Below are 56,692 nucleotides of genomic sequence, written 5' to 3' on the forward strand. Positions count from 1 at the left end.
TGACAGCGGAGCGATCAACGGCTCCGGCGCTGGCCTGATGCACGCCGTGTTCGTCATGGCTTGCTATTTGTTGGTAGGGCCTATGATCGTTCGGCTTGATTGCGCTCGTCATAACGCTTCTGGCATTCCTGGATCTCGCCCGCGTGGGCGGTCGTCCAGTCGTACAGATAGCCGAAAGGCCGGCGCAGGGATTCGCCGAGCGGCGTGAGGGAGTACTCGACCCCGACCGGCGAGGTCGGCAGCACACGCCGTTCGATCATCCCGTTGCGCTCCAGGCGGCGCAGCGTCTGGGTCAGCACCCGCTGGGTCACGCCTTCGAGGCGGCGCTTGATGTCGTTGAACCGGCGGGGTTGCTCGAGGACGGCCATCACCATCATCGACCACTTGTCGGCGATCTGGTCGAGGATCGGGCGGCTGGGGCAGTCGGCCCGGTAGACGATCCCGGTGTCCGTGCCGGCGTCGGGAGTGGCCACGTCGGTATCCTCCACGATCCTTACGATGCCGAAAGTGCGTTCTTGACGCCGGCCGCCCGTCGCCACAGCCTAGGTATACATCAGGAACCTAGCTGCCTGACAGGTACGGATCGGAGATCTTCGTGCACCACGACGCCTACGCGACCCTGCGAGTGAGCCGCGAGGCCGGCATCGTCCGCGTCACCCTCGACAACCCACCCGTCAACGTCCTCGACGTCGCCCTCATGACGGACCTCCGGCGGCTGCTGACCGGGCTGCGGGACGACGACTCGGTCCGGGTCATCGTGTTCGACAGCGCCGACCCGGACTTCTTCATCGCCCACGTCGACATGTCCCTCGTCGACGCGCCGGACTCCTTCGACGCACTCGCGGCCGAGGTGCCCGAGGGCATCAACGTCTTCCAGGCGCTGGGCGAACTGTTGCGGCACCAGCCCCAGGTGACGATCGTCAAGCTCGCCGGCCTCGCCCGTGGCGGAGGAGCGGAGTTCGTCGCGGCGGCGGACATGGCGTTCGCGGCGATCGGCCGGGCCGGGATCGGCCAGATCGAGGCCCTCATGGGCATCGTCCCCGGCGGCGGAGGCACCCAGTACCTCGCCGGCCGGATCGGCCGCAACCGCGCTCTGGAGGCGGTGCTCAGCGCCGACCTCTACGACGCGCAGACCGCCGAACGCTACGGCTGGGTCAACCGGGCGGTCCCCGCCGACGAGCTCGACGACGTGGTCGACCGCCTGGCCCGCAACATCGCCGCACTACCCGAGGGCGTGGTCGCCGCGGCCAAACACGCCGTCGTCCCCGACGACCTGGCCGAGGGCTACCGGCGCGAACACGACGCCTGGGCCGGCCAGATCGTCCGGCCCGCGGCCGAACGGCTGATCCGGGGCGGCCTGGCCCACGGCGCCCAGACCCGCGCCGGCGAACGCGACCTGGAGGGCCTGTTGCGCGGGCTGGCCGGCTGACCACCGGCCCTGCCGGGCGGCTGTGCACCGGGAGTGCTCGTCTACTCGTCTTCGTTGTCGGGCAAGGAAGCCACGAGCCACATCCGGATCCGATATTTCTCGAATCCGCCACGCGCGGCAAGCGCCTGTTCGCGTCCCTGATAGGTCACGTCGACGGCGTACACGCCCGGCCCTGCCGGCAGTGTCGCGTCGAACGCGTCGCCGGTGGGGGAGCCGAGGACGAGCTGAGCGCTCGGGCACTCGAGCTCGAAGGTCTGGGGTGCCGACCAGGCGGGTTCGCCGGCGTCCGCGGGTCGTGCGGACCAGGTCTCAAGCTGTGCCGAGACCGGCAGGAGGTCTTGTGCACAGTTGATGACGAGCTCGTAGCCGGTCGACGCCACGACGGCGGTCTGGGCGCGTGTGATGGCCTCGGTCACGCCCTCTCCGGCGTCGTTGTCCTGGTCTCGCACGGTGATCAGCCGGTAGCTGGGCACCGTGGTGAACTCGTGCTGCCCGAGCAGTTCCGGCACGGAAGCCCTCTTCATCCTGGTGCGGAGTCCTTAGCGCTCACGGTGCAGCACAAGGTGTTCGTGGTAAAGGATTCCGTCGCGGACATCGCCAGTCGCGGTGAACCCGAGGTCGTCGAAGTAGTCGATGTGGTCGCCGTCCACGGTGTACCGGCCGGTGTAGGCGCGTTTGCGGCCATCGCGTTCTTCTTCGTAGCGGCCGTTGGGCAGGAGCTCCTGGCGGATACGGCCGTCCGCGGTGACCCACATGCCGAGGTGAGGGTGCGCTGCGGTGGCCGGCTGCCGGTTCTCGGTGGACATCGTCGTCGCCTTTCGCTGGTCTGCGGTGTGGGTCAGGACGGGTGCGCGGCTTTGAGGATTCGGTCGCGGGAGGCTCGGACGTCCTGTCCGAGCGCGGGCACGTCGACGTCCAGGACGGTGCCCGCCCACTTGCGGACCTGGCCCGCGATGAACACCGCGCGGATGTTGCGGGGGTCGGAGCCGAGCACGAGGGTGCCGATCGGGTCGTTGAGCGGCATGTTGTTGAGGTCTTCGGCATGCACGAGCAGGAGGTCCGCCTGCTTGCCGGGGGTGAGGGAGCCGGTGACGTCGCCGAGGCCGATGCTCCTGGCGCCGTGCAGCGTGGCGAAGTCGAGGACGTCGTGGACGCCGATCCGGGTGGGCGTGGCGGTGGTGCCGTAGGCGGCGTTCACGGCGCGCATGCGCTGGATGGCGTGCAGGGCGCGCATTTGCGTGAACATGTCGCTGGCCAGGGCGACTTCGACGTCGATGCTCAGGCCGGGGCGGATTCCGGCGGCGAGTGCCTCGTCGATGGCGGGGACGGCGGTCTCGAGCCCGATCTGCGCTTCGGAGGTGGGCGCGAGGGAGACGGCGGTGCCGGTGTCGCCCATGGCCTGCCAGGCCTCGCTCGTGAGGCCGGTGCAGTGGATCAGCGAGACGTCCGGGCCGAGGATTTCCTCCTCCGCCCAGCGCAGGATGGCCGCCGAGGACGAGGTGCCGAAGACCGCGTCGACGCTGACGGCGATGTCGAGGTCGCGCGCGACCTGGGCGAGGCGGGGGCCGTAGGCGAGGTCGGGTCCGGCGATCTCGTCGGTGGCCAGCGTGGCGAGGCGCAGGGTGACGAGGTTGTCGCGCGCGGAGAAGTAGGTGTTCTTCAGCCGTGCGAGATCGGCCGGCCATTGGCCTTCCCAGTCACCGAAGTGCGGGCGCATGGAGGCGTGCACGCCCCGGATGCCGGTGTCGATCAGGGCCTGCACGGCAGCGTCGGAGTGGCCGGGGGTGCGGGAGTTGTGGGAGAAGTCGAGCATCGTGGTGATACCGCTGTCGATCGCGGTCAGCGCGGCCAGCTTCGTCCCGAGGTACATGTCGTCGGGCTGGTAGACCGGGGCGATGCCGGCCAGGGTGGACATCACGTACTCGCCGAGGTCGTTGACGTCGGGCATGATCCGGCGCAGTTGCGCCTCCCAGGCGTGCCGGTGGGTGTCGACGAAGCCGGGAGCGACGATCGAGCCGGTGGCGTCGACGACGATCGCGTCGCCGGCGGGCAGTCCGGGGGCGACGGCGGTGATCGTGTCGCCCTCGATGAGCACGTCGCCCTCGGGCAGGGTGCCCAGGTCCGGGTCCATCGTGACGACGGTGGCGCCGGTGAGCAGGACGCGGCGTCGCGGATCCGAGCTGTGCCGGCGCAGCAGTTCGAGTGTGGCGGTCAAGGGTCGTACCTACTTTCTGGTGGCTCAGCGGATGAGGTTGTGCCACTTGGTCATGCGGGCGCGGAAGTACACAATGGACACATCGGCGGCGATCGTTCTGTCGCCGTGGTAGCCAACGTGGCCGTCTTCAGGCTTCCCGGCACACGGTCCGGTTACGCACGGCGATCTCCGCGCCCCTGCCTGTGCGGTGTTCCGTCGCCGGCAGTAACGAGTTTGTCCATGTGGGACAGCTGGAGGAAGGCCGCGCCATTCCTGGGAGGAACGCACCCACCCAAAGCGGCGGGACCTACGCGCGCCGGGCTTCCACAGAGCGCGCGTGGGCGCGCAGCCGCCGGAACGCCTCCACCGTGGGGGAAGCCGGTTCGGCCTGGTAGACGACCAGCTGCTGGTGCGGAGCGCCGCTGACGGTGAACGTGGAGAACTGGATCTCCAGGTCACCGACCTGTGCGTGGCGCAGGTGCTTGGTCTCCTGGGTCTTGGGCTTCACCTCGTGCCGGGCCCACAACCCTGCGAACTCCCGGCTGCGGGCGGACAGTTCGGCGACGACCTCGGCGATGCGCGCGTTGTCGGGATCGTGGCCGTACGCGGCACGGATCTCGGCGGCGCAGGACTGCGCCGCACGGTCCCACTCCCGGTAGAACGCACGCCCGGCGGGGTCCAGGAACACCATGCGGGCCAGGTTGTCGGCGGGGGTGAAGGCGTCGTGCAGCGCGTCGGCCATCGTGTTGGACGCCAGGAAGTCCAGCGCCGGACCGAGGACGAACGCGGGTGCGTCGGACCAGGTGTCCATGAGCTGCCGCAACTGGGCGCTGACCGGGATGTTCCCGGTGCGCCGCCACGTCCGTGCTTCCGCCGGCTGGACCAGCAGCCACAGGTGCTCGGTCGCCGCGGCGTCGAGCCTCAGCGCCCGCGCCACCGCCTCCACCACCTGCGCCGACGGACTGGACTCGCGGCCCTGCTCCAGACGCATGTAGTAGTCGCTGCTCACCCCGGCGAGGATGGCGACCTCCTCGCGGCGCAGGCCGGTCACGCGACGACGGCCGTGTTCGGGCAACCCGACGTCCTGCGGTGTGAGAGCCGCTCGCCGGGCACGGAGGAAGTCGCCGAGAGGTGTGCTGCCCATGACTTCCGACTCAACCCGTGCGACGGCCCCCCGTCAACCGCGGGCACCCTGGGTGAGACGCACCCAGGCTGAGCACCTGCCCGTTCCCTAACCTCCATCGCATGAGCGGTGATCGGAACACGGCGCTGGGCACGTTCCTGCGCACCCACCGCGCTCTCGTCCGGCCCGAGCAGGCGGGGCTGACCATCGCCGGCCGGCGGCGGGTTCCCGGACTGCGCCGGGACGAGGTCGCGTTGCTGGCGGGACTGAGCGCGGGCTACTACGCCAGGCTGGAACAGGGCTATGAGCGACCGACCCATCAGACCGTGGAAAGCCTGCAGCGGGCACTGCTCCTGGACGAGACCGCCACCGTCGAGCTGCACCGCCTGGCCCGCCCGGCAACGCGCCGCCGGACCCGTGACCGTTCCGAACGCGTCAGCCCTCACGTGCTGGCGTTGCTGAACGACTGGACCACCGCGCCTGCCTACGTTCTCGGCCGGTGCAACGACGTCCTGGCGCGCAACGCCCTCGCCACCGCACTGCACAGCCGGTTCGTCCACGGCGACAACCTGCACCGCATGATCTTCCTCGACCCCGTGGGAGACGAGTTCTTCCTGGACTGGACGGCCACGGCCCGCGCCGCCGTGCTCGACCTGCGCCGCACCGCCAGTCATGCCACTGACGACCGCCGACTACGTGAACTGGTCGGTGAGCTTTCCCTTGCGAGCCCGCGGTTCCGCCGGCTCTGGGCCGAGCAGGAGCCACGCGGCCTGGTCGTGCCCGGCACCCGCTTCTTCCACCCCGACGTCGGCGAACTGGTGCTGCACACGGAGACCTTCCCGATCGCCAGCGCGCCCGGCCGGCGACTGGTCGCCCAGCCCGCCGAACCACGCTCCCGCTCGGCCGACGCCTTGGTGCTGCTGAGCGCGCTGTCCGCCGGACCTGGGCAGTGACCCGCGGTCTGTCCACTGTGGCGGGTGGGTCAGCCGATCCACATGCCGCCGTTGATGTCCACTGTGGTCCCGGTGATCGAAGCGGCCGCGGGGGAGCAGAGCCACCGGACGGTCTCGGCGATCTCGTCCGGCGCGGTCACGTGGTCCAGGGGGATCGAGGCGCGCAGCGAGGACATCTCCTCGGTGGTCAGCCGGTCGAGCATCGGGGTCGCGACCGGGCCGGGGGCGAGGCAGTTGACCCGGATGCCGCGGGAGGCCTGGTCCTTCGCCAGGTGCTTGGTCAGCCCGATGATGCCCGCCTTCGCGACCGCGTAGGCGGGGCCGGAGAGCCGGTTGCCGCCGTGGCGGCCGTTGACGGAGCTGAACAGCACGACCGAGCCGCCGCGCGGGATCAGCGGGAGCGCGGCGCGCAGGACGACGACGGCGCTGGTCAGGTTGTCGTCGATGACGCGGTGCCACTGGTCGAGGTCGAGATCCTCGATGCCGCCGCTGCCGACGGAACCCGCCGCGTGCACGACGGCGTCGAGGCGGTCGATCCCGGTGAGCGCGGCGGCGACGGAAGCCGGATCGGCGGCGTCGTGGCCGTGTGCGCGGTCCAGGACGACGACGGTGTGGCCCGCCGCGCGGAACTGCTGGGCGCACGCGGCGCCGATACCGCCCGCGCCGCCGACGACGAGCACGGTCATGTGCATGGCGACCTTCTTAGCATCGCGAACGACCGTCACCGTACATGACGTGCGCCACGTTCTGGCAATGATCTTGTCTATACTGCGCGGCATGACCACGCGCGGGGCGGCTCAGAACGGTGCCGGCGAGGACGGTGAGACCAGCAACGGCCTCATCCGCGCGTTGCAGATCGTCTTCGCGGTAGCGGAGTCCACCGAACCCGACGTCGGGGTCTCCGAGCTGGCCCGGATGCTGGGGCTCAGCAAGACCGTCGTGCACCGTGCCGCACGGACGCTCGTGACCGCGGGCCTGTTCGTGGTGGACGAACGCACCCGGCGCTACCGGCTCGGTCCGGGCGCGGTGAGTCTCGGCTTCGCCGCGCTCAACCGCCTGGAGGTGCCGAAGGCGGCGCAGCCCCACATGGAGTGGCTGGTGGCGCGTACGGCGGAGACCGCGACCCTGTCGGCCCGCTACCACGACCAGCGCATGTACCTGGCCCAGGTCCTCTCCCCGCAGGAGATCCGGATGGCGGTGCAGCTGGGCAAGCTGTTCCCGCTGCACGTCGGCGGCTCGTCCAAGGCGATCCTGTCCGCGCTCGGCCCGGAGGAGACCGAGAGCTACCTCGACCGGCACCTGACCTCCGGCGTGGCGGTTACGAGCCGTGAGGAACTGCTCGCCGAGCTGACCCGTATCCGCTCACGGGGATACGCCGTCAGCCGGGGCGAACGGCAGGTCGACGCCGGGTCGGTCGCCGCGCCCGTGTTCGACGCGAGCGGTCGCGTCTACGGGTCCATCTCCGTCTGCGGTCCGATCTCGCGGTTCAGCGACGACAAGACCGCCGAGTACGGCGAGCTGGTCGTGGAAGCCGCTGCCGCCGTGTCGGCCGGCCTCGGCCACCGGCTCTGATCCAGCCCTCTCACCTGCGCGTGTTCCGTTGTGCGGAACGCGTCGTCACCGTGCGCGCCTGAGTCCGTGCGCACCGTTCACCTCGGTGAAGCATCTCGGTTAAACGCCGCCAAGAATCATTGACTATGCAACAGACCTCTGCCTAGGGTGCCGTCATCCGGTACGACGTTCCGCTAAGCGTTACGCGCGGGACGCTCCTCGGCTTCCAGGAGGCCGCCGCATGGCAAGCTCAAGTCAGGCACCATCCCCTCCCGGCCGCGCTGCGGTGACCGGGGAGTCCGGTCCCCGATGGCTACTGTGGGTCACGACGCCGTTGATCCTGGCCGCCCTCATCGGGGCGTGGAAGCTCTACACGGTCCTGTTCGACGTCGGCGAGCTCATCGTGCCGCCACCCGAGGCCGTGTGGGTCGCGCTGGTCGACCTGCTCGGCCAGCGGATGATCTACGAGGCCACCTACGTCACGCTCTACGAGACCGTGGTGGGCTTCGGGATCGCGGTGGTGGTCGGCGTCGCACTGGGCATCGTGCTGGGCAGGATGCGGTCGGTCGAGCGCATCCTCTCGCCGTTCCTCGTCGCCACCCAGGTCGTGCCCAAGGTCGCGATCGTCCCGTTGTTGTTGCTGTGGTTCGGTTTCGGGCTGACCTCGAAGATCTTCATGGCGGCCATCATCAGCTTCTTCGTGATGATGCAGAACACCATCCTGGGTATCCGCTCCATCGAGCCCGGCCACCGCGACCTGATGCGCGTCATCCAGGCCCCGTGGTGGAAGCGCGTCATCTCGCTGGACATCCCGTCCTCGCTGCCCGCGGTGCTGACCGGCATCGAGCTGGGCATCGTCTTCGCCATCACCGGCGCCATCGTCGGCGAGTACCTCGGTGGCGACGAAGGCCTCGGCGCGCTGGCCACGGTCATGCTCGCCAGCCTGCGCACCGACCAGCTGTTCGCGGTCGTGATCATCATGACGGTTCTCGGGTTCCTGCTGTACGCCGTCGTCGCCGCCATCCGCCGCTTCGCGATCCCGTGGCACGAATCGTCGGGGCGCGCTTCCTCCCTCTAAGCCGGACTCGCCAGGAGAACCACAATGGACCGTCGATCCTTCTTGCGCACCAGTGCTTTCGCCGTGACCGCCGCTGCGGGCGGAACGTTCCTCATCGGCTGCGCCCCGTCCACCGGGAACAGCGCGGCCGGTTCCGCCGACCCGTCGCTGCCGGAAGCCGTGTTCGTCACGCCCTTCCAGCACATCATCAACTACGCCGACGTCTACGTCGCGATGCAGGAGGGCTACTTCGCCGCCGAGGGCCTGCGGGTCACCCCGGTCGGTGGCACCGGCACCGCGAGCTCCATCTCCCAGGTGGCGGCGGGCCAGGGCCTCTTCGGCAAGGCGGCGTCCGTCATCACCTGTCCGCTCATCGCCGACAACGGCACCCCGATCATCACCGTCGCGCAGGGGGACCACCGCAGCCAGTACAGCGTCGCCTCCGACCCGGGCAAGCCGCTCACGCACCCCAGCGAGTGGCAGGGCAAGACCATCGGCGTCATCTCCAAGGGCGGCACCACCGAACTGCTGCTCGACGCGATGTCCGTCTCCGCGGGACTGGACCCCGCCAAGGTGCGCAAGGTGGTGACCGGCGGTGACGTCGGATCGCTCGAGTTCCTGAAGCGCGGCGAGGTGGACGGCTTCATCACGTTCATCGGCTCCGAGGCCTCGTTCAAGCACCGCAAGATCGACCTGCACTACCTCAACACCGACGAGTTCGCGAAGCTGCCGGGCGACTCGTACTTCGTCAAGACCGCCGACCTGGACAGCAAGGCCGACGCCATCACCGGCTTCCTCCGCGCCTCGCGCAAGGGCTACCAGTTCACCGAGGACGCGGCGAACCTCGACAAGGTGCTGGCCGCGGTCGGCGCGTTCAACAAGGTCGAGGTCAGTGACCGCGACATCGCCAAGCTCAAGGTCGAGGCGCAGCCGGTGATCTGCAAGCCCGCCGGCGGAAAGTACCTGTCCGTCGACCTCGCGGCCTGGGAGTCCGGCCTCGAGCTGATGCGCCGTTCGGGAATCGTGAAGGACAAGAACCGGCCGGTGACCGACTTCGTCACGTCTCGCTTCGTGGACGCGCTGTGACGACCATCGAGACCGATCTGCTCGTCGTCGGCGCGGGCACCGCGGGACTTCCCGCCGCCATCGAGGCGGCGAAGGCCGGACTGCGGGTCACCGTCGTCGAACAGGCGGACCAGGCCGGCGGCACGCTGTGGCGGTCGTGGGCGCAGATGTCGGCGGGAGGCACGGCGCTGCAACGCTCCCGCGGCATCACCGACACCCCCGAGCTGCACTTCGACGACGTCATGCGGATCAGCGGGAACACCGCCGACCCGGTGCTGGTGCGCCTCGCGGTCGAGCACGCGCCGCGGACGGTGGACTGGCTGATGTCCGCCGGCTTCGACATGGACCCCGGCGCCCCGGCGATCCTGTACTTCCACGAGCCCTACTCGCTGCCGCGGACCTACTGGGGCCGCAACGGCGGGCGGTCCGTGCTGGAGGTCCTGCTGCCCCGGTTCGAGCGCTGGTGCGCCGACGGCGCCATCCGGTTCCTGACCGGCACCACCATGACGGCGCTGCACCCGGATGGTCCCGGCCGGGTCCGCGGCGCGTCGGTGACCGGGCCGGACGGCTCGGTCACCGACATCGAGGCCGCGACGGTACTGCTCACCTCCGGCGGCTACGCGGGCAACGCCGAGCTGTTCCCCCAGCTGACCGAGGGCGCGCCGCTGGTGGGGCCCGGTGCTCCCACCTCGACCGGCAGTGCCCTGCAAGCGGCAGTGAGGCTGGGTGCGAGGGTGCGCGGAGGCGACCTCTTCCTGCCCACCTACGGCGGTGTGCTGCTGCGGGACAGCACGGCCAAGACGGTGCCGCTCGACGACTTCCCGGTGCTGACCCCGCAGTCGCGTCAACCGTGGGAGCTGCACGTCAACGCTCGCGGCGAGCGGTTCGTGGCCGAGGACGACGCGAGTGTGGACGTGCGGGAGAACGCCCTGCTCGACCAGCCGGACCTGCGGTTCTGGGTGGTCTACGACGAGGCGGTCCGGCGCGCTGCCCCCTCGCTGCTGCCGACCTGGCCCGAGAGCGAGCTGACCGCCGCGTTCTCCGACCACCCGTCCTTCGCCACGGCGACCACCCTGGCCGGCCTGGCCGAGGCCGCCGGCATCGACCCGGACGGGCTCATTGCCACCGTCGAGGCGTACAACGCGGCAAGGGAGTCCGGGGCGCCGGACCGCTTCGGCCGCACGCACCGGCCGCTGCCCATCGCCGAACCGCCGTTCTACGCGGTGCTCAACCACGGCACGACGCTGAAGAGCCCGGCGGGCCTGGCCGTCGATGGCGAACTGCGGGTGCTCGGCGGCGACGGCCCGTTCGAGAACCTCTACGCGGCCGGTGAGGTGCTGGGCGGCAGTGCCCTGTCGGGCAAGTCCTTCGTCAGCGGGATGAGCGTCACGCCCGCCCTGTCCTTCGGCCGCATGCTCGGCGCGCTGGCCGCCGGATCCCCCAGAAAGGCGTCCTATGTGGAACAGGTCTGACGTCGACTTCGTGCACAGCACCGACCTGCCGTGGCAGCCGGTGCCCGAGGGCGATCTCGGTGCGCTGGCGGGTGGGCGCAAGCGCCTGCTCAGCAGCGATCCCGGCGACGGCGCGGAGACGTTCCTGCTCCAGCTGAACGCCCGGCACCGCGGCGTGCTCACGGCCGAGGCCGACCTCTACGTCGTCGCCGGCTCCGGAGTGCTCGACGGCGAGCCGTTGGAGGTCAACGACTACGTGTACGTCCCGGCCGGCGCCACCGTCGACCTCGCGCCCTCGGTGCGGGGCCTGACGCTCTACTGTGGACTCTGGGGTCCACCGGAGTTCAATCCGGAGCAGGACAGCGGAGTCCGGGCGAAGATCACGCACACCGAACATCTCAAGTGGACGGCTCCGACCTGGAACGGTGACACGCCGCTGGATCCGGGAGCGATGACCAAGGTGCTGCGCGCGGACGACTCCGTCTACATCTACCTGGCGGCGATGCTGCCGGGCTGGCGGTCGGCCGACGAGGAGGCCCACCCCGTCTACGAGGAGTCGTTCAAGCTCTACGGCGACGTCCTCATGGGAGCGCGCGGCGTGATGCGCGAGGGCGCGTACTTCTTCCGTTCCCCGGACGTCTTCCACGGCCCGCTCTACAGCCGTGGCGGAACGATGTCGTTCATCCGTTCCGATGCCGCTCCGACGACCGTGTACCGCACCCCGCCGTCCGGCGGCGCGTGGGACGAGCTGGCGGGGGTGGCGTATGCCGACTGACACAACGGCTTCGGCCACCGGAAAGGGAACGACCATGAAGACCGGAAGCGGCGCGTCGATCTCGGTGCGCGGGGTCGGCAAGACCTACCAGGCGGGCGCGGGTCCCGTCCGGGCTCTCCTGCCCACCGACCTGGAGGTCGCGCCGGGCGAGTTCGTGGTGCTGCTCGGCCCGTCCGGTTGCGGCAAGACCACCCTGCTGCGGATGCTGGCCGGGCTGATCACCCCCACCGAGGGCGTGATCGAGATCGGCGGCAAGCCACTGTTCTCCGGCCGCTCCGCGGAACCCTCGCGGGACGCGCTGGGCTCGCTCGGGTTCGTCTTCCAGGCGCCGAACCTCATGCCGTGGCGCAAGGTGTGGCGCAACATCGCGCTGCCGCTGGAAGGCAAGGGCGTGTCCAAAGCGGAGCGCCGCGCGCGGGCGGAGGAACTGGCCGCCCTGGTGGGTCTGAGCGAGTTCCTCGACCACTACCCCAAGGCGCTCTCCGGCGGCATGCAGCAACGCGTGGCCATCGCCCGCGCGCTGATCCACCACCCGTCGATCCTGCTGATGGACGAGCCGTTCGGGGCGCTGGACGCGATGACCCGCGACTCGATGAACCTTCTGCTGCAGAAGGTCTGGCTGGACATGGGCAAGACGGTCGTGCTGGTCACCCACTCGATCAGCGAGGCGGTCTTCCTCGCCGACCGGGTCGTGCTGCTGTCGCAGCGGCCCGGCCGCATCCAGGACATCGTGGACGTGGAGTTCGACCGGCCGCGCGAGCTGGGTGTCGCCGACGACGCGCACTTCGGTGAGCTGGTCGGTCAGCTCCGCAAGCAGTTGGGCGGCCACTAGTGTCCACCCGCGCGCTGGCCGGGTTCGCCGCCGGTGTGGCGGTGGAGAGCCTGCCCGCGGAGGTCGTGGCCAAGGCGGGCGCGCTGGTGCTGGACTTCCTCGGCGCCGCGACCGGCGGTGCCGAGGTGCCGGAGGTCGCCGCGCTCACCGGGCTCGTGCTCGCCCGTGGCGGCGTGCCGCAGGCCAGGGTGGTCGGCACCGGCGCGGCCGCACCGTTGCCGGACGTGGCGTTCTGCGCCGGTGCGGCGGCCGACGTGCTGGAGCACCAGGACGGCTACCGCTTCGGCGGATTCCACCCGTCGCACGCCATCCCGGCCGTGCTGGCCGTCGCGGAGCACGTTGACGCGGACCTGTCCGAGCTGCTGGCGGCGGTGGTCGTGGCCTACGAGGTCGCCAACCGCGTCGCCCGCGCGGCGCACCCCGCCGCCACCAGGGCGGGGTGGTTTCCGACCGCGGCGTCGTTCGGCGCGGCGGCCGCGTGCGCACGGCTGCTCGGCCTCGACGAGAACGGCGTCGCCGACGCGATCGGCGCGGCGGCGTTCTTCGCTCCCGGCGTACTCATCGAGTCGATCTTCGCCGCGCCGGGGACCAAGCCAGCGCTCGCGGGGCAGATCGCCCGTGCGGGCGTGGAAGCGGCGCTCGCCGCCCAGGCCGGACTGTCCGGCTGGCGTGAGGTGATCGAGCACCCACGCGGTTTGGTCGCCGTGCTCGGCGGCGACGGCGCGGCGAGGGTCGCGGACGGGCTGGGCGAGGAATGGACCGTCCTGGACGTGCACCAGAAGTGGTTCGCCGGGTGCCGGCACACCCACGGCGCCGCCCAGGCGACCGCCGAGCTGGCGGAGACGCACGCGCTCGATCCCGGTCAGGTGACGGCCGTGGACGTCGAGACCTACGACATCGCCCTGTTGCTGGTCGACCGCCCGGCCGGGCCTGATCCGAGCACCATCACCTGCACGCTGAGCCTGCCGTTCGCCGTCGGCGCCGCGCTGGCCGATCGGCACGTCGGCGGCGCGCAGTACACGGCCGGGCGGCGCGACGACCCGGCGGTGCTGCGGATCGCGGACCTGGTGCGGTTGCGCCGCGCCGAAGACCTGGAAGCGCGTTATCCCGAGTACACCGCCACCAGGGTCACCCTGACGACGGCCGACGGGACGAGCCACACCCGCACCGTCGACATCCCCGTCGGTGACAGCCGCGTGCCGATGGACCGCGACCGGCTGCTCGCGAAGTTCACCGCCTACACCGAACCGGTGTTCGGGCGTGCCGCCTCCGATGAGGTCGCCGGCGCCCTGCTGGACGGCGAGCCGATGACCGTTCGCGACCTCGTCGCCCTGATGACCAGCCCGAACGAGAAGGAGGAAGAATGACTGACGTCGTGGCCGCGGACGTGCACACGATCATTCCGGAACCGGTGACGGCCGAGGCGTTCGCGCCCTTCGGTGAAGTCGTCTCGCTGAGCACCACTCCGAAACTGCCGATCGACCTCTACAACGGCGCCAACGCCATTCACGGCCCGATGCGGCTCGAGGTGGACGAGGCACCCGAGTTCATCCTGTTCCGGGTCGGCCTGCGCGGCGGTGAGATCCGTTACCTGGAACGCCATCACGGCATCACCCAGACGTTCGTCCCGCTCGGCGGGGACACGTTCGTGTCGGTGGTCGCGCCGCCCGACGCCCCACTGGTGGACGGCTTCCCGGACTTCGCGTCGATCCGCGCGTTCGTCGTGCCGGGTGACACCGTGCTCAACATCCGGCGGGGCACCTGGCACGAGCCGCCGTTCCCGACCCGCGACGGGCAGATGTTCTTCATCTCCAGCACTCCCGGCGTGACCGGAGGCCTGCAGTCCGCTGTGGACTCCAACGGCGAGGTGCACAAGCTCGACGTGGACAAGCGCAACCCGGTGTACCGCACCGGAAAGCGGCTGCGGGTGGAGCTGCCGTGACCAGCGCGCCCTCGGCCCGTGCGGGCATCGGCGGCTCGCCGCGCAAGCGCGACGGGGCCGTTCTGCTCACCGGACGCGGGAAGTTCGTCGACGACTACCGGCCGCCGGGACTGCTGCACGCCCACGTGCTGCGCAGCACCGTGGCGCACGCCCGGATCACCGCCGTCGACACCAGCGCCGCCGAGCGCGCGCCGGGGGTGCGTCTGGTGCTGACCGGGCAGCAAGCTGCGGAGCTGACCGGCCCGATCCCGTACTTCATCGACCCGGCCGCCCGCAAGGGAAACCGGACCGACATCCACTGCCTGCAGCGGGACAAGGTGCTGTTCGCCGGCCAGCCGGTCGCGGCGGTCGTCGCCGAGACCCGCGAGCAGGCCGAGGACGCCGCCGCCCTCATCAGGATCGACTACGAGGTGTTGCCGCACGTCCTCGACGCCGACGAGGCGATGCTGCCGGACGCCCCGCGCCTCTACGAGGACTGGCCGGGCAACGTCGTCACCCACAACCGTTACGGCACCGGCGATACCGACGCCGCACTGGCCAGGGCGGACGTGGTGGTCTCCGGTGAGCTGCGGATCGGCCGGTCCACCACCGCGCCGATGGAGCCGCGCGGCTACCTGGCCTCGTGGAACACCGACGACGAAACCCTGACCGTGCACGCGTCCTGCCAGAACCCGCACCAGATGCGCTGGATGCTGTCCAGGACGCTGAACGTCGGCGAGGACCGCATCCGGATCGTCACCGCCAAGATCGGCGGCAGTTTCGGGCTCAAGATGCAGGGCCACCCGGAAGAAACCCTGATCGCGTTGCTCAGCAAGCTGATCGGCGCACCGGTCAAGTGGATCGAGGACCGCCGGGTGGCGCTGATGGCGGGCGCGCGCAACCAGGTGCACCGGTTCCGCGCGGGTGCCACCAGCGACGGGCGCATCACCGGACTGGTGAACCACATCGTCGCCGACATCGGCGCACTGACGGCTCAGGCGGGGTGGGCCATGCCCAACATGTCCGCGACCACGCTGCCGTCCGGCTACGCGGTCCGCGACGTCCGCGTCGAGCTCGACATCGTCTGCACGAACAAGCCGCCGGTCAACGCCGCCCGCGGCTTCGGCAAGGACGCCGCGCACCTCATCATGGAGAGGGTGATCGACCTGGTCGCGCGCGAGCTGGAGCTGGACCCCGCCGAGGTGCGGCGCCGCAACTTCGTCCCGGCCGAGGAGTTTCCCTACCGCACGTCCACCGGGCTGAACATCGACAGCGGTGACTTCCACGGCCTGCTGGACAAGACCCTCGCCGCCATCGACTACCCCGCGCTGCGCGAACGGCAGGAGGCCGCGCGCGCGGAAGGCCGTCACCTCGGCATCGGTTTCGGCTTCGAGCTGACCCCGGAGTCCTCCGACAGCCCCGGCACGTTCGTGTCCGGGTTCGACACCACCACCGTCCGGATGAGCATGACCGGCAGGGTGACGGTGCTGACCGGCGTGACCAACCCCGGCGGCGGCAACGACACCGGCATCGCCCAGGTCGTCGCCACCGAACTGGGTGTGCCGATCGACTGGGTGGAGCTGGTGCAGGGCGACACCGACCGCTGCCCCAACGGTTTCGGCAACTTCAGCGGCCGCAGCATGGTCGTCGGCGGCGGCTCCGCCACCCTGGCCGCGCGCGACGTCCGGAGCAAGCTCGCCGACCTCGGCGCACGTCTGCTGGGCGTGGACGGCGACGGCGTCGAGGTCGTCGACGGCGTGGTGCGGGTGGCCGGCGAGCCCCAGCGCGCCGTGCCGGTGCCCGAGGTCGCCCGCACGTTGCTGACCAAGGCGTTCGCCATCGGCCAGGACATCGAACCCGTGCTGGAGTCCACCCGCGCCTACAAGCCCGGCAACATCGACCACGTTCCCGACGAGCACGGCCGCATCCAGCCCTACCCGACGTACTCCAGCTGCCTGCACGCCGTGGTCGTCGAGGTGGACACCGGCACCGGCAAGGTGTCGCTGCTGGACTACGTGATGGCGCACGACTGCGGCACGATGATCAACCCGGCGCTGGTCGAGGGCCAGGCGCGCGGCGCGATCGTGATGGGCCTGGGCGCGGCGCTGTCCGAGCAGCTGGTGTTCGACGCCGACGGACGGCTGGCCAGCGACCGGTTCAAGACCTACCTCCTGCCGCGCGCGGGCGACATCCCGGTCCTGCGCATGATCCACCAGGTCACCCCGAGCCCGTTCACCATGCACGGCAACAAAGGCGCCGGCGAGGCGGGCGTGGGTGGTGCTCAGGCGGCGGTCGCGAACGCCGTGGAGGACGCGCTCGCCCCGCTGGGCGTCACCGTCACCTCGGTCCCGCTGACTCCGCCGGTCGTGCTCGGCCTGATCGACGAGGCGATGGCCCGATGACCCCCGGCTACACCGCCCCGCGGGACGTCGAGGGAGTCGTCGCGGCACTGGCGAACGGTGACGGGCTGGCGATCGGCGGCGGCACGATGCTGGTGCCCGACCTGACGCACGGCAAGAGCAGGCCGGGAGTCCTGGTCGACCTCTCCCGAGCGGGCCTGGCGGGCATCACCGCCACCGGCGAGGGCGCGGTCGTGGGCGCGATGACCACGTACGCCGATCTCATGGCCGCCGACGTGCCGCTGCTGCCCAGGGTGGCACGCGGCATCACCGGCGGTCCGCAGATCCGCCACCGCGGCACGGCCGGTGGATCGGCCTGCTACGCCAACCCCGCCTCCGACGTCCCGGCGTGCCTGGTCGCGCTGAAGGCGCGGATGCGGCTCGCGAGTGTGCGCGGCGAGCGCGAGGTCGGGGCGGAGGAGTTCTTCACCGGCGGCTTCCGGACCGTCCGCGAGCCCGACGAGGTGCTGACCGCGTTCACCGTTCCCCGCACGGACACCGCGATCGGCTACCTGAAGTTCAAGCTCGCCGAGAGCAGCTGGCCGATCGTCACGGCGGCCGCCCTGGTCGGCGCCGCCACCGTGCGGGTCGCCATCGGTGGTGCGGCCGCCACCCCGGTGGTGGTGGAGGTCGAGCGGGAGTCCTGGAACCAGACGCACCGCGAGGCCGTGCTGGCCGCGCTGGACGACACCGAGCCGTGGTCCGACGTGCTGGCGGACGCCGCTTACCGGCGGCGCATCGCCTCCGTGATCGCCGATCGCGCCGTGGCGAACGCAGTGAAGGAGGAGCTGTGCGACTGACGGTGAACGGCCGCGAGCACGAGTTCGACGCCGACGCACGCACGTTGCTGGTGCACGCCATCCGGGAGAAGGTCGGGCTGACCGGCACCCATGTCGGTTGCCTCACCGGCGACTGCGGTGCCTGCACGGTCGTGCTCGACGGCAGGACCACCAAGTCGTGCTCGGTGCTCGCGCTGACCGCCGACGGCGGGGACGTGTGCACGGTCGAGTCGCTGGCCGACGGCGACGACCTCCATCCGGTGCAGGAGGCGTTCTGGGACGAGTTCGCCTTCCAGTGCGGGTTCTGCCTGCCGGGGATGCTGCTCACCGCGCGCGAGCTGATCGAGTCCACTCCGGACCCGACGGACGACGAGATCCTCGCCGCCATCAACGGAAACCTGTGTCGCTGCACCGGTTACAACACCATCGTCACCGCCGTCCGCGAGGCGGCCCGGCGCTGCGGCGGGTGCCCGCGATGAGGCCGTGGGAAGTGGTGGAGGAGTTCCTGGCCGCTTATGGTGCCGGCCGCCTCGCCGACGCGGCGCGCCATCTCGACCCGGCGATCAGGATGATCTTCCCCGGTGGACGTGAGTACACGAACCTGAATGAGCTGGCCGCCGTCTCCGCCACCCGCTACCGCTTCGTGGACAAGCACCGCGACCACTACGACAGCACCGGAGGCGCGGACGCCGTGGTGTTCTCCATCGGCAGGCTCTACGGCGAGAACCTGCACGGCGTCGCGTTCGACAACGTCCGGTACGTGGACCGGTTCGTGGTGCGGGACGGGCTGATCGTCGAGCAGCGGGTGTGGAACGACCTGGCCGAGACCGGCGTGCTGAACGCCCGCACCGCAGGCGAACTGGACGAGCGCTGGCGACCCGGTGGTGCCGCATGAGGTCGCGGGTGTTCTCCCCGGTCGAGATCGGCGGGGTGGCGCTGCGCAACCGGGTGTTCGTCTCCGCGCACACCACCAACTTCGGCGTCGGCTTCCTGCCGACCGACCGGCACGTCGCCTACCACGCCGAACGCGCGCGCGGCGGCGCCGGGCTGATCATCACCGAGCCGCTGCGGGTGCACGCCACCAGCCTCGGCCGGGCGGGCGGCCTGTCCGCTTCGCCGGCGGCGCTGCCCGGTCTCACCCGCATCGTCGACGCGGTGCGCGCCGAAGGTGCCGCGATCTTCACGCAGATCACCCACGCGGGCCGGCACAGCGAGAACGTGTTCGAGCGCTCGGCCGCGTGGGGGCCGTCGGCTCGCAGGTGGAACGTCGCGGGCTCGGTTCCTCATGCCATGGCCCGCAGGGAGATGACCGAGGTCCGCACCGCCTACGCCGACGCCGCGCGGCTGGCGGCGAAGGCCGGTTTCCAGGGCGTGGAAATCCACTTTGGACACGGACATCTGCTGCACCAGTTCATCTCACCCGCGGCCAACACGCGCACCGACTGCTACGGCGGCGATCTCGACGCACGGTTGCGTTATCCGCTGGAGGTGCTGGACGCGGTCCTCGACGCCGTCGGCACCGAGATCGCCGTCGGCGTCCGGATGAGCGCGGACGAACTGGTCGGCGGCGGGCAGACGCTGGACGAGGGCGAGCGGATCGCCGAACTGGTGGACACGACCCGAGAGCTCGCCTTCCTCAACGTCTCCGTCGCGTCCTACACCGTGCCGTCCATCGGTCACCACGTCGCCGACATGAGCGAGGGGCACACCCCGTACCTCGCGCAGACCCTCGCCGTCGCGCGGAGGTGCGAGCGCACGCCCGTGCTGGCCGCCTGCCGGTTCGTCGACCTCGACGACGCCGAGCGCGGCCTCGCCGCCGGGCTGGCGGCGGTCGCGATGACCCGCGCCCACATCGCCGACCCGCACCTGCTGGCCAAGGCGGCGGCGGGCCGTGAGCGCGACATCCGTCCGTGCGTGTCCTGCAACTTCTGCATCGGCGAGATCGCGGGCCACCGCCCGATCACCTGCATGGTCAACCCCGCGGCCGGTCGCGAGGCCGACTGGCCGGCCGTCCCGGAGGCCACCGGCAGGCCGGGACGGATCGTGGTCGTCGGTGGCGGTGCCGCGGGCGCCGAGGCCGCCGCGGTCGCCGCCGAGCGCGGCCACACCGTGACCCTCTGGGAATCGGGCGGCGAACTCGGAGGCCAGCTGCGCACCGGCCGCCGCGGCGCGGGCCGGGGCCACCTCGACCGGCTCCGGGCCCACCAGCACCGCAGGCTCGCCGCCCTCGGCGTCCCGATCCGGCCACACCGCGCCGCCGCGTCCGACGTGCTCGCCGAGTCGCCGGACGCGGTCGTGGTCGCCACGGGTGCCGTCCGGCGGGCGCGCGTGGTCCCCGGCTGGGGCCGCGCGCTCACCCCCGAGGAGGCGCTCGCCGGACGCGACTGGGCAGGCCACCTGGTGCTCGTCCTCGACGACGAGGGCGGCTGGACCACCTCGTCGGTGGCCGAGACCGTGGCCCGCGCCGGAGCGCGCGTGCACGTGGTGACGTCCGCGGGCACGGCGCTGTGGGCGGTGAGCGAGTACAGCCGGATGACCGCCGTCGAGCGGCTGCGTTCGCTCGGCGTGAGCCTGTGGACGTCCGCCGACGCCGACGTGCGCGCCGGCGTCGTCACCATCACCAGCACCTTGACCGGTGTCGCCACCGAAGTCGCCGGAGTCCGGGACGTGGTCGCCATCGACCCGCCGGACGCGCTGGACGACCTGTCCGGCGCCCTCGCCGAGGCCGGCGTGCCGGTGCACGTCGTCGGTGACGCGGTCGCGCCCCGTTCCCTGCTCGAAGCCGTGGCCGAGGGACATGCCGTCGGCCGGACCATCTGAGGAGACCCGTATGGCTCGCAAGCTCGTACTGCTCACCTACAACATCAAGCCCGGCGTGCCGCTGGAGGAGTACGCCGAGTACACCCGCACCGTCGACTACCCGGTGTTCCGGCAGAACCCCGGCATCCAGAACTACGCGAACTACGTGGTGCGCCAGAACGCCCGCGGCGAGGAGTGGTTCAAGCACTTCGACCTGATGTTCGTCGACGACCTCGACGCCTTCCACGCCGAGGGCAAGCTGCACCACGGCGACCCGGCCGTGCTCGAGCACGCGGCGGGCTGGCGGGAGAAGTGGGGCAGCGACCCGGCCACCGGGTGGCGCACCGACGTGAACATCACCTACGCCGACGAGATCTGGGGGTGAAGCCGCCCCGGGACGGCCCGGTCGTCGTGCTGGCCGTCCTGGTGGGCGCCGGCTACATGTTCCCGATCTACCTCACCGGCGCGCTCAGTGTGGAGATCCGGGCCGACCTCGGGCTGAGCGCCACCCGGTTCGGCGCGGTGGTGTCGGTGTTCTTCGCCCTGGGTGGCGTGCTCATGCCCTTCGGCGGGCGCATCGTCGACCGGATCGGCGCGGCGACGGCGGTGCGGCTGTCGGTGGCGGCCGCGGCTGCCTGCCTGGCCGCGGCCGCGGCGTTCGGGAGCACCGTCACCGGCCTCGTCGTGGCTCTGGCCGTCGGCGGGCTCGGTACGGCGGTGGCGGGCCCGGTGGGCGGGATGCTCATCGCCCGCGGCGTCGGTCCCGCGGCGGCCCCGCGGGCGTTCGCGCTGGAACGCTCGTCCATCCCGGCCGCCACCCTGCTCGCCGGGCTCGCGGTGCCGACACTGGCCGCCGTCCTGCACTGGCGGGCGGTGTTCCTGTGCTCCGCGGTCGCGGTGGCGCTCGTCGCGCTCGTTCCCGTTCCACCGTTGTCCCGCCCACGGCGTCAAGCAGGTGGGGGAGCACTGCGGCCGATCGGTCCGTTGCTGGGGATGACCGGCGTGTTCTTCCTCGGGTCGGCGGCGGCGACCGCGATGAGCGCGTTCCTGGTCGGCTACGGCGTCGCGTCGGGGACCGCGGCCGGTGTGGCCGGAGTGGCGCTGGCGACGGCCAGCGCGGCCACCATCGGCGTCCGGCTCGTGCTCGGGTTCACCGCCACCGGCCGTCCGCCAGGGCAGCGTGCGCTGGCCGCCCTGCTCCTGGTGGGAGCGGCCGGGTTCGGTGTGCTGGCGCTGCCGTCGCCGGTCGCGTTCTGGGGCGGCGCGGTGCTCGCGGCCGGAGCCGGCTGGGGATGGACCGGCATCGCGGGGCACGCGGTGGTGACCGCGCACGCGAACGCGCCGGGAGCGGCCACCGCCGTGATCCAGGCGGGTGGCTGCATCGGCGGCGTGGCCGGTCCGCTGGTGATGGGCGTGCTGACCGACAGCGGCTCGTACACCGCCGGACTGCTGTCACTGGCCGGGTTCCTGGTGCTGGCCGCACTCACCGCCGGGCTCAACCGGGGCATCTGGGCGCGCTCAGCGTCACAGCACCCGGCCACCGGGATGGTTGACCGCGCACACATCGGCAACCTAACCTCTGAGCGGAACAGCGTTCGCCTGAACGGAACGACTGAGGGCGAAGAAAAGGGGGCTCCATGTCCGACGGACCGCTGACCGGGGTGCGGGTGCTCGACGTCTCGACGATCCTCGCCGGCCCGCTCTGCTGCAGGCTTCTCGGCGACCACGGTGCCGACGTCATCAAGATCGAGCACCCCGAGTTCGGTGACGGGATGCGCGGACACGGCGCGCAGAAGGACGGCGTTTCGTTGTGGTGGAAGGAGATCTCCCGCAACAAGCGCCACCTCGGGCTCAAGCTGTCCACATCGGACGGTGCGGCGCTGCTGCTGAGGCTCGCCGCGCAGGCCGACGTCCTGGTCGAGAACTTCCGTCCCGGCACGCTGGAGCGCTGGGGCATCGGGCCCGAGCGGCTGCACGAGGTCAACCCCGGCCTGGTGATCGTCCGCGTCACCGGCTTCGGGCAGACCGGCCCGTACGCGGGCCGGGCGGGCTTCGGCACGCTCGCCGAGGCGATGAGCGGCTTCGCCCACCTCACCGGGGAGCCCGACGGCCCGCCCACGCTGCCCGCGTTCGGCCTCGCCGACAGCATCTGCGGCATCGCGGCGGCCTCCGCCGTGGCCATGGCGTTGTTCGCCCGCGACCGCAACGGCGGCAGGGGCGAGGTCATCGACATCAACCTGCTCGAACCGATCATGACCGCCGTCGGCCCCGGCCCGATGTTCTACCAGCAGCTGGGGATCATCGGTCAGCGGCACGGCAACCGTTCCACCAACAACGCCCCGCGCAACACCTACCGCACCAAGGACGGCCGCTGGGTCGCCATCTCCACCAGCGCCCAGCGCATCGCCGAGCGCGTGCTGGAGCTGGTCGGCCATCCCGAGGTGATCGGCGAGCCGTGGTTCGCCAGCGGGCACGGTCGCGCCGCGCACGCCGACCTGCTCGACGACCACGTCGGCGGCTGGATCGCCGAACGGACCGAGGCGGAGGTCAGCGCCGCGTTCGCCGAGGCGGGTGCGGCCGTCGCCCCCGTTTACACGGCGCGCGACCTGGTCGAGGACGAGCACGTCCGGCAGACCGGGATGCTCACCGTCGCTCCCGACGACGACTTCGGCGATCTGTTGATGCACAACGTGATGTGGCGGGCGGCGGCAGCACCCGGCCGCGTCCGGTTCACCGGCCGCTCCCTCGGAGCCGACACCGACGAGATCCTCTCGGACCTGGGCGTCGACGCCGCCGAAGCCGCCCGGCTGCGCGCCGAGAAGGTGGTCGCGTGACCACCGCCCAGACGACCAGAAGGACTTCCATGACACCGACCGCGACCACCGCGGCGCTGATCGATGCCGTAGCGAGCGGCCTCGTCGTGCATGACCTGGGCAGGCCGCTCACCGTGGGCATGGCCCAGTCGCCCAACCACCCGCCGTACTGGCACGCGTTGCCGCGCAGGCATGGTGACGCCGTTCGTGCCGACGGTGGTTCGGCGGCCAACGACATCATCACGATGGGCACCCATGTCGGCACCCACGTCGACGCCTTCGCCCATGTGTCGCACAACGGCAAGCTGTTCGACGGCTCCGACGCCGCCGAGGCCGGCCGCGGCGGGCGCTTCGTCGAACTGGGGGCGCACACCATCGCGCCGATGGTCCGCCGCGGTGTGCTGCTGGACGTGCCCGCCGCCCTCGGTGAGCCGGCCGGCCTCCCGCCCGGCTACGAGATCACGCCGGACGACCTCGCCACCGCCGAGCGAACCCAGGGCACCGACGTGCGCGTGGGGGACGTGGTGCTGGTGCGCAGCGGCTGGGGACGGCACTTCGACGACCGCACCCTCTACCAGGGACAGGAGTCCGGGGTGCCCGGAGTGGGCGCGGCCGGGGCGACCTGGCTCGCCGACCGGGGCGCGCACGCCGCGGGTGCCGACACCATCGCCTTCGAGTGCCTGCCGCCGGGCAGCGGTCACAGCGTGCTGCCCGCGCACCGCGTGCTGCTGGTCGAGCGCGGTGTCTACATCATCGAGACCCTCGACCTGGAAGGCGTGGCCGCCGCCGGCGTGCACGAGTTCCTGTTCGTGCTCTCGCCGCTGAAGCTGTTCGGCGCGACCGGTTCCCCGGTGCGCCCGCTCGCGGTGGTGGGCGCATGAGCACGCTCGCGCAGCAGCTGGCCTCCTTCGCCGCCGGCGCGATGAAGGACGGTGTTCCCGACGAGGTCTCCGTGGCCGTACGGCGGCGGGTGCTCGACGTGCTGGGGCTGTGCGTGGCCGCCCATCGGCTGCCGACCAGCGCCGCCGCCGCCGACCACGTCGCCGACCAGGGCGGGCGCCCGGAGGCCACCGCGATCGGCCTGAGCCAGCAGGTGCCCGCGGCCGCGGCGGCGTTCGTCAACGGCGTGCTCGCGCACTCGCTGGACTACGACGACACGCACCTGCCTTCGGTTCTGCATCCCAGCGCCAGCGTGGTGCCCGCCGCGCTGGCGGCCGGGCAGGCCGTGGGCGCGCACGGCCGCGACGTCGTCAGCGCCATCGCCGTCGGGCTCGAGGTGACCGTCCGGCTCGGAATGGCGGGCTATGACCGCGAGCTGGGCAACTCGGTGTTCTTCGAGCACGGCCAGCACGCCACGTCGATCTGCGGTGCGATGGGCTCGGCCGCGGCCGCCGCCCTGCTGTACGGGCTGGGGGAGCAGGGCGTGCTGGACGCGCTCGGCGTCGCCGCGTCGTTCGCGGGCGGGGTGATCGAGGCCAACCGGACCGGGGGCACGGTCAAGCGGCTGCACTGCGGCTGGGCGGCGCAGTCCGGGGTCAGCGCCGCACAACTGGTGCGGCGCGGCTTCACCGGTCCGCCGACCGTGCTGGAGGGCCGGTTCGGCTTCTTCCAGTCGTTCCTGCGCGGTCAGGCCGACCTGGCAGCCGTCACCGCCGGGCTCGGCGAAGACTGGGCCGCGCCCGGCATCTTCTTCAAGCCCTATCCGGCCAACCACTTCGTGCACACCGCGATCGACGCGGGCCTGCGGCTGCGCGCGGACGGCGCGCCAGCCGACCCCGGCCGGATCGCGTCGATCGAGCTGCGCGTGCCCTCCGCGGTCATCCGGACCGTCGGCGAGCCGATCGAGGTCAAGCGCGCCCCGGCCACCGGTTACCAGGCGCAGTTCAGCGGGCCGTACGCGGTGGCGACCGGCTTGCTCGGCGGGTCGGGGCTGGGTGCGGGGCTGGAGGACTTCACCGACGAGCTGGCCGCCGACCCGGCCCGCCGGGCGATCATGGCCAAGGTCGACGTCGTACCGGACGCCGCCTGCGACGCGATCTTCCCCCGCCAGTTCCCCGCCACCGTCGTGCTGCGCGACGTGGACGGCCGTGAGTGGCGGGCCGAGGTGACCGCCAACCGGGGCGGCCCGCAGCGCCCACTCAGCGACGCCGAGCTGGGAGTCAAGTTCTCCGACAACATCAGGGGACGCCTGAGCGCCGGGACCGCCGAGACCGTGCGCGTCGCCGCGCTCTCGCTCGACACGCTGACCGACGTCAGCGCTCTGCTGCGTCCCCTCGCCGCATTCACCGTCTGACAGGAGCGACCGCGATGGCACTCGACCTGCTAGTCACCAACGTCCGCGTGGTCCGCCACGACCGCCCGGAAGCCGAGCGCGCCGACATCGGTGTGGTGGACGGCCGCATCGTGCGGGTCGCTCCCGGCATCGACCCGGCCGAGGCCACGACCGTCGTGGACGGCGGAGGCAAACTCGCCTTCCCCGGCGTCGTGGACGCCCACCAGCACTGGGGCATCTACAACCCCCTCGACGTCGACGCGGGCACCGAGAGCCGCGCCTGCGCGCAGGGCGGCGTCACCACCGCGCTGAACTACATCCGCACCGGCCAGTACTACATGAACCGGGGTGGCGACTACTCCGAGGTGTTCCCGGAGATCCTCGCGGCGACCGCCGGCCGGTCCTATGTGGACTACGCCTACCACCTGGCGCCGATGTCCAAGAGCCACCTCAAGGAAATCCCGCAGCTGGTCACCGAGCACGGCGTGACCTCGTTCAAGGTGTTCATGTTCTACGGCAGCCACGGTCTGCACGGCCGCAGCGCCGACCAGAGCAAGTTCCTGATGATCCCCGAGGACGAGCGCTACGACGTCGCCCACTTCGAGTTCGTCATGCGCGCCGTGCAAGCCGTGCGCGAGCAGCACCCGGAGCTGGCCGACGAGATCTCCCTGTCACTGCACTGCGAGACCGCCGAGATCATGACCGCCTACACCAAGATGGTGGAGGAGGAAGGAAAACTCACCGGCCTGGCCGCCTACAGCGCCTCGCGCCCGCAGCACTCCGAGGGCCTCGCGGTGTCCGTCGCCTCCTACCTGGCGCACGAGACCGGGCTGCCCACCATCAACCTGCTGCACCTGAGCTCGGCCAAGGCGATGGACGCCGCACTGCGCATGGCCAAGGCGTTCCCGCACATCCGGTTCCGCCGCGAGGTCACCGTCGGGCACCTGCTCGCCGACATCGACACCGCCTCCGGAATCGGCGCGAAGGTCAACCCGCCGATCCGCCCGCGCGCCGACGTCGAGGCGCTGTGGGAGCACGTGCTGGCCGGCGAGGTCGACTGGGTCGTCTCCGACCACGCGTGCTGCCGCGACGAGCAGAAGTTCGGCGACCCGCGCGACAACGTGTTCCTGGCCAAGTCCGGCTTCGGTGGCGCCGAGTACCTGTTGCCCGGCATGGTGACCGAGGGCGTCAAGCGAGGCCTGTCGCTGGGCGACGTCGCCAAACTGACCTCGTGGAACCCGGCCACCCGCTACGGCCTGCGCACCAAGGGCGCGATCGGGGTCGGCTTCGACGCCGACTTCTGCCTGGTGGACCCGAACACCACGTGGACGGTGCGCGCGGCGGACTCGGAGTCCACCCAGGAGTACACGCCGTTCGAGGGCTTCGAACTGACCGCCGCCGTCACCGACACCTTCGTGCGCGGCCACAGGGTCCTGGAAGCGGGCAAGGTCGTCGGCGAGCCCGTCGGCCAGTACCTGAAGCGGCCCACCGGCGCATGATCCCGCGCAGCTACCTGTACGTGCCCGGCGACCAGCCCGCCAAGCTGGCCAAGGCCGCCGGGCGCGGCGCGGACGCGCTCATCGTCGACCTGGAGGACGCGGTCGCCCGCCAGGCCAAGAACGCCGCCCGCCGGACCGCCGCCGCCTACCTCGGCGGCGGCGGTCAGGCCTGGGTCCGGATCAACGCCGACGCCCTCGCCGCCGACATCACCGCCGTCGCCGGCACGGCGGGCCTCGCCGGACTCGTCGTGCCCAAGGCGGAACCCGGCCTGCTGGAGGAGGTCGACAGGTTGCTGGGCAAGCGATCCGTCCCGGTGGTGGCACTGCTCGAGACCGCGCGGGGCATCCGCCACCTCGACGCCGTCGCCACCGCCCCCAGGGTCGTCCGGCTGGGCATCGGCGAAGCCGATCTGGCCGCCGACCTGGGCCTGCGTCCCGACGCCCAGCGCACCGAGATGTGGCCGCTGCGCTCAGCGGTCGTGGTGGCCTCCTCCGCGGCCGGGCTCCGCGCGCCGATCGGACCGGTGGAGACAGTCGTCGCCGACACCGACCGGCTGCGGACGGGAACGGAACTCCTGCTCCGCCAAGGCTTCCGCGCCCGCACAGCGCTCACCCCGGCGCAGCTTCCGATCATCAACGCGGTGTTCACCCCGTCGGAGGAGGAGATCACCGCCGCCCGGCGCGTCGTGTCACTGCTGGAGCAGGCGGGCTCCGGGGTCGCGGTGGACGAGCACGGCCACTTCGTCGACGCCGCCGTGGCTCGCTCCGCGCACGAGGTGCTCGACCGGACAGGCTTCCCGGCCCGGCCGTAGTCCGCCGGTCAGACCCCGCTGGGGAAGGTCTCCGGCTCCAGGGCGTCGATGTGACGGGGGTGCAGCGGATGCAGCGCGCGGGTCTCCCCGGCCCAGAGGAAGGCGTCGTAGCGGCCGCCGAGCACGGTGGGCAGGTAGTTGCGCAGGCGATCCTGTCCGGGGTCGTACACGACGCCGATGGCGCGGTGGGGGAGTTCGGCGGTGAGCAGGTCAGGACGGTCGTCGGTCGGGAAGACCATCAGCGCCCGCTCGGGTGCGCCTGCGTGCAGCGCTTGTTCGAGCGAGCCGGGCCGCGCGGCTGGTACGGGCATCTGACGCATCGGCGCGCCCCACGAGCTTCCGGCGATGACCGTGCCGTGGTGAGTGCCGAAACCGACCAGCACCACCTGGTCCTCGCCGTAGCGCTCACGGGCGAGCTGGCCGGCCGTGACCGTGCCGGACGCCGCCATGCTGGTGGCCCTGGCATCGCCGACATGGCTGTTGTGGGCCCAGACCACTGCCTTGGAGCCGGTGCCGTAGTGGGACAGCAGCCGGTGCAGCGTCTCGTCCATGTGGCGGTCGCGGATGTTCCAGGACTCCGGCCCGCCGGCCATCATCGCCCGGTAGTACCGCTCGGCTCCGGCGACGATCTCGGCGTTCTGCCACGCCCCGAAGGTGCCGGCGTCCTCGGTCGCGGCGCGTTCCCGTAGCCGCACCAGGAGGTCGACCACCTCGTTCTCACAACTGGCCGGGATCAACCGGGTGGCCATCGCATAGTCCCGCACGCTTTCGCCGTACGGCTCGAAGCAGCGGTAGGCCGCCAACGCCGCAGGCACCTCGGCCGGGTCGTGCTCGCGGAGGTGAACCATGACCTCGCGCAGCGACTCCCACAGCGAGTACACGTCCAAACCGTGAAACCCCACCCGTTCTTCTTCGCCGAGTGCGGTGTTGTGAGCACGCAGCCAGCGGGTGAAGTCGAGCACCTCCTCGTTGGCCCACATCCACGTCGGCCACAGGTCGAACGTCAGCAGCGCGCCGCGCGGGTCCTCGGGCGCGGTGGGGGAGCAGCGCACCGCGCGGTTCACCCGGTCGCAGTCCGGCCAGTCACCCTCGACGGCGACGAACGAGAAGCCCTTGCCGGTGATCAGCCGCTGGGTGAGGGTGGCGCGCCACCAGTAGAACTCGTGCGTGCCGTGGCTGGCCTCACCGATCATGACCACGCGCGCGTCCCCGATGCGGTCGAGCAGCACATCGAGGTCGCCAGGGTCGGTCAACGGCGCGCAGAGCGCCGCGATCTCGTCCGCGAAGCGGTGGCTCACCGGTTCCGGATCCAGTGCGGCAGGAGCAGCACGATCCCGCTGATGGCTGCTCATCAGGGCTTCCTCCGTCAGCTGCTGTCGACCCGCCGGAGTACCCGCTTCGACGACCGGCAAACGGACCCGCAGTTCAGCGGAGCGGTCGAACTCGCTGTGCGTGGGTACCCACCCAAGATGAACGCGCGAAACAAGCGACTTGCGGCAGGAGCCGGCGAGGCACCGCGCCCGTCGTCGGTGGTCGAGCGCAGCGGAGCCGTCGCGAGCGTGCCGAGCGGCCTGAACGTCCTCGCGGGCATCTGGCTGATGGTCGCCGCGACCATGTTCGACTACCGCACCATCGGTGCGGGCCTCGACGGGCGCTGGATCGACCTGGCGGTCGGGTTCGCCATCGTGGTGGTGGCACTGACGCGCGCCATCGCGCCGCGGGCGGTCGCCAGGATCGGCTGGGGGATCAACGTCCTGCTCGGCACGTGGCTGATCATCGCGCCACTGCTGCTCGGTCACGGCGGCGGGTCGGTCGTGGTCAACGACATCGTGGTCGGTGCGGTCGTGGTCGTGCTGACGTGTCTCAGCCTGGCTCTCACGAAGAAGGCGCGGCCGGACCTGAACCTGGACCGGCAACCAGGAGACTCGGCCCGTTTCCAGTGATCTGACCGGCGGTGGTAGGCCTGCTGTTTCGCGGGTATCCGGACGCATGACGACCACGCAGATCCGCGACACCGAGGCCGTCCACCGTTACCGCCGGGCCTGCGACTACGCGGCCGTGGCGATGATCTACCTCAAGGACAACGTGTTGCTGCGTGAGCCGTTGCGCCGCGAGCACCTGAAGCCCAGGTTGCTGGGCCACTGGGGCACGTGTCCCGGCATCACGCTGCTCTACAGCGGTCTCAACGGCCTGGTGCGGCGAACCGGGCAGCGCACGTTGCTGGTCACCGGTCCTGGCCACGGCGCACCGGCGGTGCACGCGAACCTGTGGCTGGAGGGCACGCACGCCGCGCTGGATCCGGCTCTGGGCCTGGACGAGGCGGGCCTGGCCGAGCTGGTGCGCCGGTTCTCCTGGCCGGGCGGCTTCCCGAGCCACCTCTCGCCCGAGGTGCCCGGAGTGATCCACGAAGGTGGCGAGCTGGGCTACGCGCTGGCCACCGCGTTCGGCGCGGCCCTGGACAAGCCGGATCTGCTCGTCGCCTGCCTGGTCGGCGACGGCGAAGCCGAGACCGGCCCCACCGCGGGGTCGTGGCACGCCAACAAGTACCTGAGCCCTCGCACCGACGGCGCCGTGCTGCCCGTGTTGCACCTCAACGGTTACAAGATCTCATCGCCCACCATCTACGGCTGCATGAGCGACGAGGAACTGACCGCGTACTTCAGCGGTGCGGGCTGGTCGCCGTATCTGGTCGACGTCACCGCCGCGGACGATCCGGACGCGCTGCTGGCCGAGACCCTCGACCTGGCCCACCGGGAGATCGAGGCGGTGCGTGAACGGTGGCAGCCCGGTGAGCGCGCCGTCTGGCCCATGATCGTGCTGCGCTCGCCCAAGGGCTGGGGCGTGCCGGCACGTGACGCCGCCGGCGAGCCGCTGGAGGGCACCTTTCGCGCCCATCAGGTGCCGCTGGGCGACGTGCACGAGGACGACGCGGAGTTCGCGCTGCTGGAACGGTGGTTGCGGTCGTACCGGCCCGAGGAGCTGTTCGACACGGACGGCCGCCCGCACGACGACCTGCTCGCCGATCTGCCACCGGAGGACCTGCGGCTCGGGCGGGTGCCCGAGGCCAACGGCGGCAGGCTGCGGCGTGACCTACCGCTGCCCGACGTGGCGCGGTTCGCGGTGGACGTGCCCGAACCGGGTGCCGCGTCGGCGAGCCCGACCGGGACGGCGGGCGAGTGGCTGGCCGGCCTGATGCGGGCCACCGAGGACCGCCGGGACTTCCGCGTGATGTGCCCCGATGAGCTGGAGTCGAACAAGCTCGGTGCACTGCTGGAGGTGACCGGCCGGACGTTCACCTGGCCGCTGCCGGACACCGCTGAGCACATCGCGCCGGGTGGACGGGTGATGGAGGTGCTGTCCGAGCATCTGTGCCAGGGCTGGCTGCAGGGGTACCTGCTGACCGGGCGGCACGGCCTGTTCCCGTGCTACGAGGCGTTCGCCTCCATCGCGGACAGCATGCTCAACCAGTACGCCAAGTTCCTCAAGATGTCCGGTGAAGTGCCGTGGCGTGCGCCGGTGGCCAGCCTGAACTACCTGCTCACCAGCGAGGGCTGGCGGCAGGAGCACAACGGCTACAGCCACCAGGGCCCCGGCTTCCTGAACAACCTGCTCACGAAGAAGGCGTCCACCGCGCGGATCTACCTCCCGCCGGACGCCAACACCCTGCTGGTCACCCTGCGTCGCTGCCTCGCCTCCACCGACCGGATCAATCTGGTGGTCGCGGGCAAGAACGCGGGCGCGCAGTGGCTCGGCCTCGACGCCGCCGAACGGCACTGCGAGGCAGGCGCGAGCGTCTGGGACTGGGCCTGCCACGGCGACGGCGACCCGGACGTCGTGCTCGCCTGTGCGGGCGGCATCCCGACCGTCGAGGTGCTGGCGGCGGCCGCGATGCTGCGCGAGCACGCGCCGGGCCTGTCCGTCCGCGTCGTCAACGTGGTGGACCTGCTGTCCCTGGCACCGGCGTCGCGGCATCCGCACGGCCTGCCCGACGAGGACTTCGCCGCCTGCTTCGGCGAGCGGACGCCGGTCGTGTTCGGCTTCCACGGCTACCCCTCCGCGGCGCACGAGACCCTCCACGGCAGGCCTGCCACCGAACGGTTCCACGTGCACGGCTACCTGGAGGAAGGCACCACGACCACACCGTTCGACCTCCTGGTGAGCAACCGCATGAGCAGGCACGACCTCGCCGTCGAGGCACTGCGCCGCACCGGCCACGATCCCGCTCTCGCCGACCGGCTGACCGAGGAGCGCGACGCGCTGCGTGCCGCCGCCCACCGCGACGGCGCCGACCCACAGGAGATCACCGGCTGGCGGTGGTCGGCGTGAGCACCGTCCTCACCGTCAACGCGGGCTCCAACAGCCTCAAGGCACACCTGGTCGACGCGGCCGCGGAGGAGGTGATCGCCTCCGCCGAGGTGGAGCAGCGGCCGGACTCGGACGAGGCCCGGCAGGCGCTGGACGACCTGCTGGACCAGGCGGGCGAGGTGAGCGCGGTGGGCCACCGCCTGGTTCACGGCGGCCCGGACCTGCGCGCGGCGACCGTGGTGGACGACAACTCCCTGGCCGCCGCCCAGCGCGCCGGGGACCTGGCGCCGTTGCACGTGCCACCGGCACTCGCGCTGCTGGAGGTGTTGCGCGAACGGCTGGCCGGCGTTCCGCACGTGCTGTGCCCGGACACCGCGTTCCACAGCGGCCTGCCGGAAGTCGCCGCCACCTACCCGTTGCCCGCCGAGTGGCGAAAGCGCTACGGCCTGCGCCGTTACGGGTTCCACGGCCTGTCCTACCGGTGGGCACTCGACCGCACCGCCGAGCTTCTGCGCCGGCCCGCGGCGGAACTGAGCGTGCTGATGACTCATCTGGGCGGCGGCTGTTCGGTGTGCGCGGTCCGCGACGGACGCAGCGCCGACACCTCCATGGGCTTCACGCCGCTCGAGGGGGTGCCCATGTCGAAACGGTCCGGCAGCGTCGATCCCGGCATGCTGCTGTGGCTGCTCCGCCAGAACCACCTCGACCTCGACGCCGTCGAGCACGGCCTCAACAAGGAGTCCGGGCTCCTCGGCCTGTCCGGCGGCCTGTCCGGGGACACCCGCGACCTCGTGGCCGCCGCCGGGGAAGGGAACACGACGGCGGCCCTGGCGTTGCAGGTCTTCGCCCACCGCGTCCGCCGCGAGCTCGCGGCCGCGGCCACCTCGCTCGACCGGCTCGACGCGCTGGTGTTCACCGGCGAGATCGGCTGGGACCAGCCAGAGGTGCGCGCCGACGTCGTGGCGGGCCTGTCGTTGCTCGGCGTCTCCGGCGACCTCGCCGACCCGCCCGACGACGACGGGCGGATCAGCCGCGCCGGCGTGCCGGTACTCGTGGTGCGCCCGCGCGAGGAGCTGCAGCTGTGCCGGGACACCATGGCGGTGATCAGCTCCGATGTCGCCTCCGTCTAGCGCCAGAGCACGGATGCTTCCACTTCGGCGACCACCTGCCGGGCGATGACGCTGAAGTCACCGTCGGTCGTCCGGCTCCAGCGCTCGTAGGCGATCGCGGACGCGACCGTGCCGAGTTGCGCGGCCACGCGGGCGGTCAGCTCGGGAACGCCGCGTCGTGTGAGGGCGTCCACCATGGCCCTGCCCAGGCGTTCGGTCTTCAGCGCCTCGCGTTCCGCGAGCTCGGCGTTGGCCGCGATCACCGCCTGCCGCCGGATGACGAACTCGCGGCGGGCGGAGGTGTAGATCTCCCTGCCGGCGATGTCCAGCGCGCAGGTCACCGCTTCCAGCGGACTGGCTGTCGCCGGTGCCGTGGCGATCGCGTCCATCAGCAGCTCGTCGATCGAACCTCCGCCGAAAAGGACTTCGCGTTTGTCCTGGAAGTGCCGGAAGAAGGTGGTCTTCCCGAGCCCTGCGCGCTGCGCGATGTCTATCACGGTCGTGTTCTCGTAGCCGCGCTCGGAGAACAGGTCGAGGGCGGCCTGGGCGAGCCGTTCTGCTGCGTTCGGTTTCCAGCGGGCCATGGGCAGAGTCTAACGGGACTTGGTTCCGTCACTCGTGGTACGGTGATGGAACCAAGTTCCGTCACGCAGTGTTGCCGGGCCGCTTGGGGAGATTCCAGCTGAAGGGAACGCCGATGAAGCGAATCCAGTACCACGGCTACGGCGGGCCGGAAGTCATGCGGCTCGAAGACTTCGAGCCGGCACCTCCCGGCGCCGGCGAGGTCCTCGTCCGTGTCCGCGCGGCCGCGGCCAACCCGATGGACTTCGGAATCCGGGCCGGCGGCATGAAAACGGTGACAGGCCGCCGCTTCCCGCGCGCGATGGGCTACGACTTCGCGGGCGTCGTCGAGGCAGTCGGTGCCGGCGTCACCCGGTTGCGCGTGGGTGACGAGGTGCTCGGTGGGACACCGCTGAAGTCCGGCGGCGCGTTCGCCGACGTGGCCCTTGCCGAGGAGAAGGGCGTAGTGCACAAGCCCGGGAACCTCTCGTTCTCCGACGCCGCCGCGCTCCCGACAGTCGGGCTCACCGCTCTGCAGGCTCTGGTCAGAAAAGGAGAACTGCGACCCGGTCACGCCGTGTTCGTGCACAGCTGCCTCGGCGGGGTAGGCCGCGCCGCCGTCCAGATCGCTCGGGCGCACAAGGCTTCGGTCGCGGGCAGCTGTCGCGATACCGCCAAGGCGGAAGCTCAAGAGCTCGGTGTGGCCCCGGTCGTCGGTTTCGACGTCGACCCCACGCCGTTTCGGGAACGGTTCGACGTCATCCTCGACGCCGCCGGCACACTCCCGCTTAAGACCGCGCGAACGATGCTCAAACGCGGCGGCCGCATCGTCAGCATCCATCCCACCCCGTCGAACCTCGCACGAAGCGTTCTGCCAGGGCCCTACCGCGTCGTCATCGCCCAGGCGATCACCGAAGACCTCGAAGAGGTCGCACGAGCCGCGGGCCAAGGAACACTGCGCCTGCCGATCGCCCGCACCGTCCCGCTCTCGCAAGCCATCCCGGCCCTCACCGAACTCGAACAGAACCGCATCGGCAAGCGCGGAAAGCTGATCATCACGCCGGAGTGACCGGCCGTGGTGAGCCGGATCCGTGCCGCCCGGCATGTCGGAAACCCGTCTCCGGTGGGTACCCCCTGAACAGGCCGCTGACGCCGCCCTCGTGCTGTGTTGGCTCGCGCCGGGCGACGCGTCGGCGGAAGACCTACGACGAAGGAGAAGCAGTGTCGTCTGCCACCGAGACGGGTCAGGTCACCGGAACCCGCGACAAGGACTACAACATCATCTGGTTCGTCGAGGCGTGCCTGAGCAACGCCCTGCGACTGGAGACCTACGTCGCCGATGCCGAGCAGGCGGGCGACAACGAGCTGGCGGAGTTCTTCCGCCGCGCGCAGGGAGAGAGCCGCAAGGGCGCCGAGCAGGGCAAGGAACTGCTCAGCCGTCGCCTGAACGCCTGACACCGTCATCGCGCCGCGGCACGAACTCCGGCAAGGCAAGGGGTTCGTGCCGCGCCATTCCCGGACGCCTGGTCTACGCGGGCGAGCTCATCGCGCCGCGGAGAGCCGCGGCGGCCTTGGTCAGCGCCGACCTCGCCGTGGTCCAGTCGACGTCCTTGTTCCACGTGCTCAGCAACGTGACCGCGTAGCTGCCACCCGAGTAGACCAGGCCGGTGCTGTGCAGCACGCGGCGCCCGTTCGAGCTGCCCCAGCCCTGTTTGATCGCCCAGTCCGTGCCGGAGAGGCCGTCGGGGATGCCGAAGTGCTGGTCGAAGCCGTCCGTGGCGGTGCGCGGCGCCTGAGCCAGCGCCGACGTCAGCAGCACCCGCTCCTCAGCGGCGAGTGAGCCGGTGATGTGACGGTAGACGGCCGTGATGTCCGAGGCGGACATCACCGTGTCACCCCACTGCCCGGCGGCTGACGGCGGGCGGGTGTGGCGCAGGTTGAGTGCGGTGGCCTGGCGGGTGACGATCGCGGGACCGCCGCCGCTCTGCCACAGGCGGCTCGCCACACCGTCGTCGCTGCGGGCCAGCATCGCCCTGATGTCGTTCTCGTCGCCGCTGGAGGTCTCGCCCTTCCTCTGCAGCAGGTCCAGTGCGATCAAGAGCTTCACGACCGAGGCGGTGGGCTGGGCGAGGTCGTCCTTCCAGGACACGGCGGTCGCGCAGGTGTCCAGATCGACCACCTGCACCGCGAGCACGGGGTCGTGCCCCGCGCGCAGCAGTGCCTGTCGCGCCGCCTCGACCGCGGTCGACGTTCCTGTGACCGGGGTGAACCCGGTGCAGCTCGTGTGCCAGTCGTTCTCGCTCGACCGATAGACCACCACTGCGAGGGTGGTGATCAGCGCGATCGCCACGGCGGCGGCGATGGCCAACGTTGCCGGTTTCGGCCGGTTCTTGATGTACACGAAGCGAAGCTATTTATCGGGCGCACGGGTTTGCATCGCCCCGCGAGATCATCAATTCCGACCGGAAGAACGACAACCTCGCACGTCATGGCCAGGTTCTCAGCCTAATGGCCGATTTCCGGCAGGAGACGGATCAATGGCCCGGCCACACCCGAGGGCAGTCCTATGAGGACTGTCGTGGCACCAGGAGAATCCTGACGGCGGCCGTGGCCGCGTATGAGGCACACAACGACGAGGTCCGCTCGACCGCTTTGAATGACTTCCCATCAGTGTGCACCAAATCGTCCGCTATTTCCTGGACGACCGGTTCAGCGTCGGTGTCTCGAGCGTGTTCCGCCGCATCATCGGTCGCGCAGCGCCTCGATCGCGTGCGGCACCGTCTCGTGCAACTGCAGTACCCGATCCATGCCCGTGGCCAGCAGCGAACGTCGCGCTGAGTGCGCTGTCGCCACGACGGCGAACCCGATGCCGGCCTGCTCTGCCCGCTGGTTGGCCTCACCCAGCAGCGACAGCCCTGTCGAGGCAAGGAAACCCACCGCCAGGTAAACCACGATCCCAACCGGATGACTGTTCAGCTGCTCCTCGAGCGCAGTGCGCGCCCGGCCGGCATTGGTGATGTCGATATCGCCGTTGAACGCCATGACCACAACGCCGTCGTGATCGATGGTGTCGATGCTCAGCCCCGATATACCGTCGCTGTCCGCGCGCGTCATCGTTCACCGCCGGCCATGCTGGACCGTCCTTCCCGAACAGGCTGTCGATCTCTTCGCGGCCGTGATCACGCACGTGAACCGAACGGCGCGAGCGGTGCACGACGGCGGAGTAGCGGGATGCGAGCATCCTGACAAGCCTCCTTGCTTCATCGCGGTGCACATATGCCAGGTTCGCACCGATCGGCGGTTCACGCTCGCCCAACGTGCCCGCGACGCACAGGTCCCAGCACCTGACGGCCACGCTCTGTCCATCCGGCCACTATCGGGCCGCGCGGCAGGACATCAACACGCTGACTCGAGACGGAACAGCACCGCGTCGCGACGCGACCGGAACTCGGCGCCGCACGAGTTCCGAACCGTTGCGCTGCAACGGTTGCCTTACCGGTGCCGAGACCTGCGTCAATGACCACTTCAGATGGCCTGACCGAACCTCATCGACCTTGTCCGTCTAAACAGGACATCTCCACGGGTGCTGGAACCGCAGCCGCGCCGGCACCGAGGCGACCCCGATCGGGTGCGCCGAGCGTCGGTCGCGGCTTCATCGACGGTCTGGTGGGTCGAGACGATTGGCCTTGTCGTGCAGGTATCGCTGTTCGACGTGGTTGTCCGTGAGGGTGGCTGCCTCGCGGTAGAGCGCGGCCGCGTCGGTGGTGTCGCCGGTCATTTGGAGCAGGTGGGCGCGGACGGCGCGTTCTCGTTGGTGGGTCAGCGGGTTCTGGTCGAGGTGGTGGCGTTGGTTGAGGTCGTCGAGCAGTGCCAGCCCTCTTCCGGGCCCGTAGGCCTGGGCGACCGCGACGACTCGGCTGAGCCGGACCGGTGCGGTGGGGGCGAGTCGTTCGAGCCACAGGTAGAGCGCCGCGATCTGCGGCCAGTCCGTCCGCTCGGGGGATTCGGCGGTGTTGTGCACGGCCGCGATCGCGGCCTGCAGCTGGTACGGGCCGATCTCGCGGCGGTGCCAGACAGTGTCGATCAGTGCGGTTCCCTCGCGGATGAGGCCTGCCTGCCAACGCGTCCGGTCCTGTTTCTCCAGCGGCACGAGTTCGCCGTCGGCGCCCGTGCGGGCCGGCCGCCGTGCCTCGGTGAGCAGCATCAGCGCCAGCAAGCCGGTCGCCTCCGCGGTCATCGCGTCGTCGGGTGGCAGGGTGTCGCGGAGCATGTGGGCGAGCCGGATCGCCTCGTGGGTTAGGTCGACGCGGGTCAGCTCGTTGCCGGACGAGGTCGTGTAGCCCTCGTTGAAGATCAGGTACAGCACCTGCATGACGGCGGCCACCCGGCTGGCCCGGTCGTCGTCCGTCGGTGGGGTGAGGCGGGCGCCCGCGCTAGCGAGTTGCTGTTTGGCGCGGCTGATCCGCGTGCCCATGGTGGTCTCGGAGGTGCCGTAGGCGTGGGCGATCTCGGCGGTGGTCAGGCCGCCCACCGCACGCAGGGTGAGCGACACCTGGGACGTGGTGGACAGCGCCGGGTGGCAGCAGAGCAGCAGCAGGGTGAGGCTGTCGTCGGTGTCCGGTGGTGGACCGGCCTCGCGGGCTGGTTCGTGCATGGCCAGTTCGGCCAGGCCCGCTTCCTGTTCGCGCCTGCGCCGGGCCTGGTCGGAGCGCAGCAGGTCGACCATCTTCCGGTAGCCGACGCGGATCAGCCAGCTGCGCGGGTTCTCCGGCACACCGTCGGCGGGCCACGCCCGGCTCGCGGCGATCAGTGCCTCCTGCACCGCGTCCTCGGCGATGTCGAACTGCCCGAACCGCCGCACCAGCGCGCCGAGCACCTGCGGCGCCTCGGCGCGCAGCAGGTGCTCAATGGGCGCGGTGCGGTCGTTCACGCGGCGAAGTCCTCGCCCATGATCGGGCGGATCTCGATCGGTTCACCCAGCGCGTCGACGATGCGCGCGACGATTTCGACAGCGCGTTCGTGGCTGGCGACGTCGATCACGGCGAAGCTGGCCAGGACCTCCTTGAGCTCGGCGAACGGCCCGTCGGTCGCCACCACGCCATCCACGGTCTTGCGGACCGTGGTGCTGACGGCGGGGTGCCCGAGGCCTTCGCTGCCGACGAACTCGCCGGTCTCGACCAGTTCCCGTTCGAACTCCTGGTACACGGCGAACGCGGCCAGTGCCTCCTCGGAGGGAGTGTCGGCGGTGTCGGCATCCCACGCGGCGGACGGGGTGTAGCTGAGCAGCAGGTACTTCACGGTCGTTCCTCTTCCTCGATGGCGCTCGGGCAACGGTACGTCGATCAAGCGGCGTCACGCAGGGACATTGCGACCACGGTCGTCCAGGTGAACGCCACCAGGCCGATCACCGTGATCTGGATGCTCATGAACTCCGGCGACACGGGCGGCGGCAACACGAGCGGGGCAGCAGCAGGTGCCCGGTCGAGCGACTGACGGCGGGAACGGCGATGGTGGCCATGACTCCTCCTCGAGGTGAGTACTCGCCGCGACCACGTCGCGGGTCCACGGATCTCGACATGACAGACGATGTGACGTGAGTCATAAACGTTGAGTGTCAAAGCGGTGGTGGCGGCTCCGAGGTACCGGCGCACAGCAAGCAACCCAAGGAGGACGAGATGTCTGAAACGACCACCCAGCCGAGCGCCGACCTGCGAGCCCTGGACCGGCTGGTGGGCACGTGGAAGGTGACCGGCGGCGTCGAGGGAACCGTCCGGTACGAATGGATGCCCGGCCGGTTCTTCCTGCTCCAGCAGGTCGAGCTCACCCAGTTCGGGCAGCCTGTTACGGGAATGGAGGTGATCGGCAACCTGCGCCCGTTCGGCGAACCCGTCGGAGCGGACGTGGTGTCCCGGTTCTACGACTCGACCGGCAACACCCTCGACTACGTCTACGAGCTGGCCGGCGACACGCTGACCATCTGGGGCGGCGCCAAAGGCAGCCCGGCCTACTACCGAGGCGTGTTCAACGCCGATGGCACCACGGTCACCGGGGATTGGGTCTATCCGGGTGGCGGCGGATACCAGTCCACCATGACCCGGATCTGACCTCAGCCCTGACCGGCCGGGAAGCGGTGACCTTCCCGCAGCACGTCACCGCTCCCGGCCAAGGTCAGGGTCTCCGGCCGCGACGTCGCCGAGACCACGCCCGGCACGACTGCCGGGATGGACGCGTTGTGCGACCGCACGATTGCCGCGCCGCACCAGCGCCTCGACCGTGAGCGCGACCTTGCGTGCGGCATGCACTACCCGACGCGCTCGCTTACTTGAGCACGGGTGCTGCTGGCGGAGAACAACGGCTGGCACGGTGCGAAGACCTCGGCGCTGGTGAGCACCGCTCCAGTGGCCGCGTCCAGCACGTGCCAGGTGTCGTTGCCGTCGTTCCAGTGTCCCATCGAGTCCGGCCGGAACAGCCACACAGCCTTGCCGTCGAGCGAGAAAGTGCATCCCGCCTGGGCGTTGCGCACCTGCTCCTGGAACGCGCCGAACGCGTGCCGCCACCGCACCACGCCGGCGCGGTCCACGCACACCAGCTCGTTGTCCGTCGTGTAGACCGCGTTCGTGAGGTCCGGCGCGACCGCCTGCTCCCTCGGCGCGGCTGCCACTGGGAAGGTGACGCCGCCAGGAGCGTGGATGGCGCCATCGCTGTACCTGGCCGGGGTGATCACGCTCGCACGGTAGTCGAGTGGCCTACGGACTTTGCTCGCCGAGCGGATCCTTGACGGGCTTGGGGCCGCAGCACATCGGAGAGATCTCAACCTCGTGCTCGACTGGTGGCGAACTCCCGAACGAGGACTTTTCCTCCAGGAGGTCGAACCCCTTGTCCAAGATGTCGACCACCAGGTGACTCATCTCGTGCGCCTGCGTCCGCAGCACGTCGTCCTGACGGAGATCACCCAGGCTGTGCAGGGCGAGAGCCTCGCCCATGCGGTCGTCCAGTTCGCGGGACACGGCGAGTGCCCGCTCGTAATGGCGCGCGGCCTCGTCCAACCGGCCCAGATCCCGGCTGGCGTGGCCGAGCTGGCACAGTGTGATGATCTCCGCCCGCTGGTCGCCGAGTTGGCGGGAGATCGCAAGGTCGTGTTCGTAGTACTCAATCGTCGTGGCCAGCGACTGCCGCAACGTACTGAGCGCCTCACTGGACAAGCCGCGCTTGCGATAGGCCATGCCGAGGTTCGTCAGCGTCCGCCCCTCACCCAACCGGTCGCCGAGTTCCCGGCGAATGGCCAGCGACTCCTCGTAGAGTCGAATCGCTCGCTCGACATCGCCCAGCGAGCGGTAGGCGTTCCCCATGTTGGAGAGTGCACTGCTCTCCATGTACCTGTCCGCGATAGCGCGGGTCAGCTCGAGCACCTTCTCGTGCTGCTCCAACGCCTCGTGTATTCGGCCGGCGATCTCATAGGCGTTGCCCAGCGACGTGCGGACACCGACCTCCCCGGATCGGTCGCCCAACCGTGTACAGGCCCGCAACGCGGCACCGGCGACGGAGATCCAGTCCTGCGATTGACGGCGTAGGTCGAAGTACGAGTCCATCGCGGTGGCGAGATCACGCAGTAACGCATGAGTGCCGAGCTCCTCAGCCAGTGCCACCGCGGCGAGGAGGTTCGGATACTCCACGTCCATCCACGTCACGGCCTCGGTGCGAGAGGAGAACCGGCTGCCCCGTTCCGACGGCGGTACCCGCGGGTCGATGTGCTGCGCGGCGGCCATCGCCTCGCGGACGTAGTGACGGAGCAACCGCTCTGCCGCGCCAGGCCGTTCGTCGTGCTGCTTCGCAAGTTCGGCGGCGTAGAGCCGCAGCAGGTCATGCATCTGCCACAATCCGTGGGTGCCCCGAGCCACCAGCGAGGCCCGCTGCAGCCGTTCGATCGCCTTCTGAGCTTGGCGCAGCGTGCGGTTGAACAGCTTGGCCGCTGCCTCCGTGCTCACCTGTGGCCCCGGATTGACCGCAAGCAGCCGCAGCGACCTCTGGCTGTCCGCGTCGAGTTGCCGGTACGACAGGTTGAACGCCGCACGCACGGACACACTGCCCTCGGCCTCAAGCTCCTCCAGCCGGTGGTGCTCGTCTTTCAGCGCCGCCACGAGATCTCGCACTGGCCTGCCGGGGTCAGCCGCGAGCAGCACCGTCGCGGTCCTCAACGCAAGCGGCAGCCCACCGCAAAGCCGGACCAACTCGGCCGTCGCGGCCCGGTCACCGCGCACCCGCTCGTCAGAGCCACCTGACGTGCCCAGCTCGAGCGCCAGCAACATCGTCGCGGGCTCCTCCCGCAAGGTCGGCAGCGTCACCAACCTGGTTCCCGGCAAACCCGCAAGCCTGTGCCTGCTCGTGATCAGCACGCGATGTCCCTGCTCGGAGTCACCCGGTAGCAGCGGCAGGACCTGGTCCGCCGACGACACGTTGTCGATCACGACGAGGACTCGCTCGCCGGCGCCGCCGTGCTCTGCGAGGCCGGTCCGCCACAGCCGCGCCCTGCCTTCGATGTCCTCCGGTATCTGGTCGGCGTGCACACCCACCGCGGTGAGCACCGACTTGAGCGCCGCGAGCGGGGTGACCTGCTGCTCCTCCGGCCCGTAACCACGCATGTCGATCATCAGCATGCCGCCGGGGAACCAGTTCCGATCGCGCGCGATTTTGGCCGCGTGCACCACGAGCGCGGTCTTGCCGATACCACCGAGCCCGTCCACGGCGACAGCGGCAACACCTTCCGAGTCGGGCCGGAGCAGCTCCAGTAGCGCGTCGACCTGGTCCTCCCTGCCCACAAACACCGGCTGGTAGGGCAGACCCTGCAACGCCGGCCGTGTCGGCACGGCCTCGGTGATTGTGAGCGTGCCCGTTTGGAAGACGTTGCCGACCACACTCCCGGACACGCCGTTCGTCACGCTGGTTCCGACTCGCACCGAAAGATTGTGCTCCCGGTCGTCGCCCCCGGCGCCCTCAGCGCGCGTGAGTCACTCCGTTGGACCACCACCGCCGCGGTTCAAGCTACTGGTCGAACGGCCCAGCAGGCCATCGAAGAATGATCAATCCCGGTTTTCCCGGCAGTAGTGCCATTTCGGTGACAAGATCTTTGGGAAAGTGCCGTCGAATTCGGGACACGAACCTGCGTGCAGGTTCTCAACGCCCGTGGCATGTCGATCTTGTGCAACCTGCGTGGCGACCGATGTGACACAGACGGACCCGGGTCGACCTCACATCGAAGAGCATGGATGAGTCAACCGAGGCACGATGGTGCTCGTGAGCCCCAGCATCCTGCAGCCGATACTCCCCGCCATTTTCGGCTTTATCGGCACCATCCTCGGTGCGCTGGTTGCCCGAAGCGGGACGTCGGCGCAGCGACGGCACGAGGCAGATGCCATAGCGCGGGCGCGGATTGCGGCCTTCACCCAAGCTGCGACCCGGCTCATGCGTCGCGGACGGCCGGACGAGGAACTGTGGGAGACCTACCTCGAAGCGAAGGACGAAGCACGGATCGCCCTGTTGACTGCGCGCGTCCCGTTGGAGATGGTCAACGCCGTTCTGTGGGTGTCAGCCGAGAACGGTTTCAAGGATGAGTCTTGGCTTCGTCCGCATGTCGAACGAGCCTCGGCTGTACTTCGGATGCTTGAACTTCCGCCTTGGCGGCGGGCTCGGCGAGCACGGCAACTCGCCGACCAGTACAGGCGCTCAGTGTCATGAACCTGCGGTAGTCGCCGACCGCATCGCAGTCGTCCGCAGCGTGTCCCCCGGACCGACCTCCGCCGGTGCTCGTGCACCGCGGCAGCGTCGCCCGGCGGCACCACGTCCACGACGGCGTGGTGTGCGATGGCGACGTTCTCCGGCGTGAACTGGGTCCCGGTCAGGAACGCCGTCTTGGTCAGGCCCGGATCGATCACCTGGCACCGGTACTCGTCCGTGCCGCCCTCCGGCGGCGCCGGCGTGTAGGCCTCTGCCATCTTCAGGTCGACGAACCGCTCGCCGTCGCCAGCGCCACGGTGGCCGCCCCAAACCTCCACAGCGGACTACCAGGTCTCGTCATACTCCGCGGCGTCCACACAGGACTGCCGCTACCCCGGTGCGTGCGCTGGGCGCCTGGTCCTGCCAGCCGGTCTGACCACCGCTTTAACGGTCGTCTCAGATTCGCTCGGTAGGAAGTCGGCGCCAGATAGGCGAAGCAACACGTGTGTAGGAGGCTGGTAAATGGCAGTCAACGCAGCGCCGCCCGGGACAACGCCGGCCGGTCGGTTGGCAGGCCGGTGGGTGCCTTGGTTGGTGATCGGCTTGTGGTTGGCGCTGACGGTGGTCATGGGGCCGTTGAGCGGAAAGCTGAGTTCGGTCACCACCGACAAAGCCGCGGACACCCTGCCGGCCAGCGCCGAGTCCACCAAGGTCGCGGTGCTGGAGGACAGTCTCCCCGGCGGGGAAGACAACACGTTCGTCTTCGTGTACCACCGCGCCGGCGGCATGACCGACGCCGACCGCGCGACGGTCGAGCGCCACTACGACACCCTTGCCAAGCAGTACCCGCCGAAAGTGGTGTCCCCGCCCGGCGAGGACGACGAGGGCTCGGAGACGAGACCCTCCACCGACGGCAAGGCGATGATGTTCACCCTCGACGTGGGCACGACCTACGGCGAACCGGAGGCCATCATCGGCCCGTTGCGCGACGCCGCGAAGGACCGCCCCGCCGGCCTGGAGCTCGACGTGACCGGCCCGGCCGCGGTCGAAGGCGACATGAACGCCGTCTTCGACGGCATCGACCTGCAGGTACTCCTCACCACCATCGTCGTCGTCACGCTCCTGCTCATCATCACCTACCGCAGCCCGGTGTTGTGGCTCATCCCGCTGGTGGCCGTGGGCGCGGCCGCTCTGACCTCGATGGCGACCGTCTACCTGCTCGTCAAGGGCTTCGGCATCGTGGTCGACGACCAGAACTCGGCGCTGCTGACGATCCTGGTGTTCGGTGTCGGCACGGACTACGCGCTGTTGCTCATCGCCCGATATCGGGAAGCGCTGCACCACCACGAGAACGTCCGGGTCGCGATGGTCCACGCGCTACGCGGCGCGGCGCCGGCCATCATCGCGTCCGCGGCCACCGTGATCGCCGGCCTGCTCTGCCTGCTCGTCGCGGACCTCAACAGCACCAGGGGACTGGGCCCGGTCGGCGCGGCCGGCATCCTGTGCGCGCTGGTGGCCATGCTGACGCTGTTCCCGGCGATCCTGGTGGTCCTCGGCAGGCGGATCTTCTGGCCGGCCATCCCGCGGTTCAGCACGGCCGTGGAGGAGAAGCCGGGGCTGTGGGTCCGGCTCGGCGCCGCCATCAGCCGCCGCCGGTGGGTGGCGGCGCTCGGCTCGCTCGGCGTCCTGGGCGTGCTCACCATCGGCCTGGCGGGCAACACCGGCCCCCTGCGGGAGCAGGACCAGTTCCTGTCCGCGCCGGAGTCGGTCACCGGCTTCACCGTTCTCCGCCAGCACTTCCCGGAGCTCGGCGGTCAGCCGATGACGATCTTCACGCGGCCGGCGTACCAGGAGCGCGTGCTCGACGTCGTCAAGGGCACCTCCGGTGTGGCAGAGGCCATCCCGGGTCAGACCAGCGGTGGCTGGGCCGACATCTCGGTGTTCCCGACGGACGCGCCGGACACCGCCGCGGAGTACGACACGATCAAGCGGGTGCGCACCGCCGTGCACGCGGTGAGCGGGGCGGAGGCGATCGTCGGCGGGCCGAGCGCGGAGAACCTCGACACCGCGGCGACCGCCGGCCGCGACGAGAAGCTGGTGATCCCGCTGGTGCTCATCGTCGTCCTGCTCGTCCTCGGGCTGCTGCTCCGAGCGATCGTGGCCCCACTGGTCCTGATGGCCACCGTGGTCGTCTCGTTCGCGGCGGCTTTCGGCGGCAGCGTGTTCGTCTTCGACACGATCCTCGGGTTCAAGGGCGTCGACTACTCGGTGCCGCTGCTGGCATTCCTGTTCCTGGTGGCGCTCGGCGTCGACTACAACATCTTCCTGGCCAGCCGGGCCCGGGAGGAGACCGTGCGTCTGGGCACCGGAGAGGGAATGCTCAAAGCCCTCTCCGCCACCGGTGGCGTCATCACCTCGGCAGGCCTCGTCCTGGCGGCCACGTTCGCGGTCCTCGTCACGCTTCCGCTGGTGATGCTGATCGAGCTCGGGTTCCTGGTCGCCTTCGGCGTGCTGCTCGACGCCCTGCTGGTGCGGTCGGTCCTGGTGCCCGCCCTCACCCTGCTGATCGGCCGGCGGATGTGGTGGCCGAGCCGGCTGTCCAGGCCGGTGGAACTGCCGGACGTGCAACGGCCGCTCGCCGACGATGAGGAGCCCGCACTGCAACGGTGAGCGCGGCGGCACGGACGAGATCCGGGACGGGGCCCCAGGCCTGTCCCGGATCTTTCACGTGCCCCGACGGTCGCCGCCCTGTGGTCCCGTGCCGCGCCGCCGGGGCGGGTCAGCGCACCGCGGTGTCCTCCCCGGCGGTGAGCCGCGTGATCGGGGCGGCCGGAAGGTCGACCCGAAGCAACGCGCCACCGCGTGGGGAGCGGGCGACGGTGGCCCGGCCGCCGTGGGCGTCGACGACCCGCTGCACGATCGACAGCCCCAGACCGGATCCCGGCAACGCCCGTGCGCTGTCGGCACGGTAGAACCGGTCGAACACCCGCGGTACGTCCGCGGCGTCGATGCCCGGCCCGGCGTCGTCGACCTCGAGCACCGCCGACGCGCCCTGGGCACGGAGCCGGACCTGGACCGGCTGGTCCGCGGGGGACCACTTGCCGGCGTTGTCGATGAGGTTGAGCACCGCCCGTTGGAGCGCGGCGGGACGCCCGCTCACCCACACGGAGGTCACGTCGAGCGCGACCTCGATGTCGGGCACACGGGAACGCGCCCGTGCCGCGGCGGCCACCACCACGTCGGCGAGGTCGAGCACCTCGGTGCTCTCGTCGCTGACGTCACCGCGCGCCAGGTCGGTCAGCTCGGCGGCAAGAGTGCTCAACTCGGCCACCTGGGCACCGAGATCGTCGAGCAGCCGGGTCCGGCTCTCCGAGGGCAGTGCGCTGTCCAGGGCGCCGCGCCGATCGAGCCGGATCAGCAGCTCGATGTTGAGGCGCAGGCTGGTGAGCGGGGTCTTGAGCTCGTGGGCGGCGTCCTCGGCGAGCAGCCGCTGGGCCTGCCGGGAGTCCCGGAGCGCGGCGAGCATGTCGTTGATCGACTGGATCAGCTGCCGGATCTCCCCACCGCCCTCATCCGGGATGTCGGCGTCGAGATCCCGGGTGTGCGCGACACGGACCGCGGCGGCGGTCAGCCGGTCGATCGGTGCCAGTCCGGTCCGCGCCACGGCCCGCCCGACAAGGGCGCCGCAGACCACGCAGAGCAGCCCGATCAGCAGCATGCCCAACCCGAACCGGTTGATCGGGGTGTCGTCGGCGGCGCGGGCCACCTGGACCGCGCCGTCGCCTGCCCGCAGCGTGTAGATGAGGTAGCCGTCGTCGTCGCTGTCGCCCGACTCCATCAGGTCGGCCGACGCGCCCTGCGCCACGCGCACGGCGTGCTCGCTGACCGGGGGCAGCGCGGGTTGGCCGACCGGCGTCCGGATCGAGCCGTCAGGCGAGACGATCCGCACCAGCCGGCCGGATCCGGGATACGGCGGTAGCTCGACCTGCGCCAGACCGGCGCGCTCCGCGGTCGCCGCCAGGACGCGGGAGTCGGCGCGTAGCTGGTCCTCCGCGGTGTTCCGCAGCTCCCACTCCAGCAACTCGCTGACCACCTGGAACGCCATGAACACGCTGACCGCGATGGCTGTCGCCGCGATCACCGTCAGCCTGGTCCGCAGGGACCGCCGATGCCACCAGCGGGTCAGCCGGCGCGAGCCCCGGCCGGCGCGCCTGGTCACGGAGGAGTCTCCCGCAACGTGTACCCCAGGCCGCGCCGCGTGTAGATCAATCGCGGCTCACCCCCGGCCTCCATCTTGCGGCGCAGGTAGCTCACGTACACCTGGAGGTTGTTGGAGGTGACGCTCATGTCGAAGCCCCAGATCGCCTCGAACAGCTCGCCCCGGGTCAACACGCGGGTCGCGTTGCGCACGAGGACCTCCAGCAGGAAGAACTCGGTACGGGTCAGGCGGAGCGGCCGCCCGCCCCGCCACGCCTCGAACCTGTCCGGATCGACCCGGACGTCGGCGAACGTCAGGATCTGCGACTCGTCGTCGCCCGGCGCGCGGCGGCGCAGCAGGGCCCGGACCCTCGCCAGCAACTCCTCGGTGGCGAACGGCTTGGGCAGATAGTCGTCGGCGCCCGCGTCCAGCCCCGCGACCCGGTCGGAGACCTGATCCCGGGCGGTCAGCATCAGCACCGGCAGATCCCGGCCCGCTGCCCGCAACCGCCGGCAGGTTTCCACCCCGCCGAGGCGGGGCATCATCACGTCGAGGATCAGCAGATCCGGCTCGTCGCCGTCGACCCCGTCGAGCACGGCGAGACCGTTGGCGACGGTGCTGGTGTCGTAACCCTCGACCTGAAGCACCCGCTCCAGCGACTCACGGATGGCCGCCTCGTCATCCGCGATCATGATCCGCACGCCGGCCCGCCCCTCCAGTCGATGCTTTCGCCGCTCATCGTCCCCGAGCAACCTGAGGCCAGGATTAGAGCGTCACCGCTGTGGCCACGGCTGTAGTGGGCTGGACCAGCCACGCTCGCCGTAGCTGCCGATCCTGGCGGATGACACCGCGGTAGGCGACGTGCGAACCGGGACTCGTGAGGTACGTCGCCGGGATCTGCGCTCACGCACGATGTCAGAGGGTGCCGAAGACCCGGTCGAGAACGACCGCGACCCCCTCGTCGTCGTTGCCCGGTGCCACCTCGTCGGCGACCGCCTTGAGTTCGGGGTGCGCGTTGCCCATTGCCACCGCGTGTCCCGCCCACACGAGCATCGACGCGTCGTTGGGCATGTCGCCGAAGGCGATCGTGTCGGCGGCGGCCAGGCCGAGCAGTCCGGCCGCGTGCGCGAGACCGGTCGCCTTCGACAGACCCAGCGGCAGTATCTCGATCTCACCCGGTCCTGCTTTGGTGGTGGTCACCAGGTGCCCGGCGAGCCGGTCCGCCACCGCGTGCAACGAGTCCTCGTCGAGGTCCGGATGTTGCACGTAGACCTTTCGCAGCGGCATCGCCCACAGCCCGGCGTCGTCGGCGGGAAAAGTCGTGAGGCCGTCGAGCGGGTCGGGACGGTAACCGGGGCCTGCGAGCACCGGTCCGTCCAGCCCGGCCTGGTCGACGGCCAGCGCGAGCGGGCCGGTCACCGCCTCGATCGCGGCCAGTGCCTCGCGGGCCACATCCCGGTCGAGCTCGCACGCGGTCAGCTCGCGGTCCGTGTCGGCGTCGTACACCTGTCCGCCCTGGCCGCAGACGGCCAGGCCTCGATAGCCCAGCGAGGCGAGCACCGGCCTCGTCCACGCGGCCGAGCGGCCGGTGACGATGACGTGCCGCACGCCCTGCCCGGCGGCCGAGGACAGCGCGTTCCTGGTGCGGGGACCCACCGTGCCGTCGGAACGCAGCAGGGTGCCGTCGAGGTCCGTGGCGATCAACGCGTAGGGAGAGGGGCGGTCGGCCATTCGAGCTCCTGTGGTGTCGGTTCGCGGGTTCACCGCTGGTACAACGCGTTGAGCGCGTCGATGCCGGGAAGCTCGCCCAGCAGATCGGGGCGGTCCAGCGCGGCGGCCGGGTCCTCCCAGGTCTCTCTGACCGGTGACCGGTTCCGGGGCACGGGCGCGATCGGCTCCCAGTCGTCGTGGTCGCGGCACATGCCGAGGCGTGCCGCGACGGTCTGCACCGCCCGAAGCGCGGCCAGCGGCGCCAGGGTGAGCTTGGCCGGGCCCGCGACGACAGCCCGGCCGCCGAGCAGTTCCACGCCGAACTCGTGCGCCACGGTGCCGCTGCTGGGCGTCAGCCCCGACTTCGTCGCCGGATAGCCGGAGACGGAGTGGACGCGGGCCAGCGTCGCCGCGTCGATCACCCGGCTCAACGTGAGCAGCACCCGGCGCGCCCACCAGCCCGCGAGGTGACCCGGAGCGCCGCCACTGTCGAACGACTGGAAGTCCGACACCAGCCACGTCGCCCGTCCGTCGTCGCCGAGCCTGCTCGCGAGGAACAACCCGTGCTTTTCCCGTTCCGGGAACAGCACGCTCACCGCGGGCAGGTGGCCGCGCAGCACGAGCATGAACGCCCTCCGGAGCTGCACCACGGCAGGCAGACCGGACCTGGCGAGCAGAGCGGGCGTGCCCGCGCCCGCAGCGAGAACGGCCGATTCGGCCCGCACGACCGCTGTGCCGCCGTCCCGTCCGACGACGGTGGCACGCACGCCCGCACCGTCCTCCTCGATCCGGCCGACGGCACCCGGCCGCGTCTCGACACCCGCCGCCGCGGCCTGCGCCGCGAGCCCGCGCAGGACGTCACCCACGTCATAGGTGGGTTCGCTGCTGCGGAAACACGCCGGAGTTCCGGCGAGCCACGCCGGAGCGGTGCGAGGCCGCACCCGCAGACCGGAGTTCCGCCAGTACCGTTCGGCCCGGCGCACCGCCGCCGGGTCGGAGAACGCGATGGTGGAGCTGTCCGTCACCGGGGGGATCCGCGCGAGAAGTTCCTTCCAGTGGTCGTGCGCGCGGCCGAGCAACGTGGGCAGCAGCGGCTCGTCCGGGCCGTACGCGTAGCCCCGGTGCAGGTAGCCGTGCGACTGCCCGGACTGCCCCGAGCCCGCCCGCGACGGCTCGACGAGCACCACGCGCGCGCCCCGGCGCGCGAGGTCCAGCGCGGTCAGCAACCCGGCCATGCCCGCGCCCGCCACGATCACGTCACCGTCGCGCATCGCTCGCCTCCCCGCTGCGGGGGCCGGGTGATCCCGTGGGGTGGTGCCTCAGTGGAGTCGCCCGCAGTGGAGTCGGCCGCAGTGGAGTCGCCCGCAGTGGAGTCGCCCGGAGTGGAGTCGCCCGGAGTGGAGTCGCCCGGAGTGGAGTCGGCCGCGGCGGGTTCGGCCGCAGCGGGTTCGACCGTGGTGACGAGCCCCGAGGACGGTGACAGCCGCACCAGCCAGGTCTCGCCCGACACGGTCTCCAGCAGCACGGCCGCCTCGTCGTAGCGGGTCGCCGACCGCAGCGGACCCAGCCCGGCGAGCAGTGTCCGGTCCTGGCTGTTCGACGCCTTCGCCGTCAGGTCGCCCGTGCGCAGGCTGACCCTGATCTCGGTGGCGAGCGGGACGACGACCTCCGCAGGATCAACCGGCATCCCCGGACGCTCCCATCAAGGCCAGCGCGGCCAGCGTCGAGGAGTCCCCGATGCCGCCTGCTGCCACCAGTTGCCCCAGCTGTGACCAGGTATAGCGGTGGACGGCCAGATCGGCTTCGAACACGTCCCGGTCAGCTGCCGCGGTGCCGGCCACGTCGGCCACGTACACGTGGCAGGAAGACGTCGCGAAACCGTTGCTCTCGGCGAACGTGCCCAGTTGCCGGACCCCGGTCAGCTCCAGTCCCGCCTCCTCGCGCGCTTCCCGCCGAGCGGCCTCCTCGGGGGTTTCACCGTCCGCTGTGCCGCCGCAGGGGAACTCCAGGCTCCGCAGACCACCCAGCGCCGGCCGCGTCAGCTCGACCAGGACGTAGTGCTCGCCCTGGCGGGGCACCACCATCACCGAGTCGGAACGGCAGACCACGAAGTACGGGTGGCGGGCGCCGCGTTCCGTCTCGTACTCGCGGTGCTCCACCGTGAACCAGGGGTTCGTGTGCTCGGTACTGCTGCTGATCTGGAGCACGGTGCCCTCACCGCAACGGGGTGAGATAGGTGGACACGAGCGGGTGCCTGCCCTGGCACAACCGGCCGTACTCGCTGATCAGCGCCGCCGCGTCGGCTGCCCCGTTCGCGTCGGGAGGGGTGCGGCCGTCCACCTCGTCCACGAGTCGCAGGCCCAGGAGCGTTCCCGCCAGCACCACCTGTGCCTCGTGCAGTTCTTCGCGCGACACGGGCCGCTCCTCGACCACGAGGCCGCGCGCGCGGGCCAGGTCCAGCACGATCCGTTTGGTGATCGAGTCGAGCACACCGGAGTCGGCCGACGGCGTGACGACGCGCCCGTCGCGCACCAGCAGGATCGCGGCGCCGTCGGCTTCCGCGACCTGATCGCGGTCGTTGAGGAAGAGGACGTGCTCGACGCCGTGTTCGACCCGCTCTCGTTCGTACACCCGGAAGTCCAGGTAGGAACCCCCCGACTTGGCCGCAGCCCCGATGGGGCCGCCGAACCGCCGGTGTGCGCTCACGAACGCCCTGACGCGGTCGGGCGTGGCCGGCCGGAACGGGAAGCCGCCGATGTAGGCGCCTCCCTCGCTGTCGGGCGAGAGCGTCGACCGGCCGCGCCTGGCGTAGAACGTCGGCCGCAGGTACACGTCGGAGCCGCCCAGCTGAGCCGCGACCTCGGCGAGTGCCGTCCACAGCTGCTGCCTGGTCAGGTACGCGGGGATGTCGGCCTCCCGCGCCGAACCGTAGAGCCGGTCGAGATGGGCGTCACCGGCCAGTACGTCGTGCCGCTGCTCCCCGGCGTTCCAGAACGCCGTGATGCCCTCGAACACGTTCGCCCCGCGCAGCGCCAGTTCGTCCCAGACGTGGACCCGCGCGTCCTCCCAGGGAACGCACGCCCCGTTCAGCCACATCACACGATCAGACATCGATCTCTTCCTTCTCGATCGGTTCCACCAGGTCGGAAACAGGGATCAGGAACGCTGCCGCAGCCGCCCGGCGAGCACGAGCAGGCTCGCGGGGCGGCGGAAGTCCGCGACCTCGAGGCCTTCGAACCCACCGTCCAGGAGCAGCGCCAGCACGCGGGGGACGAGGTGCAGCCGTCCGCCGTTCGTCAGGTAGGTGCCCGCCATCGTCGGACCGGTCAGACCGTTGGCCTTGGCGACCGCGTCCCGCAGCGCGTGCCCGGCCGCGTCCACCGGCTCCACCGCCGGCCGGTCCACGCCCGAACCGGTGACACCGGACCCGTCCGCCCGGCTGACCGCGAACAGCGGCGGGCTCACCACGGCGTTGCGGCCGTTGTCCGCCGACAGCAGGAAGTCCCGCAGTTCCCACGGTTCGAGGTCCGCGTCGACGTGCGCGGTGACCCGGCCGTCCTCCTCGCGGACGTCGGCGTGCCGCACCCCGGGGTGCTCCCGCAGGCGGCGGGCGAGGAAGTCCAGGTCCACCCAGACGTCGCCGATCGCCGACCACCGGGGGCCCGGCCGCCACGGGTCGGTCGCCAGCGCCTCGGCCTCGTCGAACGTGAGGTCGCCGCGAGCGCAGGCGTGCACCAGGATCGCCTCGATCAGCCGGACGAGCCCCGCCACGTCGCCCGCCCCCGGCACGGCCGAGTCGGCCCGCGCCTCGATCAGCAGGCGGGCGTCCACGGGGTAGGCGCTGACATACAGGTTGCACACGTCCGCGAAGTGGTTCGTGCGTTCGAGGGTCAGCCGGGACCGGGGGAGGAGGTCCCTCGGGTCCGCCCCTGGTCGCGCCGCTTCGAGCTCCACACCGTCGAACGTGCAGTTGATCGCCTCGGGACCGGGCAGGAAACTGCCCCGCTCGGCCTCGGCGCGTCCCGCGCACTCGTGGAACTCCAGCACGTCGAAGGCCATCTGCCGGCCGGCCAGCAGCACCGCCCTGCGCAGCAGCCGCACCACGCCGGTGAACGACGGCCGCTCGGACAGGTCGACGACCAGCGGCATGTCCCTGAACACCGCGGCCACCATCTCGCGGGTGGCCGGGTACTCCCGGAACGACCACGTCAGGTTCATCCCCAGCCGCTGACGGGAGAACTGGATCGCCAGCGCCGTGTACGCGGCCGCCGTCAGGATCGAGGACGGCGTCGCGCCCAGCGCGGCGTGCAGGCGGGCCAGCGCGGTGCTCGCGGCCGGCGACTCGAGGTACGCCCGCGCGACGTCCGCCCCCGGCCTGCCCCGGCTCACCGGGACCACTGTCGCCGGGAAGTCCCGCAACGCCGACGTCCAGTGGCGCAGTGCGGACTCGACCTTTCCCCTGCCGTCCGTCCGCTCGTGCTGTGCCTGGTCGATCGGTTGCGGCACAACGGGATCCAACCTGGGTGCTCGTCGCGCCGCCCGTGCCGCGAGCAGTTCGACGAGGTCGTTGAAGAACACCCACGCGCCCAGCCCGTCGATCGCGATGTGCGCGATGGTGAAGACCAGGTCTCCGTTCGCGTGGCGGCCGAAGCGGATCGGAGGAGCGGCTTCGACGTCGAACGGGGCGTCGACGAACTCGAGCCGGGACCGTTCGTCGTCGCCGACCAGTGGCAACTCCGTGATCCGGTGGTCGTGCACCCGTTGACGTGGCGACCCGTCGTCGTCCTCGTCGTAGGTGGTGCGCAACGCCTCGTGACGGGCCAGCAGGTCGTTGACCGCGTCAATCACGTCCTTTGTGGACAGTGTGACGGGAACGCTGACGGGCCACGACAGGTTCGGGAGCAGTCCTCGGCCGCCGGTGCGGTAGGACAGCCACTCCAGCTGCGCGAGACCCGACTGCAACGGCCCGGTGCGCCGCACGGCCGGTCTCACTGCTTCTTCTCGCACAACACTCCCCCCTGTCGTGACGCCACGTGCCGGATCAGACGAAGTACCGGGCCTGCAGGTGGAACAGCTCCGCGTAAAGGCCATCGGCCTGGCTGAGCACGTCGTGCGTGCCGACCTCGACGACCTTGCCGCCGTCGAGCACCACGATCAGGTCGGCCGCCTGCGCGGTCGTGAGCCGGTGCGTGACGAGCACGGTCACGCCGCCGTCCTTTCGGCTCAGCCCGGCGTACTGCTGGAACAGCCACTCCTCGGCCTGCGCGTCGAGGCTCGACGAGGGTTCGTCGAGTACCCGCAGCAACGGGGTCCGCCGCATCGACGCCCTGGCGTTCGCGACGGTCTGCCACTGTCCGCCGGACAGTCCCTTGCCGTCCCACGACTCCCGGCCCAGCCGCGTGCCGAGACCGTCGGGCAGAGAGGCGAGCAGTCGTTCACCGCCGGCCGTCCGCAACGCCTCCAGCACCCGCTCCCGGTCGCCGCGGTCTTCGAGCTGACCCAGCCCCACGGTGTCCTGCAAGGTCATCTCGATGTGGACGGGGTCCTGGAAGGCCGCGGTGATGTTCGCGCGCCAGTCCTGCGGCGCGAACTTCGCGAGATCCGTCCCGTCCACCAGGACGCGGCCGGTGGTCGGCGTGTACAGGCCACTGAGCAGCTTCACGAACGTCGACTTCCCGGCTCCGTTCTCGCCCACCAGCGCCACCACCGCGCCCGAGGGCAGGTGCAGGTCGATGTCGTGCAACGCCGGCCGGTCCCGGTTCCAGTACTGGAACCCCAGGTTCTCCAGCCTGATCCCGTCGGTCAGCCGGGCAGGCACCGCCACCGGGGACACCGGCTCGACCGCCGCCCGTTCCTGGTCGGCGTCGCGCACCACGTCGAGGAACGCCGTGGTGGCCCGCAACGACTCCAGCGTCCAGTAGGTCAGGTTCAGCAGGCTCTGGACCTGGCCGGTGATCTGGCTGCTGACGGCGACGGCCGTCACGACGAGGCCCAGCGAGGCCTCACCGGACAGACCGGCCCGCACCATGAGGAAGATCGCCGCCGCGTACGCCAGCACGAAGAACAGCCACGCCAGCACCACCGGGACCTGGGCCCGCCGGTCCGCGACCGCGATCTCCCTGCCCGCCGCGTCCCACTCCTCGCGGTGCCTGCGCCGTAGTTCGCCCGCGAGCCCGAACAACCGCGTCTCGCGGCCGGGCGCGGCCGTCGTGGCGAGCGAGTACAGGTGATCGGCCAGCCGGGTGCGGGGCATGGCCCGCTCCACGGCCTTCCCGCGCCGCTTGTCCGCTGCCTGGGTGGCGAGCACCGTCGGCACGGCGAACAACGGCAACACGGCGAGCACCGGGACGACCGATGCCATCAGCACCGCCGACGCGATCAGCGCCAGCGCGGCGCCGCCGAGCCACATCAGGCGGTCGAAGCCCGGCCCGATCTCACCCCGCGCGCTCCGCACGATCGCCGCCTTGTCCGACCGGCTCGACCGCTCGTGCACCTCCAGCGTCGGCGTCGTGCCGACCGCGTCGACGAACCGGCGGTCGACCTCGTCCTGGATCTCCTCCTGCAGGCGCAGCCGGGTGAAGTACCCGGCGATGAACGTGCCCTGGGTGAGCATCACGAACACCACGAGACCCAGCGCGAGCGGCAGCAGGCCGCCGGTCGAGCCCCGCAGCGCCATCTCGCTGAACAGGCCCAGCACCACGGCGAGCCCGATGCCGGTGGCTTGTTCGAGCAATGCCACCGCCACCACGACCACGGACCGGACGCGGTCCACGCGGGGGGCGGTCCTGAGTGCGAACCTCACGGCGTCGATCACGATGCCGCCTCCTCGAAACGCTTGGCCTGCAAGCGGAACAGCTCCGCGTACCGGCCGTTGGCGGTGATGAGCTCGTCGTGGCTGCCGTCCTCGATGATCTGCCCCTGGTCGAGCACGACCACCCGTTCGGCCTTGCGCACGGTCGCGAAGCGGTGGGAGATGGCGATCGTCGTGGCACCCGCGGTGAGCTCGTGGAAGGTGTCGTACAGCTGGGCCTCGGAGCGGGCGTCGAGGCTCGCGGCAGGCTCGTCCATGATCAGCAACTGGGCGCCGTGCCGGAGCTTGAACAACGCCCTGGCGATGGCGATGCGCTGCCACTCGCCACCGGAGGCGTCCACACCACCGGCGTACGCGCTGGACATCACCGTGTCCCAGCCTCGGGGGAGTCCTTCCACGAACTTCAGCAGCCCCGCCTGCCGTGCGACGGCGCGCAACCCGTCGTCGTCGCCGGAGTGGGCGAGCGACCCGAACGCGATGTTGTCGCGCAACGTCAGCTCGTAGCGGCTGAAGTCCTGGAAGACGGCGACCACCTGGCTCTGCCACAGCCGCCGGTTGTCGTC

The 56,692-nt window shown here is 70.8% G+C and carries 56 protein-coding genes (2 of these 56 only partly in view); 31 read left to right on the plus strand and 25 right to left on the minus strand.

Annotated elements, in window-relative coordinates:
- Positions 1-38, plus strand: the final stretch of a protein-coding gene (locus ACRSBM_RS08620; RefSeq protein WP_434441585.1) for a hypothetical protein. Its footprint begins 484 nt before the window's first position; the window shows 38 of its 522 coding nt (coding positions 485-522); its start codon lies off the left edge, out of view; its stop codon occupies positions 36-38.
- Positions 39-80: 42 nt separating this feature from the next.
- Here ACRSBM_RS08620 and ACRSBM_RS08625 read toward each other — a convergent pair whose 3' ends face one another.
- A complete protein-coding gene (locus ACRSBM_RS08625) occupies positions 81-488 on the minus strand; it encodes a winged helix-turn-helix transcriptional regulator (protein WP_434441588.1) in 408 nt (135 codons plus the stop codon).
- Positions 489-595: 107 nt separating this feature from the next.
- Between ACRSBM_RS08625 and ACRSBM_RS08630 the strand changes: the two genes are divergently transcribed.
- Entirely contained in the window at positions 596-1,429 is an 834-nt protein-coding gene (locus ACRSBM_RS08630; RefSeq protein ID WP_434441590.1) for an enoyl-CoA hydratase/isomerase family protein, read from the plus strand.
- 41 nt (positions 1,430-1,470) lie between these two features.
- On the opposite strand, the gene ACRSBM_RS08635 is transcribed toward ACRSBM_RS08630, so the two are convergent.
- From ACRSBM_RS08635 to ACRSBM_RS08650, 4 genes are all read right to left on the minus strand, one after another.
- Positions 1,471-1,953: a hypothetical protein gene (locus ACRSBM_RS08635; protein WP_434441593.1), complete on the minus strand. Its 483-nt coding sequence runs from the start codon at positions 1,951-1,953 to the stop codon at positions 1,471-1,473.
- 15 nt (positions 1,954-1,968) lie between these two features.
- Positions 1,969-2,235, minus strand: coding sequence for an Atu4866 domain-containing protein (locus ACRSBM_RS08640; protein ID WP_434441595.1), 267 nt, complete (start codon positions 2,233-2,235; stop codon positions 1,969-1,971).
- Positions 2,236-2,267: 32 nt separating this feature from the next.
- On the minus strand, positions 2,268-3,644 hold the full coding sequence (locus ACRSBM_RS08645) for an amidohydrolase family protein (RefSeq protein ID WP_434441597.1): 1,377 nt from the start codon (positions 3,642-3,644) through the stop codon (positions 2,268-2,270).
- Between the two features lie 286 nt (positions 3,645-3,930).
- Positions 3,931-4,767, minus strand: coding sequence for a helix-turn-helix transcriptional regulator (locus ACRSBM_RS08650; protein ID WP_434441600.1), 837 nt, complete (start codon positions 4,765-4,767; stop codon positions 3,931-3,933).
- Between the two features lie 101 nt (positions 4,768-4,868).
- Here ACRSBM_RS08650 and ACRSBM_RS08655 point away from each other — a divergent pair, with 101 nt between their 5' ends.
- Positions 4,869-5,699, plus strand: a complete 831-nt coding sequence (locus ACRSBM_RS08655) for a helix-turn-helix domain-containing protein (protein WP_434441602.1) — start codon at positions 4,869-4,871, stop codon at positions 5,697-5,699.
- Positions 5,700-5,728: 29 nt separating this feature from the next.
- On the opposite strand, the gene ACRSBM_RS08660 is transcribed toward ACRSBM_RS08655, so the two are convergent.
- A complete protein-coding gene (locus ACRSBM_RS08660; RefSeq protein WP_434441605.1) occupies positions 5,729-6,391 on the minus strand; it encodes an SDR family NAD(P)-dependent oxidoreductase in 663 nt (220 codons plus the stop codon).
- Between the two features lie 85 nt (positions 6,392-6,476).
- On the opposite strand from ACRSBM_RS08660, the gene ACRSBM_RS08665 reads away from it, so the two are divergent.
- From ACRSBM_RS08665 to ACRSBM_RS08760, 20 genes are all read left to right on the plus strand, one after another.
- The gene (locus tag ACRSBM_RS08665) at positions 6,477-7,271 is read left to right on the plus strand and encodes an IclR family transcriptional regulator (protein ID WP_434441608.1); all 795 of its coding nucleotides are present in this window, start codon (positions 6,477-6,479) and stop codon (positions 7,269-7,271) included.
- Between the two features lie 220 nt (positions 7,272-7,491).
- Entirely contained in the window at positions 7,492-8,328 is an 837-nt protein-coding gene (locus ACRSBM_RS08670; protein ID WP_434441610.1) for an ABC transporter permease, read from the plus strand.
- Positions 8,329-8,352: 24 nt separating this feature from the next.
- Positions 8,353-9,393: an ABC transporter substrate-binding protein gene (locus ACRSBM_RS08675; protein ID WP_434441613.1), complete on the plus strand. Its 1,041-nt coding sequence runs from the start codon at positions 8,353-8,355 to the stop codon at positions 9,391-9,393.
- Positions 9,390-10,844 carry an FAD-dependent oxidoreductase gene (locus tag ACRSBM_RS08680; protein ID WP_434441616.1) on the plus strand — a complete coding sequence of 485 codons (1,455 nt, stop codon included), beginning with the start codon at positions 9,390-9,392 and terminating at the stop codon, positions 10,842-10,844. Before ACRSBM_RS08675 ends, ACRSBM_RS08680 begins: the two co-directional genes overlap by 4 nt.
- Positions 10,828-11,598: a hypothetical protein gene (locus tag ACRSBM_RS08685; RefSeq protein WP_434441619.1), complete on the plus strand. Its 771-nt coding sequence runs from the start codon at positions 10,828-10,830 to the stop codon at positions 11,596-11,598. The genes ACRSBM_RS08680 and ACRSBM_RS08685 overlap by 17 nt, the downstream gene beginning before the upstream one ends.
- A gap of 34 nt (positions 11,599-11,632) precedes the next feature.
- Positions 11,633-12,430 (plus strand): ABC transporter ATP-binding protein, encoded by a 798-nt coding sequence (locus ACRSBM_RS08690; protein WP_434441621.1) that lies wholly within the window; start codon positions 11,633-11,635, stop codon positions 12,428-12,430.
- On the plus strand, positions 12,430-13,797 hold the full coding sequence (locus ACRSBM_RS08695) for an MmgE/PrpD family protein (RefSeq protein ID WP_434441623.1): 1,368 nt from the start codon (positions 12,430-12,432) through the stop codon (positions 13,795-13,797). Before ACRSBM_RS08690 ends, ACRSBM_RS08695 begins: the two co-directional genes overlap by 1 nt.
- Positions 13,794-14,372, plus strand: a complete 579-nt coding sequence (locus ACRSBM_RS08700) for an ureidoglycolate lyase (protein ID WP_434441626.1) — start codon at positions 13,794-13,796, stop codon at positions 14,370-14,372. The genes ACRSBM_RS08695 and ACRSBM_RS08700 overlap by 4 nt, the downstream gene beginning before the upstream one ends.
- On the plus strand, positions 14,369-16,753 hold the full coding sequence (locus ACRSBM_RS08705) for a xanthine dehydrogenase family protein molybdopterin-binding subunit (RefSeq protein ID WP_434441629.1): 2,385 nt from the start codon (positions 14,369-14,371) through the stop codon (positions 16,751-16,753). Before ACRSBM_RS08700 ends, ACRSBM_RS08705 begins: the two co-directional genes overlap by 4 nt.
- Positions 16,750-17,550, plus strand: coding sequence for an FAD binding domain-containing protein (locus ACRSBM_RS08710; RefSeq protein WP_434441631.1), 801 nt, complete (start codon positions 16,750-16,752; stop codon positions 17,548-17,550). Before ACRSBM_RS08705 ends, ACRSBM_RS08710 begins: the two co-directional genes overlap by 4 nt.
- Positions 17,541-18,008: a (2Fe-2S)-binding protein gene (locus ACRSBM_RS08715; RefSeq protein WP_434441633.1), complete on the plus strand. Its 468-nt coding sequence runs from the start codon at positions 17,541-17,543 to the stop codon at positions 18,006-18,008. Before ACRSBM_RS08710 ends, ACRSBM_RS08715 begins: the two co-directional genes overlap by 10 nt.
- On the plus strand, positions 18,005-18,424 hold the full coding sequence (locus ACRSBM_RS08720) for a nuclear transport factor 2 family protein (protein ID WP_434441636.1): 420 nt from the start codon (positions 18,005-18,007) through the stop codon (positions 18,422-18,424). The genes ACRSBM_RS08715 and ACRSBM_RS08720 overlap by 4 nt, the downstream gene beginning before the upstream one ends.
- On the plus strand, positions 18,421-20,349 hold the full coding sequence (locus ACRSBM_RS08725; protein ID WP_434441639.1) for an NAD(P)-binding protein: 1,929 nt from the start codon (positions 18,421-18,423) through the stop codon (positions 20,347-20,349). The genes ACRSBM_RS08720 and ACRSBM_RS08725 overlap by 4 nt, the downstream gene beginning before the upstream one ends.
- Positions 20,350-20,359: 10 nt before the next feature.
- Positions 20,360-20,713, plus strand: coding sequence for a hypothetical protein (locus ACRSBM_RS08730; protein ID WP_434441642.1), 354 nt, complete (start codon positions 20,360-20,362; stop codon positions 20,711-20,713).
- Complete coding sequence (locus tag ACRSBM_RS08735) at positions 20,710-21,984, plus strand: MFS transporter (protein ID WP_434441645.1); 1,275 nt, start codon at positions 20,710-20,712, stop codon at positions 21,982-21,984. Before ACRSBM_RS08730 ends, ACRSBM_RS08735 begins: the two co-directional genes overlap by 4 nt.
- Positions 21,966-23,162 carry a CaiB/BaiF CoA transferase family protein gene (locus tag ACRSBM_RS08740; protein WP_434441646.1) on the plus strand — a complete coding sequence of 399 codons (1,197 nt, stop codon included), beginning with the start codon at positions 21,966-21,968 and terminating at the stop codon, positions 23,160-23,162. Before ACRSBM_RS08735 ends, ACRSBM_RS08740 begins: the two co-directional genes overlap by 19 nt.
- Entirely contained in the window at positions 23,159-24,022 is an 864-nt protein-coding gene (locus tag ACRSBM_RS08745; RefSeq protein WP_434441649.1) for a cyclase family protein, read from the plus strand. Before ACRSBM_RS08740 ends, ACRSBM_RS08745 begins: the two co-directional genes overlap by 4 nt.
- Entirely contained in the window at positions 24,019-25,434 is a 1,416-nt protein-coding gene (locus ACRSBM_RS08750) for an MmgE/PrpD family protein (protein ID WP_434441652.1), read from the plus strand. The genes ACRSBM_RS08745 and ACRSBM_RS08750 overlap by 4 nt, the downstream gene beginning before the upstream one ends.
- Before the next feature lie 14 nt (positions 25,435-25,448).
- Positions 25,449-26,912, plus strand: a complete 1,464-nt coding sequence (locus tag ACRSBM_RS08755; RefSeq protein WP_434441655.1) for a dihydroorotase — start codon at positions 25,449-25,451, stop codon at positions 26,910-26,912.
- Positions 26,909-27,724, plus strand: a complete 816-nt coding sequence (locus ACRSBM_RS08760) for an HpcH/HpaI aldolase/citrate lyase family protein (protein WP_434441658.1) — start codon at positions 26,909-26,911, stop codon at positions 27,722-27,724. The genes ACRSBM_RS08755 and ACRSBM_RS08760 overlap by 4 nt, the downstream gene beginning before the upstream one ends.
- A gap of 8 nt (positions 27,725-27,732) precedes the next feature.
- Here ACRSBM_RS08760 and ACRSBM_RS08765 read toward each other — a convergent pair whose 3' ends face one another.
- On the minus strand, positions 27,733-29,076 hold the full coding sequence (locus ACRSBM_RS08765; RefSeq protein ID WP_434441661.1) for an erythromycin esterase family protein: 1,344 nt from the start codon (positions 29,074-29,076) through the stop codon (positions 27,733-27,735).
- 117 nt (positions 29,077-29,193) lie between these two features.
- On the opposite strand from ACRSBM_RS08765, the gene ACRSBM_RS08770 reads away from it, so the two are divergent.
- From ACRSBM_RS08770 to ACRSBM_RS08780, 3 genes are read left to right on the plus strand one after another with little or no spacing between them, the layout of a single operon-like run.
- On the plus strand, positions 29,194-29,667 hold the full coding sequence (locus ACRSBM_RS08770) for an SPW repeat domain-containing protein (RefSeq protein ID WP_434441664.1): 474 nt from the start codon (positions 29,194-29,196) through the stop codon (positions 29,665-29,667).
- A gap of 46 nt (positions 29,668-29,713) precedes the next feature.
- Positions 29,714-32,050: a phosphoketolase family protein gene (locus ACRSBM_RS08775; RefSeq protein WP_434441666.1), complete on the plus strand. Its 2,337-nt coding sequence runs from the start codon at positions 29,714-29,716 to the stop codon at positions 32,048-32,050.
- Positions 32,047-33,159 (plus strand): acetate/propionate family kinase, encoded by a 1,113-nt coding sequence (locus ACRSBM_RS08780; RefSeq protein WP_434441668.1) that lies wholly within the window; start codon positions 32,047-32,049, stop codon positions 33,157-33,159. Before ACRSBM_RS08775 ends, ACRSBM_RS08780 begins: the two co-directional genes overlap by 4 nt.
- On the opposite strand, the gene ACRSBM_RS08785 is transcribed toward ACRSBM_RS08780, so the two are convergent.
- Positions 33,156-33,722 carry a TetR/AcrR family transcriptional regulator gene (locus ACRSBM_RS08785; protein WP_434441671.1) on the minus strand — a complete coding sequence of 189 codons (567 nt, stop codon included), beginning with the start codon at positions 33,720-33,722 and terminating at the stop codon, positions 33,156-33,158. The two genes, ACRSBM_RS08780 and ACRSBM_RS08785, sit on opposite strands and share 4 nt — an antisense overlap.
- A 113-nt stretch (positions 33,723-33,835) precedes the next feature.
- On the opposite strand from ACRSBM_RS08785, the gene ACRSBM_RS08790 reads away from it, so the two are divergent.
- Positions 33,836-34,768, plus strand: a complete 933-nt coding sequence (locus tag ACRSBM_RS08790) for an NADP-dependent oxidoreductase (protein ID WP_434441674.1) — start codon at positions 33,836-33,838, stop codon at positions 34,766-34,768.
- Between the two features lie 152 nt (positions 34,769-34,920).
- Positions 34,921-35,154, plus strand: coding sequence for a hypothetical protein (locus tag ACRSBM_RS08795; RefSeq protein WP_434441677.1), 234 nt, complete (start codon positions 34,921-34,923; stop codon positions 35,152-35,154).
- A 73-nt stretch (positions 35,155-35,227) separates the two neighbouring features.
- On the opposite strand, the gene ACRSBM_RS08800 is transcribed toward ACRSBM_RS08795, so the two are convergent.
- The 4 genes from ACRSBM_RS08800 to ACRSBM_RS08815 all read right to left on the minus strand — a co-directional run bounded on the left by ACRSBM_RS08800 (position 35,228) and on the right by ACRSBM_RS08815 (position 38,997).
- Positions 35,228-36,100 carry a serine hydrolase gene (locus ACRSBM_RS08800; RefSeq protein WP_434441680.1) on the minus strand — a complete coding sequence of 291 codons (873 nt, stop codon included), beginning with the start codon at positions 36,098-36,100 and terminating at the stop codon, positions 35,228-35,230.
- A gap of 341 nt (positions 36,101-36,441) precedes the next feature.
- Positions 36,442-36,813 (minus strand): STAS domain-containing protein, encoded by a 372-nt coding sequence (locus ACRSBM_RS08805; RefSeq protein WP_434441682.1) that lies wholly within the window; start codon positions 36,811-36,813, stop codon positions 36,442-36,444.
- 538 nt (positions 36,814-37,351) lie between these two features.
- Positions 37,352-38,629 carry an RNA polymerase sigma factor gene (locus ACRSBM_RS08810; protein ID WP_434441685.1) on the minus strand — a complete coding sequence of 426 codons (1,278 nt, stop codon included), beginning with the start codon at positions 38,627-38,629 and terminating at the stop codon, positions 37,352-37,354.
- Positions 38,626-38,997: a YciI family protein gene (locus ACRSBM_RS08815; RefSeq protein WP_434441688.1), complete on the minus strand. Its 372-nt coding sequence runs from the start codon at positions 38,995-38,997 to the stop codon at positions 38,626-38,628. The genes ACRSBM_RS08810 and ACRSBM_RS08815 overlap by 4 nt, the downstream gene beginning before the upstream one ends.
- A 377-nt stretch (positions 38,998-39,374) precedes the next feature.
- Between ACRSBM_RS08815 and ACRSBM_RS08820 the strand changes: the two genes are divergently transcribed.
- Positions 39,375-39,803 (plus strand): hypothetical protein, encoded by a 429-nt coding sequence (locus ACRSBM_RS08820; RefSeq protein WP_434441691.1) that lies wholly within the window; start codon positions 39,375-39,377, stop codon positions 39,801-39,803.
- 2 nt (positions 39,804-39,805) lie between these two features.
- On the opposite strand, the gene ACRSBM_RS08825 is transcribed toward ACRSBM_RS08820, so the two are convergent.
- From ACRSBM_RS08825 to ACRSBM_RS08835, 3 genes are read right to left on the minus strand one after another with little or no spacing between them, the layout of a single operon-like run.
- Positions 39,806-39,943, minus strand: coding sequence for a hypothetical protein (locus ACRSBM_RS08825; protein ID WP_434441694.1), 138 nt, complete (start codon positions 39,941-39,943; stop codon positions 39,806-39,808).
- A gap of 57 nt (positions 39,944-40,000) precedes the next feature.
- A complete protein-coding gene (locus ACRSBM_RS08830; RefSeq protein WP_434441697.1) occupies positions 40,001-40,423 on the minus strand; it encodes a hypothetical protein in 423 nt (140 codons plus the stop codon).
- A gap of 22 nt (positions 40,424-40,445) precedes the next feature.
- The gene (locus ACRSBM_RS08835; protein WP_434441700.1) at positions 40,446-42,653 is read right to left on the minus strand and encodes an ATP-binding protein; all 2,208 of its coding nucleotides are present in this window, start codon (positions 42,651-42,653) and stop codon (positions 40,446-40,448) included.
- A 337-nt stretch (positions 42,654-42,990) separates the two neighbouring features.
- On the opposite strand from ACRSBM_RS08835, the gene ACRSBM_RS08840 reads away from it, so the two are divergent.
- Together ACRSBM_RS08840 and ACRSBM_RS08845 are read left to right on the plus strand one after the other, a co-directional pair.
- Positions 42,991-43,431, plus strand: coding sequence for a hypothetical protein (locus ACRSBM_RS08840; RefSeq protein ID WP_434441703.1), 441 nt, complete (start codon positions 42,991-42,993; stop codon positions 43,429-43,431).
- Between the two features lie 573 nt (positions 43,432-44,004).
- Positions 44,005-46,080, plus strand: coding sequence for an MMPL family transporter (locus tag ACRSBM_RS08845; RefSeq protein WP_434441706.1), 2,076 nt, complete (start codon positions 44,005-44,007; stop codon positions 46,078-46,080).
- 109 nt (positions 46,081-46,189) lie between these two features.
- On the opposite strand, the gene ACRSBM_RS08850 is transcribed toward ACRSBM_RS08845, so the two are convergent.
- The 10 genes from ACRSBM_RS08850 to ACRSBM_RS08895 all read right to left on the minus strand — a co-directional run.
- A complete protein-coding gene (locus tag ACRSBM_RS08850) occupies positions 46,190-47,629 on the minus strand; it encodes an ATP-binding protein (protein ID WP_434441708.1) in 1,440 nt (479 codons plus the stop codon).
- On the minus strand, positions 47,626-48,309 hold the full coding sequence (locus tag ACRSBM_RS08855; RefSeq protein ID WP_434441711.1) for a response regulator transcription factor: 684 nt from the start codon (positions 48,307-48,309) through the stop codon (positions 47,626-47,628). Before ACRSBM_RS08855 ends, ACRSBM_RS08850 begins: the two co-directional genes overlap by 4 nt.
- A gap of 214 nt (positions 48,310-48,523) precedes the next feature.
- Positions 48,524-49,339, minus strand: a complete 816-nt coding sequence (locus tag ACRSBM_RS08860; protein WP_434441714.1) for an HAD family hydrolase — start codon at positions 49,337-49,339, stop codon at positions 48,524-48,526.
- Between the two features lie 29 nt (positions 49,340-49,368).
- Positions 49,369-50,589 (minus strand): NAD(P)/FAD-dependent oxidoreductase, encoded by a 1,221-nt coding sequence (locus ACRSBM_RS08865; protein ID WP_434441716.1) that lies wholly within the window; start codon positions 50,587-50,589, stop codon positions 49,369-49,371.
- Positions 50,571-51,005 (minus strand): hypothetical protein, encoded by a 435-nt coding sequence (locus ACRSBM_RS08870; protein WP_434441719.1) that lies wholly within the window; start codon positions 51,003-51,005, stop codon positions 50,571-50,573. The genes ACRSBM_RS08865 and ACRSBM_RS08870 overlap by 19 nt, the downstream gene beginning before the upstream one ends.
- On the minus strand, positions 50,995-51,525 hold the full coding sequence (locus ACRSBM_RS08875; RefSeq protein ID WP_434441722.1) for an NUDIX domain-containing protein: 531 nt from the start codon (positions 51,523-51,525) through the stop codon (positions 50,995-50,997). Before ACRSBM_RS08875 ends, ACRSBM_RS08870 begins: the two co-directional genes overlap by 11 nt.
- A gap of 7 nt (positions 51,526-51,532) precedes the next feature.
- Positions 51,533-52,429: an aminotransferase class IV gene (locus ACRSBM_RS08880; protein WP_434441725.1), complete on the minus strand. Its 897-nt coding sequence runs from the start codon at positions 52,427-52,429 to the stop codon at positions 51,533-51,535.
- A gap of 45 nt (positions 52,430-52,474) precedes the next feature.
- Entirely contained in the window at positions 52,475-54,310 is a 1,836-nt protein-coding gene (locus ACRSBM_RS08885; protein ID WP_434441727.1) for a condensation domain-containing protein, read from the minus strand.
- A gap of 49 nt (positions 54,311-54,359) precedes the next feature.
- Positions 54,360-56,132 carry an ABC transporter ATP-binding protein gene (locus ACRSBM_RS08890; RefSeq protein WP_434441729.1) on the minus strand — a complete coding sequence of 591 codons (1,773 nt, stop codon included), beginning with the start codon at positions 56,130-56,132 and terminating at the stop codon, positions 54,360-54,362.
- A protein-coding gene (locus tag ACRSBM_RS08895) for an ABC transporter ATP-binding protein (protein ID WP_434441732.1) crosses the window boundary here: on the minus strand, positions 56,129-56,692 show its end. It continues 1,269 nt past the right edge of the window; the window shows 564 of its 1,833 coding nt (coding positions 1,270-1,833); the start codon falls outside the window, past its right edge; it ends in the stop codon at positions 56,129-56,131. The genes ACRSBM_RS08890 and ACRSBM_RS08895 overlap by 4 nt, the downstream gene beginning before the upstream one ends.

This window comes from Lentzea xerophila (assembly GCF_051094245.1).
Lineage (GTDB): Bacteria > Actinomycetota > Actinomycetes > Mycobacteriales > Pseudonocardiaceae > Lentzea > Lentzea xerophila.

Coding starts and splice junctions, on each gene's coding strand:
- ACRSBM_RS08860 (WP_434441714.1), bottom strand. CDS start 49,339: ATGGCCGACCGCCCCTCTCCCTACGCGTTGATCGCCACGGACCTCGAC.
- ACRSBM_RS08660 (WP_434441605.1), bottom strand. CDS start 6,391: ATGCACATGACCGTGCTCGTCGTCGGCGGCGCGGGCGGTATCGGCGCC.
- ACRSBM_RS08760 (WP_434441658.1), top strand. CDS start 26,909: ATGATCCCGCGCAGCTACCTGTACGTGCCCGGCGACCAGCCCGCCAAG.
- ACRSBM_RS08790 (WP_434441674.1), top strand. CDS start 33,836: ATGAAGCGAATCCAGTACCACGGCTACGGCGGGCCGGAAGTCATGCGG.
- ACRSBM_RS08755 (WP_434441655.1), top strand. CDS start 25,449: ATGGCACTCGACCTGCTAGTCACCAACGTCCGCGTGGTCCGCCACGAC.
- ACRSBM_RS08720 (WP_434441636.1), top strand. CDS start 18,005: ATGAGGCCGTGGGAAGTGGTGGAGGAGTTCCTGGCCGCTTATGGTGCC.
- ACRSBM_RS08700 (WP_434441626.1), top strand. CDS start 13,794: ATGACTGACGTCGTGGCCGCGGACGTGCACACGATCATTCCGGAACCG.
- ACRSBM_RS08865 (WP_434441716.1), bottom strand. CDS start 50,589: ATGCGCGACGGTGACGTGATCGTGGCGGGCGCGGGCATGGCCGGGTTG.
- ACRSBM_RS08675 (WP_434441613.1), top strand. CDS start 8,353: ATGGACCGTCGATCCTTCTTGCGCACCAGTGCTTTCGCCGTGACCGCC.
- ACRSBM_RS08685 (WP_434441619.1), top strand. CDS start 10,828: ATGTGGAACAGGTCTGACGTCGACTTCGTGCACAGCACCGACCTGCCG.
- ACRSBM_RS08640 (WP_434441595.1), bottom strand. CDS start 2,235: ATGTCCACCGAGAACCGGCAGCCGGCCACCGCAGCGCACCCTCACCTC.
- ACRSBM_RS08805 (WP_434441682.1), bottom strand. CDS start 36,813: ATGACGCGCGCGGACAGCGACGGTATATCGGGGCTGAGCATCGACACC.
- ACRSBM_RS08750 (WP_434441652.1), top strand. CDS start 24,019: ATGAGCACGCTCGCGCAGCAGCTGGCCTCCTTCGCCGCCGGCGCGATG.
- ACRSBM_RS08880 (WP_434441725.1), bottom strand. CDS start 52,429: ATGTCTGATCGTGTGATGTGGCTGAACGGGGCGTGCGTTCCCTGGGAG.
- ACRSBM_RS08655 (WP_434441602.1), top strand. CDS start 4,869: ATGAGCGGTGATCGGAACACGGCGCTGGGCACGTTCCTGCGCACCCAC.
- ACRSBM_RS08635 (WP_434441593.1), bottom strand. CDS start 1,953: ATGAAGAGGGCTTCCGTGCCGGAACTGCTCGGGCAGCACGAGTTCACC.
- ACRSBM_RS08785 (WP_434441671.1), bottom strand. CDS start 33,722: ATGGCCCGCTGGAAACCGAACGCAGCAGAACGGCTCGCCCAGGCCGCC.
- ACRSBM_RS08770 (WP_434441664.1), top strand. CDS start 29,194: ATGAACGCGCGAAACAAGCGACTTGCGGCAGGAGCCGGCGAGGCACCG.
- ACRSBM_RS08710 (WP_434441631.1), top strand. CDS start 16,750: ATGACCCCCGGCTACACCGCCCCGCGGGACGTCGAGGGAGTCGTCGCG.
- ACRSBM_RS08690 (WP_434441621.1), top strand. CDS start 11,633: ATGAAGACCGGAAGCGGCGCGTCGATCTCGGTGCGCGGGGTCGGCAAG.
- ACRSBM_RS08730 (WP_434441642.1), top strand. CDS start 20,360: ATGGCTCGCAAGCTCGTACTGCTCACCTACAACATCAAGCCCGGCGTG.
- ACRSBM_RS08775 (WP_434441666.1), top strand. CDS start 29,714: ATGACGACCACGCAGATCCGCGACACCGAGGCCGTCCACCGTTACCGC.
- ACRSBM_RS08650 (WP_434441600.1), bottom strand. CDS start 4,767: ATGGGCAGCACACCTCTCGGCGACTTCCTCCGTGCCCGGCGAGCGGCT.
- ACRSBM_RS08740 (WP_434441646.1), top strand. CDS start 21,966: ATGTCCGACGGACCGCTGACCGGGGTGCGGGTGCTCGACGTCTCGACG.
- ACRSBM_RS08765 (WP_434441661.1), bottom strand. CDS start 29,076: ATGAGCAGCCATCAGCGGGATCGTGCTGCTCCTGCCGCACTGGATCCG.
- ACRSBM_RS08725 (WP_434441639.1), top strand. CDS start 18,421: ATGAGGTCGCGGGTGTTCTCCCCGGTCGAGATCGGCGGGGTGGCGCTG.
- ACRSBM_RS08870 (WP_434441719.1), bottom strand. CDS start 51,005: ATGCCGGTTGATCCTGCGGAGGTCGTCGTCCCGCTCGCCACCGAGATC.
- ACRSBM_RS08665 (WP_434441608.1), top strand. CDS start 6,477: ATGACCACGCGCGGGGCGGCTCAGAACGGTGCCGGCGAGGACGGTGAG.
- ACRSBM_RS08820 (WP_434441691.1), top strand. CDS start 39,375: ATGTCTGAAACGACCACCCAGCCGAGCGCCGACCTGCGAGCCCTGGAC.
- ACRSBM_RS08670 (WP_434441610.1), top strand. CDS start 7,492: ATGGCAAGCTCAAGTCAGGCACCATCCCCTCCCGGCCGCGCTGCGGTG.